This window comes from Fodinicurvata sp. EGI_FJ10296 (assembly GCF_040712075.1).
Taxonomy (GTDB): Bacteria; Pseudomonadota; Alphaproteobacteria; order DSM-16000; family Inquilinaceae; genus JBFCVL01.
The window spans coordinates 1-45,661 of record NZ_JBFCVL010000013.1; the positions used below are offsets into that span (position 1 = coordinate 1).

45 protein-coding genes and 1 tRNA gene are annotated in these 45,661 nt (G+C 62.3%); 26 read left to right on the forward strand and 20 right to left on the reverse strand.

What is annotated here, in order from left to right; genetic code table 11:
• Positions 1-646: 646 nt before the first annotated feature.
• The 5 genes from ABZ728_RS21260 (at position 647) to ABZ728_RS21280 (ending at position 4,294) form a co-directional block, all read left to right on the forward strand.
• Positions 647-1,147: a transcriptional activator RfaH gene (locus ABZ728_RS21260; RefSeq protein WP_366658423.1), complete on the forward strand. Its 501-nt coding sequence runs from the start codon at positions 647-649 to the stop codon at positions 1,145-1,147.
• A gap of 109 nt (positions 1,148-1,256) precedes the next feature.
• Complete coding sequence (locus ABZ728_RS21265; protein WP_366658424.1) at positions 1,257-2,279, forward strand: UDP-glucuronic acid decarboxylase family protein; 1,023 nt, start codon at positions 1,257-1,259, stop codon at positions 2,277-2,279.
• A gap of 116 nt (positions 2,280-2,395) precedes the next feature.
• Complete coding sequence (locus ABZ728_RS21270; RefSeq protein ID WP_366658425.1) at positions 2,396-3,496, forward strand: MraY family glycosyltransferase; 1,101 nt, start codon at positions 2,396-2,398, stop codon at positions 3,494-3,496.
• A gap of 1 nt (position 3,497) precedes the next feature.
• Positions 3,498-3,875 carry a GDP-mannose 4,6-dehydratase gene (locus ABZ728_RS21275; RefSeq protein WP_366658427.1) on the forward strand — a complete coding sequence of 126 codons (378 nt, stop codon included), beginning with the start codon at positions 3,498-3,500 and terminating at the stop codon, positions 3,873-3,875.
• Positions 3,876-3,922: 47 nt separating this feature from the next.
• Positions 3,923-4,294 (forward strand): hypothetical protein, encoded by a 372-nt coding sequence (locus tag ABZ728_RS21280; RefSeq protein WP_366658429.1) that lies wholly within the window; start codon positions 3,923-3,925, stop codon positions 4,292-4,294.
• Positions 4,295-4,357: 63 nt separating this feature from the next.
• On the opposite strand, the gene ABZ728_RS21285 is transcribed toward ABZ728_RS21280, so the two are convergent.
• The 4 genes from ABZ728_RS21285 to ABZ728_RS21300 form a co-directional block, all read right to left on the reverse strand.
• Entirely contained in the window at positions 4,358-5,449 is a 1,092-nt protein-coding gene (locus ABZ728_RS21285) for a polysaccharide biosynthesis/export family protein (protein ID WP_366658430.1), read from the reverse strand.
• 173 nt (positions 5,450-5,622) lie between these two features.
• Positions 5,623-6,051, reverse strand: a complete 429-nt coding sequence (locus ABZ728_RS21290) for a hypothetical protein (protein WP_366658431.1) — start codon at positions 6,049-6,051, stop codon at positions 5,623-5,625.
• Positions 6,048-6,296, reverse strand: coding sequence for a hypothetical protein (locus tag ABZ728_RS21295; RefSeq protein WP_366658432.1), 249 nt, complete (start codon positions 6,294-6,296; stop codon positions 6,048-6,050). Before ABZ728_RS21295 ends, ABZ728_RS21290 begins: the two co-directional genes overlap by 4 nt.
• An 802-nt stretch (positions 6,297-7,098) precedes the next feature.
• Positions 7,099-7,173 (reverse strand) — tRNA-Val (locus ABZ728_RS21300).
• Between the two features lie 206 nt (positions 7,174-7,379).
• Between ABZ728_RS21300 and ABZ728_RS21305 the strand changes: the two genes are divergently transcribed.
• The 4 genes from ABZ728_RS21305 to otsA all read left to right on the forward strand — a co-directional run bounded on the left by ABZ728_RS21305 (position 7,380) and on the right by otsA (position 12,936).
• Positions 7,380-8,318, forward strand: coding sequence for an N-formylglutamate amidohydrolase (locus ABZ728_RS21305; protein ID WP_366658433.1), 939 nt, complete (start codon positions 7,380-7,382; stop codon positions 8,316-8,318).
• A 473-nt stretch (positions 8,319-8,791) separates the two neighbouring features.
• On the forward strand, positions 8,792-9,577 hold the full coding sequence (gene otsB / locus ABZ728_RS21310; protein WP_366658434.1) for a trehalose-phosphatase: 786 nt from the start codon (positions 8,792-8,794) through the stop codon (positions 9,575-9,577).
• Between the two features lie 162 nt (positions 9,578-9,739).
• On the forward strand, positions 9,740-11,557 hold the full coding sequence (locus ABZ728_RS21315; protein ID WP_366658435.1) for a glycoside hydrolase family 15 protein: 1,818 nt from the start codon (positions 9,740-9,742) through the stop codon (positions 11,555-11,557).
• Complete coding sequence (gene otsA, locus ABZ728_RS21320; protein ID WP_366658437.1) at positions 11,554-12,936, forward strand: alpha,alpha-trehalose-phosphate synthase (UDP-forming); 1,383 nt, start codon at positions 11,554-11,556, stop codon at positions 12,934-12,936. The genes ABZ728_RS21315 and otsA overlap by 4 nt, the downstream gene beginning before the upstream one ends.
• A gap of 39 nt (positions 12,937-12,975) precedes the next feature.
• On the opposite strand, the gene ABZ728_RS21325 is transcribed toward otsA, so the two are convergent.
• Positions 12,976-13,770, reverse strand: coding sequence for a GntR family transcriptional regulator (locus tag ABZ728_RS21325; RefSeq protein WP_366658438.1), 795 nt, complete (start codon positions 13,768-13,770; stop codon positions 12,976-12,978).
• A 108-nt stretch (positions 13,771-13,878) separates the two neighbouring features.
• On the opposite strand from ABZ728_RS21325, the gene ABZ728_RS21330 reads away from it, so the two are divergent.
• The 5 genes from ABZ728_RS21330 (at position 13,879) to ABZ728_RS21350 (ending at position 17,824) form a co-directional block, all read left to right on the forward strand.
• On the forward strand, positions 13,879-15,036 hold the full coding sequence (locus ABZ728_RS21330; RefSeq protein ID WP_366658439.1) for a Gfo/Idh/MocA family oxidoreductase: 1,158 nt from the start codon (positions 13,879-13,881) through the stop codon (positions 15,034-15,036).
• A gap of 21 nt (positions 15,037-15,057) precedes the next feature.
• Entirely contained in the window at positions 15,058-16,236 is a 1,179-nt protein-coding gene (locus tag ABZ728_RS21335; RefSeq protein ID WP_366658440.1) for a dihydrodipicolinate synthase family protein, read from the forward strand.
• A gap of 19 nt (positions 16,237-16,255) precedes the next feature.
• Positions 16,256-17,080, forward strand: coding sequence for a sugar phosphate isomerase/epimerase family protein (locus ABZ728_RS21340; protein WP_366658441.1), 825 nt, complete (start codon positions 16,256-16,258; stop codon positions 17,078-17,080).
• Positions 17,081-17,159: 79 nt separating this feature from the next.
• A complete protein-coding gene (gene vapB, locus ABZ728_RS21345) occupies positions 17,160-17,420 on the forward strand; it encodes a type II toxin-antitoxin system VapB family antitoxin (protein ID WP_366658442.1) in 261 nt (86 codons plus the stop codon).
• Positions 17,417-17,824 (forward strand): type II toxin-antitoxin system VapC family toxin, encoded by a 408-nt coding sequence (locus ABZ728_RS21350; protein ID WP_366658443.1) that lies wholly within the window; start codon positions 17,417-17,419, stop codon positions 17,822-17,824. Before vapB ends, ABZ728_RS21350 begins: the two co-directional genes overlap by 4 nt.
• Positions 17,825-17,890: 66 nt before the next feature.
• Here the strand turns inward: ABZ728_RS21350 and ABZ728_RS21355 are convergent, their stop codons facing one another.
• From ABZ728_RS21355 to ABZ728_RS21375, 5 genes are all read right to left on the reverse strand, one after another.
• The gene (locus tag ABZ728_RS21355) at positions 17,891-18,439 is read right to left on the reverse strand and encodes a GNAT family N-acetyltransferase (RefSeq protein WP_366658445.1); all 549 of its coding nucleotides are present in this window, start codon (positions 18,437-18,439) and stop codon (positions 17,891-17,893) included.
• Positions 18,436-20,775: a xanthine dehydrogenase molybdopterin binding subunit gene (gene xdhB, locus ABZ728_RS21360; protein WP_366658446.1), complete on the reverse strand. Its 2,340-nt coding sequence runs from the start codon at positions 20,773-20,775 to the stop codon at positions 18,436-18,438. The genes ABZ728_RS21355 and xdhB overlap by 4 nt, the downstream gene beginning before the upstream one ends.
• A complete protein-coding gene (gene xdhA, locus ABZ728_RS21365) occupies positions 20,772-22,208 on the reverse strand; it encodes a xanthine dehydrogenase small subunit (RefSeq protein ID WP_366658447.1) in 1,437 nt (478 codons plus the stop codon). Before xdhA ends, xdhB begins: the two co-directional genes overlap by 4 nt.
• Positions 22,209-22,364: 156 nt before the next feature.
• Positions 22,365-23,186 (reverse strand): potassium channel family protein, encoded by an 822-nt coding sequence (locus ABZ728_RS21370; RefSeq protein ID WP_366658448.1) that lies wholly within the window; start codon positions 23,184-23,186, stop codon positions 22,365-22,367.
• A 53-nt stretch (positions 23,187-23,239) separates the two neighbouring features.
• Entirely contained in the window at positions 23,240-23,974 is a 735-nt protein-coding gene (locus ABZ728_RS21375) for a TSUP family transporter (RefSeq protein WP_366658449.1), read from the reverse strand.
• A gap of 675 nt (positions 23,975-24,649) precedes the next feature.
• Between ABZ728_RS21375 and ABZ728_RS21380 the strand changes: the two genes are divergently transcribed.
• Complete coding sequence (locus ABZ728_RS21380) at positions 24,650-25,438, forward strand: FadR/GntR family transcriptional regulator (RefSeq protein WP_366658450.1); 789 nt, start codon at positions 24,650-24,652, stop codon at positions 25,436-25,438.
• A gap of 88 nt (positions 25,439-25,526) precedes the next feature.
• On the opposite strand, the gene ABZ728_RS21385 is transcribed toward ABZ728_RS21380, so the two are convergent.
• From ABZ728_RS21385 to ABZ728_RS21395, 3 genes are all read right to left on the reverse strand, one after another.
• Complete coding sequence (locus ABZ728_RS21385; RefSeq protein WP_366658452.1) at positions 25,527-25,775, reverse strand: YMGG-like glycine zipper-containing protein; 249 nt, start codon at positions 25,773-25,775, stop codon at positions 25,527-25,529.
• 138 nt (positions 25,776-25,913) lie between these two features.
• Positions 25,914-26,570: a peptide-methionine (S)-S-oxide reductase MsrA gene (gene msrA / locus ABZ728_RS21390; protein WP_366658453.1), complete on the reverse strand. Its 657-nt coding sequence runs from the start codon at positions 26,568-26,570 to the stop codon at positions 25,914-25,916.
• Positions 26,571-26,675: 105 nt separating this feature from the next.
• On the reverse strand, positions 26,676-27,260 hold the full coding sequence (locus tag ABZ728_RS21395) for an NAD(P)H-dependent oxidoreductase (protein WP_366658454.1): 585 nt from the start codon (positions 27,258-27,260) through the stop codon (positions 26,676-26,678).
• Positions 27,261-27,412: 152 nt separating this feature from the next.
• On the opposite strand from ABZ728_RS21395, the gene ABZ728_RS21400 reads away from it, so the two are divergent.
• A complete protein-coding gene (locus tag ABZ728_RS21400) occupies positions 27,413-27,805 on the forward strand; it encodes a hypothetical protein (RefSeq protein ID WP_366658456.1) in 393 nt (130 codons plus the stop codon).
• On the opposite strand, the gene ABZ728_RS21405 is transcribed toward ABZ728_RS21400, so the two are convergent.
• Entirely contained in the window at positions 27,778-28,791 is a 1,014-nt protein-coding gene (locus tag ABZ728_RS21405) for a LysR family transcriptional regulator (RefSeq protein ID WP_366658458.1), read from the reverse strand. The genes ABZ728_RS21400 and ABZ728_RS21405 overlap by 28 nt on opposite strands.
• 162 nt (positions 28,792-28,953) lie before the next feature.
• Between ABZ728_RS21405 and ABZ728_RS21410 the strand changes: the two genes are divergently transcribed.
• From ABZ728_RS21410 to ABZ728_RS21455, 10 genes are all read left to right on the forward strand, one after another.
• A complete protein-coding gene (locus ABZ728_RS21410) occupies positions 28,954-29,829 on the forward strand; it encodes an ABC transporter permease (protein WP_366658459.1) in 876 nt (291 codons plus the stop codon).
• Between the two features lie 14 nt (positions 29,830-29,843).
• Entirely contained in the window at positions 29,844-30,644 is an 801-nt protein-coding gene (locus tag ABZ728_RS21415) for an ABC transporter permease (RefSeq protein ID WP_366658461.1), read from the forward strand.
• 102 nt (positions 30,645-30,746) lie between these two features.
• Positions 30,747-31,901, forward strand: a complete 1,155-nt coding sequence (locus ABZ728_RS21420; protein ID WP_366658462.1) for an extracellular solute-binding protein — start codon at positions 30,747-30,749, stop codon at positions 31,899-31,901.
• 77 nt (positions 31,902-31,978) lie between these two features.
• The gene (locus ABZ728_RS21425) at positions 31,979-33,199 is read left to right on the forward strand and encodes an ABC transporter ATP-binding protein (RefSeq protein ID WP_366658464.1); all 1,221 of its coding nucleotides are present in this window, start codon (positions 31,979-31,981) and stop codon (positions 33,197-33,199) included.
• A 39-nt stretch (positions 33,200-33,238) separates the two neighbouring features.
• Positions 33,239-34,609, forward strand: a complete 1,371-nt coding sequence (locus ABZ728_RS21430) for an aspartate aminotransferase family protein (protein ID WP_366658465.1) — start codon at positions 33,239-33,241, stop codon at positions 34,607-34,609.
• 109 nt (positions 34,610-34,718) lie between these two features.
• Positions 34,719-35,750 (forward strand): histone deacetylase family protein, encoded by a 1,032-nt coding sequence (locus ABZ728_RS21435; RefSeq protein ID WP_366658466.1) that lies wholly within the window; start codon positions 34,719-34,721, stop codon positions 35,748-35,750.
• Positions 35,751-35,854: 104 nt separating this feature from the next.
• Positions 35,855-36,199, forward strand: a complete 345-nt coding sequence (locus tag ABZ728_RS21440) for a RidA family protein (protein ID WP_366658467.1) — start codon at positions 35,855-35,857, stop codon at positions 36,197-36,199.
• A gap of 28 nt (positions 36,200-36,227) precedes the next feature.
• Complete coding sequence (locus tag ABZ728_RS21445) at positions 36,228-37,016, forward strand: DUF1028 domain-containing protein (RefSeq protein WP_366658468.1); 789 nt, start codon at positions 36,228-36,230, stop codon at positions 37,014-37,016.
• 88 nt (positions 37,017-37,104) lie between these two features.
• A complete protein-coding gene (locus ABZ728_RS21450) occupies positions 37,105-37,911 on the forward strand; it encodes an SDR family oxidoreductase (RefSeq protein WP_366658470.1) in 807 nt (268 codons plus the stop codon).
• A gap of 105 nt (positions 37,912-38,016) precedes the next feature.
• Positions 38,017-38,949, forward strand: coding sequence for a glyoxylate/hydroxypyruvate reductase A (locus tag ABZ728_RS21455; protein WP_366658471.1), 933 nt, complete (start codon positions 38,017-38,019; stop codon positions 38,947-38,949).
• Here ABZ728_RS21455 and ABZ728_RS21460 read toward each other — a convergent pair.
• The 6 genes from ABZ728_RS21460 to ABZ728_RS21485 form a co-directional block, all read right to left on the reverse strand.
• Positions 38,943-39,872 (reverse strand): NlpC/P60 family protein, encoded by a 930-nt coding sequence (locus ABZ728_RS21460; protein ID WP_366658473.1) that lies wholly within the window; start codon positions 39,870-39,872, stop codon positions 38,943-38,945. The two genes, ABZ728_RS21455 and ABZ728_RS21460, sit on opposite strands and share 7 nt — an antisense overlap.
• Positions 39,869-40,222 carry a MarR family transcriptional regulator gene (locus ABZ728_RS21465; RefSeq protein ID WP_366658475.1) on the reverse strand — a complete coding sequence of 118 codons (354 nt, stop codon included), beginning with the start codon at positions 40,220-40,222 and terminating at the stop codon, positions 39,869-39,871. The genes ABZ728_RS21460 and ABZ728_RS21465 overlap by 4 nt, the downstream gene beginning before the upstream one ends.
• 43 nt (positions 40,223-40,265) lie before the next feature.
• Positions 40,266-41,654 (reverse strand): leucyl aminopeptidase family protein, encoded by a 1,389-nt coding sequence (locus tag ABZ728_RS21470; protein ID WP_366658477.1) that lies wholly within the window; start codon positions 41,652-41,654, stop codon positions 40,266-40,268.
• Positions 41,655-41,823: 169 nt separating this feature from the next.
• Positions 41,824-43,101, reverse strand: a complete 1,278-nt coding sequence (locus tag ABZ728_RS21475; RefSeq protein WP_366658479.1) for a TAXI family TRAP transporter solute-binding subunit — start codon at positions 43,099-43,101, stop codon at positions 41,824-41,826.
• 114 nt (positions 43,102-43,215) lie between these two features.
• Positions 43,216-43,719, reverse strand: coding sequence for a hypothetical protein (locus tag ABZ728_RS21480; RefSeq protein WP_366658480.1), 504 nt, complete (start codon positions 43,717-43,719; stop codon positions 43,216-43,218).
• On the reverse strand, positions 43,716-45,122 hold the full coding sequence (locus ABZ728_RS21485) for an MFS transporter (RefSeq protein ID WP_366658481.1): 1,407 nt from the start codon (positions 45,120-45,122) through the stop codon (positions 43,716-43,718). Before ABZ728_RS21485 ends, ABZ728_RS21480 begins: the two co-directional genes overlap by 4 nt.
• Between the last annotated feature and the right edge of the window lie 539 nt (positions 45,123-45,661).

Below are 45,661 nucleotides of genomic sequence, written 5' to 3' on the forward strand. Positions count from 1 at the left end.
CCTCAACGTTACCTGCGCCATGTTGAAAACCGGCACCACATTCAACCCATCAACCGCCACACAAGAATCTCCTTGTTAAACGGTGGGGAGTCCCCCCCTGACGGATAGGAAGCTGTTGGCACCTTCCCTGCAGATGAAACCTGGGCGGAAAGCGCGCTCGACCCCGGCTGTAGATGAGGTGAACATCGCGATCGGTCAGAATGACGAAGAACTGACCTCGCCGTCTCTTTGTCTGACATTGCAAATCACGACGGCCGGACCGGCGGCAAATACAACCATCATGAGTTGGGGCGATACGTTTGCCCATCCATCTCCGCAGCCGTCTCGCTATGAGGATCGGCCCCAGTCCTTCACGCCAATGAACAGGCCCCTGAGCGGTAACGAATGACTTAATACCAAACGCTATCCGTAAAGCCTTGGCCTGCAATACCATTCAGTGCTCGTGATGGAAAATTCGGACACGCACAATAATCAATTGTCTATTACTACCGATCTCTCCTCGACATCTGTATATATAATGATATCATTTCAGTAACTATTACCGCGCGAATACCTGTGTCATTAATCGCGCATTTAGTGCCGCCACTATAGCCTACTTTTTATCTTTTTTGGCTATATGATACGTGCATCACTGAAGGACCGCGCCGTGAAAAAATGGTACGCCGTTCACACCCAGGTGAAATCCGAGAACAAAGCTGAATTCAATCTTATCCGTCAGGGATATGAAGTTTATTGCCCACAAGTCAAAAAATACCGTCGTCACGCTCGAAAGACTGACGTTATTACCGTTCCATTGTTTCCCGGATATATATTTGCGTTATTGGATATCGATAAACAAGCCTGGCGATCAATCAATGGAACCTACGGTGTTTGCTATTTGGTGGGCACCGGGGATCGGCCATCACCGGTACCAGAAGGGTTGGTTGAGGCCATCGCAGCCCGACAGGCAGCTGATGGTGGTGTTGAACTGCCACATTCCGTTTTTCAAGCGGGAGACAAAGTCGTGATCGATGGCGGCCCGTTCAAGGGATTGGTCGGCGAATTCATGCGCCTTAAGGATTCTGAGAGGGTATTGGTTCTGCTCGATATAATGGGACGGAAAGTCTCGACCGAAGCTCATTTCAGCTTTGTCACTGCAGAAATGTGACTGTCCAGGTATGGGACATTTTTATCGGCCGTTGCGAATAGTCCTTTGTGGTCAGAAATATGAACGCAAATGTGAGCGTTTATGATTGTGCGAACGCAGGGTGTTGTGTATGAGCCAGTCTCGCGAAGTAAAACATTCTCTGGAAAAATCCGGTCCTGCTCGACGCTTTCTCGTCACAGGAGGGGCTGGATTTCTCGGTTCGCATCTTTGCGATCGTCTCATTGCCCGCGGCGACCGAGTTCTGTGTCTCGACAATTTCCGCTCTGGAAGCCACGAGAATATTGCGCATTTATCTGACAGTTCAGACTTTCAGATGCTTTGTCATGATATCACGAACTCACTTCCGTTCGGTGACAACGAAGATATTGATGGCATCTTTAATCTTGCCTGTCCGGCATCACCACCCGATTATCAGCGGGATCCAATCGGAACATTCAAGGCCAGTATTTGGGGCGGCGCGAATGTCCTGGAACTGGCACGGCGTTACGGCATACCGGTGCTGCACACGTCTACATCAGAAGTGTACGGAGATCCTCATATTTCCGTGCAACCCGAGACGTATTGGGGAAATGTCAATCCTATCGGTATTCGCGCCTGTTATGATGAAGGCAAACGCGGCGCAGAGACATTGTTTTTCGATTACCAAAGGGTATTTGGCACGCAAATCCGCGTAGTTCGGCTATTCAATACTTACGGGCCCAGACTCAAGCTCGACGATGGCCGCGTCGTATCCAATTTTATCGTCCAGGCCTTGCGCGGCGATGACATCACCGTTTATGGGGATGGAAGCCAGACCCGGTCATTTTGCTATGTCGATGATACAATTGAAGCCTTGCTGCGGATGATGGATTGTCCGCAGGGTGCTGACGGTCCAGTCAACATTGGAAATCCGGTAGAAATAACCGTTTCCGAACTGGCAAATTTCATTATTGCTGCCACGAAATCGCGATCGTCCATCGTTCACAGACCATTGCCGCATGACGACCCGAAGCAACGTCGTCCAGATATTTATTTAGCCAACAAGATTTTAGGATGGGAGCCTGAGGTTTCGTTGGACCAAGGGCTAATGCGTACTATCGAATATTTTTTACGAAAGATTGAGTCGGGAACATCTAGAGATTTATATATATAATATAAAGATAAATATTTTTATTTTATTATTCTACTAGTTCAATAGTAAAAAATTACAACTTTCTATTCATATTATTCCATGGCAAATGGATGTGGATATGGTCAGGGAGAAGTGTAATGACGTTTTTCTATCTTACGGTACTTCTTCCATTATTGATAGCCGGGGTCTTGGTGGCCGGGCTGCGGTCACCAGCATCGGTGCTGGGGCTGGTCGACAGACCTAGCGAGCGCAAACAGCATTCCGGTGACGTTCCGCTCGTTGGTGGAATAGCAGTTTTCCTTGCCTTCATTGCAGTGCTGCCGGTGCTGGATATTTCCCCCACAAGCGTCATGCCGTTGATGGCGGGAATGGTGTTACTTTTGTTCTGCGGCATACTCGATGATCTTGTGGAACTGCGCAGTATGTTCAAGTGCTGTATTCAGGCTGTAGCGGCCGGATTCATCGTTCTCTGGGGTAACACGGAAGTCGTCTCCCTCGGGACGGTACCGGTCTTCGGCCAATTGGATCTCGGTTGGGTTGCGGCGCCATTCACCATCCTGGTCGTCGTCGGTTTTATCAATGCGATGAATATGATTGACGGTCTTGACGGCCTTGCCGGGGGCGTTGCGGTGGTAATGCTGGGCTGGCTGGCATTCTGTGCGGTTGCGCTTGGCGCCGACGGTGTCTTGATGGTTATCGTATCGTTCGCAGCCGCGATTGGTGGATTTCTGTGGTTCAATATGCGCCATCCCTGGCAGCGCAGCGCCAAAGTTTTTCTCGGAGACGCCGGAAGCATGCCGATTGGACTAGCGGTGGCGTGGTTCGCAATAGAGGTTTCCAATAGTCCTCACAGCAGCTCGGAAATCGGCATCAGTCCTGCGGCGATTGCCTGGATTCTCGCGGTTCCCGTGATCGACACCATCAGTGTAATGACGCGCCGGATGATACGGGGAATCAGTCCCTTCACCCCTGGTCGCGATCATCTGCATCACATGCTGCTGCATCTCGGGCAAACGCCAGGACAAGCAACGGCAACGATGATGGCGTTGACGGCCTCAGCCGGAGCGTTCGGCGTGCTCGGCTCCAACGCCGGGATTTCAGACTTCGTTCTGCTCACTGGCCTTTTTGGGCTCGCCTTGGCGCACGGGGTCGGCCTACGCCGCGCCCGCTGGATCATTGTGCGGCGCCTTGAACAGGTGCAGCGCGACCCTAACGACTCCAAGCGGTTGGAGACCTGATTTGAAGCGGATCCTGATCACCGGAACCGCAGGGTTCATTGGATTTCATCTGACAAGACTCCTTCTGGCTGAAGGGTGCATCGTCCTTGGCTATGATGGTTTGACCGATTACTATGATGTCGGGCTAAAGCGCCGAAGTCACCAGATGTTGCTACAGAATCCTCGTTTCAGTGCTTCCGAGGGCATGTTGGAGGATCAGCGGCAATTGGATCGGGTAGCCGATGACGTCAGACCCGACGGCATCGGCTACCTTGCTGCCCAGGCCGGCGTACGCTACAGCCTTGACAACCCTCGCGCCTATTTGAGCAGCAATGTCATCGGCACCTTCAATGTTATGGACGTTGGGGGCGGCCAGACCTTGCGCTTTTTCGCTTTGTAGATGCCCTTCTGGATGGTCGTCCGATTGATATCTATAATTATGGCAATATGTACCGTGACTTCACGTACGTCGGCGACCTGGTCAGGGCGATCCGGCTGTTGATCGATGTCGTTCCGCTGCGGCCGAGCTCGGCTGATGATTTGGTAGAGGGCGATAGCTTGTCGCCGGTTGCGCCTTTTCGCGTCGTGAATATCGGCAACTCGGGAAAAGTCCGCTTGCTGGATTTTGTCGACGCTATTGAGGTCTGCCTGGGTCAAAAAGCAGAGCGCAACTATATTTCGATGCAAGCGGGCGATGTGCCCGCGACCTGGGCGGATACGCGACTCCTGCACAGGCTGACGGGCTACCAGCCTCAGACCGATTTCGATGAAGGAATATCAATGTTTGTTGCCCGGTTCCGCGACTACTATCAAAAATAGTGCTTTTACAGAATAAACCGCGCCCGGTCTTGGACTTTATGCCAGGCAATTCCGGCAAGCCGTTCAGGGCACGACCCCTTCGACGGTGCCGTAGACGTTGAACGACGGCAGGAACTGCGAAACCATACGGTTGAACTGCACGACGTCAGACGTCGCGACGAACACGACATCCCGGGGCTCCAGCTCGAATTGATCCGCCAGCAGCAAGGAGGGGGCGGACCGCCCGTCCAGGTGATAGATGTCGGGGACGATCGTCGTCTCGCCGGTTTCCGCATTGCGGCGCTCCATCGCGCGCATCACGAAAACCTGCGATGTGTCAGCCGACAGGATGCTGTAACCTCCGGCCTCGGTGATGGCGTCAAGAAGCGTCATGCCGCGATAGGTCAGCATCGGCGCCGCCTGTTGTTCGACCTCGCCGGTGATGAAAACCCGGCTTCGGGCGTTGTCGGGGACGTAGAGCGTGTCGCCGTCGCGCAGGATCGGATCGGGCACCTCGCCGGCGAATATCGCCTGGATGTCGATGGCATGGCGATTCCCTCCTCGCACAAGTTCGATCTCCCCGGCGTCGGCCAACTCGTCGAAACCGCCGCGCGCCGCGAGCGCGCTGCGGATAGTCAGCGGATCATCGGTCAGGAACATCGGGCCGGGGTCGGCCACGTTTCCGGTGATCTGAACTTTCTTGCTGCGAAACTCCGCGACCCGGACATCGACCTGGGGATTGACGACGAATTCCTCGAGCGCGCCGCTCAGGGCGTGTCGGATTTGGCCAGTCGTCAAGCCGGAGACCCGCAATGTTCCGACCAGCGGAAAGAAGATCGTCCCATCTTCACGCACTGTATGCAGACCGGCCTGGTCATCCTGTTCCAGGCCCATTGGATTCACCAGTTCGGGATTGTCCCACAGGATGATCCGCAATGTGTCGCGGGGGCCAATGGTGTAGCCGTAAGACTCATCCGAAGCGAGGGTGGCCGCCGTCGACGCCGCCGCCCGTTGGTCGGCGCTGGCCCACAGTTCGTTAATCAGTGGAGCCGTAATCCGACGGACGCGAGGGTGAAGATCGGAATTATCCGGCAGGCCGTTGATGTACAGGTCCTCTTGATAGCTGTCGTCCATTGTCAGGCCACGGCTGACGCTGCATGCCGGCAATGCCGTCATCAGTATCAATACCAACACTTGCTTTCTGATCTTGTGTTTGCGCCTTCCCGGTGACCGTGACATCCAGCAACCCCACCCTGAAATTTTAATTTGCTTTAATCTTGTCGTACACGAGCCAGGTCGGGGTCGGCAAGCATTCATCGTCGATACGTTCGGCGTTGAATGGTTTTGTCCTACAGTCGGCGCAGCCATTCCGCCGCGCCCTCCATGATCCGTTCCAATGCTAGATCGAATTCGCCCTCGCCAAGGCCGATCGGGTCATGGATCTCGGTCTCCGACCAATGGCCAAGCAGATAGGTCCGGCCGTAAAGGGCCGGAATGTTCTCGCCGACCCAACGCCGATGATGCTGCTCCATGACAAGTATCAGATCGGCCGTTCTGCCTAGAACCGGCGTCAGCGAACGCGAGGCGTGTCGATCGAGATCGTGACGGATTCCCCGCCGTGTCAGCGTATCGACGGCGCCGGCTGCCGCTGGCATGCCGTTCGATGCTTGTGTGCCCGCCGATTCGACAAGCGCATGAGGCGGGGCTTCGGCCTTCATGACCGCTTCGGCCATAGGGCTGCGGCACTGATTGGCCGTGCAGACAACGATTATCTTCATGGTCGAGCCCGTTTCCCTTGCCACCGCCGTGCCAATCCGCCGATGGAGGCCGCGATCCATGCCCCCAGCACGATACCGGCGATGTTGACCCCAAGGTCGATCGCCGATCCTGTGCGCGAGGGCATCTGGCTGTGAATGACTTCGATGGCCGCACCCAGGCCAACCAGAAACGTATAGGCGATCATTCGGGAACGGCGGTCGTGCCAGCAAACTGTGGCCGTGAACGCCAGAATACCGAACGCCATCAAGTGCATCCCGGCGCCGCCGCCTAACGTTCGCTCGGCTAATGGATGGGTCGACGCAACGAACGCGACCAGGCATAAAATTGAGAACACGAAGATCGGCAGGATTCGGCCCGTCATCATTATTCCTGTCGGGAGAGCAAACCCGAATCAGCCGTCGCCCCGGTTGATGACGTCCGGTGACAAGGTTCCAGCCGTCGAGCGATGAACGGGAAAGCCCAGTGCCGTCCTACCAGATGCATCAGGGCGAACGCGAAAAGCCCGGCCGGGAGGACGACATCGAGAACACCCGCGCTCGCATGCGGCCTGCGTCGCCAAGGAAAACGGTGGCGGACCAGCGCCAGGGATGGCGCATATTGTATCATAAGAACCTGCTAATCGCAGTGGCCAACGTCGACACCATCAGCAGTATGTTGTCAGCGCCGATGGTGCCAGCACACGACGCAAGCCACGCCAGCGTGACGATCGCAACGCCGCCAACCAGACCATCAAGTCCGTAGAGCACGATCATCACGTTAACGAATTAATACCATAAGCATCCAATTGATTGACAGGATTCTTTCCGCCAGGCCGCACAGGCGTATTCTATCATCTTTGAATACCTGTGTGCTCGACTATGCCTGCATAGAGCCTGAATACGAAAAGCGCTCCATCGCGCGCACCAAAGGCCGCAACAGTTCCAGGGGTCGCCAATCAGGATCGCCGACGATGGCTGGCAAAGACTGAGTTCATCCGAACAGAAAATTACTGAACTGCGCAGGATTGGCAAACGAAAAACCCCTTGGTTTCCCAAGGGGTTTTTTCATGGTGGGCGCGACTGGGATTGAACCAGTGACCCCTACGATGTCAACGTAGTGCTCTCCCGCTGAGCTACGCGCCCAATCACGGTAGCGGCCCCAGGTGATGGGGTGAACCGTGCGGTGCGGAGCATTTAGCATCGTCGAAATGGGCGTGCAAGCCTTTCGTTGGCAGATCGGTGTCAGAAATTTTCCCCGGACCGCCTGCTGTGCGAAAAGAGCGGTACCAGCCTGCACAGCGCGCCGTCGCGGATGACAGCGCATCCATTTCGGTCTATGAATCATCTCCATGGAAGGGGTCAACCGCAGCAGCACCGACGGGACGCCTCCGCCCTTGATGGACGGAGACCCGGAACATGGGGTCGTCGTCGAACCGGACACGCAGTCGATCCCGGTCGTCCTCGCCTCGCCGCACAGCGGCCGCAACTATCCCGACGACTTCTTCTCGATCAGCCGCCTCGACCCGATCAGCTTGCGAAAATCCGAAGACTGCTTCGTCGACGAAATCTTCGCCGCCGCGGCCGGTCTCGGCGCGCCGATGATCAAGGCGCTGTTTCCGCGCGCTTATGTCGACGTGAATCGCGAGCCGTTCGAACTCGACCCCGACATGTTCGCCGATGCCCTGCCGGACTATGTCAACACGCATTCGCCGCGTGTCGCGGCCGGCCTCGGGACGGTCGCCCGCATCGTGTCGCACGGCAAGTCGATCTATCGGCACAAGCTCAGATTCGAAGAGGTGCTGTCCCGTATCGACCGCCACTATCGCCCCTACCACGCCCGGTTGTCGGACCTGGTTCTGCGCACGAAGAAGCGTTTCGGCTATTGCATCCTTATCGATTGCCATTCGATGCCGTCCAGCAATCCGATTCCGCCGCGCGGGCCGAAACAGGGCCGCGTCGATTTCGTGCTCGGCGACGCCTATGGCCGCGCCTGCAATCCGGCAATAACGAATCTGGCGGACGGTTCGCTGTCCGGCATGGGCTTCAATGTCGTCCGCAATTTCCCCTATGCCGGCGGCTATACGACCAGGCACTACGGCCACCCCGAGGCCGGCGTGCACGCCCTGCAGATCGAGATCAATCGCGGACTCTACATGGACGAAACGGCACTTTCGAGAAAAGCCTATCTGACGGAGCTGTCAGCCAGAATGGCCGATCTGGTCGCAAGAATTGCCGCCACGGATCTCAATGGAGAATTTTCGGTCTCTTCAGCCCGCCGCCGCGATTGACTGTTGCTCGCCCACAGGGAGGATGATAGGAGTCGCGGGTGCAATGCGGCCCAAAAAAAAACGGGCCGCTAAATCAGCGGCCCGAGTTTAGGGAGGAAACGCCCAAAAAAGTGCGTTACGGCATCAGCACGACCTGTATGCCGCACTGCACAATATGGGGTATGAGCCCTCGGCATGCAAGCTGAAAATGGGCCGTCGACCGGCATTGCAGGATTTCCGGGAGCGCCCCGCGCTCCTCTACGGAGCCCCCAGCGGCCAGCCAGCGCCGCGTTACGGGCGCATTCTCCAGCCATTGTGTGCGCTTTCGGCATGGCAGCCATCATCCCGCCGCACGATCATCCCCTGCCGAACATCATGGAGTCCCCGGTATCCTCTCCGCGCCTGACCCGAAAACATTGCTTGCGACCCGCCCACGGATCGTTTGAACTGTGGATACTTGTGACGACGACCATTCCCTGTGCACCGGACCGACCATGAGGCTGACTGACGTGCCGGAAGCTCGGAACCCATCGCCGCCGATTCGACCACTCGCCGAACTTCGCCTTGATCCCGGGTCGATCGCCCTGTTCCTCGATGTCGATGGCACGCTGGTCGAGATCGTTGACCGGCCCGATCTGGTCACGCTTGCTTCAGGGTTGGTCGACCTGCTGGCCCGCCTGCATGACGGCATGGACGGCGCGGTTGCGCTGGTATCCGGGCGCACGCTCGTCTCTCTCAACCGCATGTTCGCGCCGCTTCGGCTGTCCGCTGCCGGGCAGCACGGCCTGGAAATCAGGCTGGCCGATGGGACGATCGCCCGCCACGACACGCCGCCGGAATATCTTGCCGAGGTCGACAGCCTGCTGACGGAAACGGTTGCGGCCGCCCCCGGTCTGTTAATCGAGCGCAAGGGACTGACAATCGCGGTTCATTATCGCAATGCCGACCACCAACTGGGTCCACTGCTGGCCACGGAGACGCGAATTCTCCAGCGCTTCGACGGCATTATCCAGTCGATTCACGGGAAGAAGGTGATCGAGTTCAAGCCCGTCGGCATAAACAAGGCAAGCGCCGTCGAGACGCTCATGACATCACCCCCCTTTGCCGGCCGCCACCCTGTTTTCGCCGGCGACGACACGACCGACGAAGACGGATTCGCCGCCGCCATAAGGGCTGGCGGTGTCGCCATCCAGGTTGGCGACAGAGAGCCGACACTAGCCCAATGGCGCACACCGACGGTTGGAAATTTCATTGCCTGGTTGACTGAGCTCGCATCCTGAGCAACCTGTATTATACATAGCGGCAGCGGACGGCGTTCCAGCGGGTGACCCGGCCCGGTTCGATCGGAAATTCATTCCGGCGACCGGGTAGGGGCACCCTGTTGGGGCGCACACTTCATTGCCGCAGAATTCTACTCCAATTATTACGGGATCCATGGCCACATGACGACTATCGCCGAACACGACCTCAACCTTGCGGTGATCGGAAATTGCACGATCGCAAGCCTGATCGACCGCCATGCCCGCATCGTATTCGGCTGCTTCCCGCGTCTTGACGGCGATCCCGTCTTCAATTCGCTGCTGAACGGCGCGCCGGTCGACGCCGACCCGGACAGCAGCAAGGGGTTTGCTTCGATCGAGGTCGAAGACTTCGCCTACGCCGAACAGTGCTACCGGCGCAACTCCGCCGTGCTGGTTACAACTCTCTACGACACACACGGTCAGGCTGTCGAAGTGATCGATTTTTCACCCCGCTTCCCTCAGTACAACCGCATGCACAGGCCGGCGACGGTCGTGCGCATCGTGAAACCGCTCAAAGGCCACGCGCGAATCCGCATCCGCTTCCAGCCGACTTTCGCATACAACGCCATCGAGCCAGAGATAACCCGCGGCAGCAATCACATCCGCTATGTCCATTCCGGTCTCAGCAAGCGTCTGACGACCGATGCGCCGATCTCCTACATTATCGAGGAGACGACCTTCATGCTGGAAGAGACGCTGCACATTTTTTTCGGACCGGACGAGAGCCTGACCGCGCCGATCGCCCAGACGGCCGAGGAGTTTCTGGAAAGAACGGACATGTACTGGCGGGAGTTTTCGCGCGGACTGACCATCCCGTTCGAATGGCAGGATGCCGTAATCCGGGCCGCGATCACGCTCAAGCTCTGCTCGTTCGAAGAGACCGGCGCCATTCTCGCCGCGATCACCACGTCGATTCCCGAAGCCCCGCATTCGGAACGGAACTGGGATTACCGCTTCTGCTGGCTGCGCGATTCGTATTTCGTTGTCCATGCCCTGAACCGTCTGGGCGCGACCCGGACGATGGAAGGCTATCTCCATTACATCAACAACATCGTCACATCGTCCAAGGATGGCTATCTCGACCCACTGTTCTCGATCACCCTGTCCAAAAAGGGCATGACGGAAACATCCGCACCTGCGCTGGCGGGGTATCGCGGCATGGGTCCCGTTCGTACGGGCAACGGCGCCGCGACGCAGGTCCAGAACGACAGCTACGGTGCGGTGATCCTGGCGGCCGCGCAGGCATTCTTCGATCAGCGCGTGGAGCAACCGGGAACCATCCAGCTTTTCCAGCGCCTCAAGGTGCTTGGCGAACAGGCGGTCCAGGTCTGGAATACGCCCGATGCCGGATTGTGGGAATTGCGAACCCGCGAGCGGGTGCATACATTCTCTGCCGTGATGTGCTGGGCGGCCTGCGACCGGTTATCCAAGATTGGCAGCAAGCTTGGTCTGCCGCAGGAAGCGACGCGGTGGCGCCGGGAAGCCGACGCAATCCGCGAGGTAATACTGGAAGAGGCGTTCGACAGGGAACAGAACAGCTTTGTGGAGAGTTTCGGCGGCAGGAACATCGACGCCGCGCTTCTGCTTCTGCACGATCTGGGTTTCGTTGCCGCCGACGATCCGAAATTCATCGGTACGGTCGAAGCCGCGGAAAAATATCTGAAAAAGGGGATGCACCTTTACCGATACCATGCACCGGACGATTTCGGCGAACCCGAAACTGCATTCACGATCTGCAGTTTCTGGTATGTTGACGCTCTGGCCGCGATCGGTCGTCTCGATGAGGCGCGGGAAATGTTCGAAGCCCTGCTGGCGGCGCGCAATCATCTCGGCCTGTTGTCGGAAGATATCGACCCGAGGACCAACGAATTGTGGGGGAACTTCCCGCAGTCCTATTCAATGGTCGGGTTGATCAATTCGGCGATGAGGCTGAGCAAGAGTTGGGAGGAAGCCTTTTGAGTCGATTGGTCGTCGTTTCGAACCGTGTTGCCCCTATTGACGACAAAAAATCCGCTTCCGGCGGATTGGCCGTCGCCATGCATGCCGCCCTGAAAGCACAGGGCGGCATCTGGTTCGGGTGGTCGGGCGAAGTCGTCGCCGCCCCCGATCCCGAACCGAAACATTTCGATTCCAAAAACATCACGTTCGCAACGCTCGACCTCAGCCAGCGCGATTACGAGGAATATTATAACGGATTCGCCAACTCAACGCTTTGGCCACTGTTTCATTATCGCCTGGATCTGACGGAATTTTCGCGACGCACCTATGCCGGCTATCTGCGCGTCAACGCGCTGTTCGCCGGCAAGTTGTCAGCCATGCTGAAGCCCGACGACAAGGTATGGGTTCACGACTATCACCTGCTGCCCCTGGGCGAGCAGCTGCGCCAGATGGGTCATCGCCAACGGCTCGGATTCTTCCTGCATACGCCGTTTCCGGTGCCGGAAATTCTTCTGGCTTTGCCCAATCACGAGAACCTCGTGCGATCGCTCTGCGCCTATGACGTGGTCGGGTTCCAGACGAAACGCGACGTCGATGCGTTTGTCAGCTATCTGATTCAGGAGGTCGGCGGCGAGGTGGTCGGCGAAAAACGGGTTCGCGCCTTCGGCCGGACCCTGACGGTCGGGCATTTCCCGATTTCGGTGGAAACGGCTGACATTGAACGCGACGCCCAATCCGCCCTCACCTCGCGTCAGACCGAACGGCTGAGCGAAAGCCTGGGTGATCGCGACCTGATCATCGGGGTCGACCGGCTCGACTATTCCAAGGGACTCTATCAGCGGTTCCAGGCCTTCGAGGCCCTTATGGAGACCTATCCGGACAACCGCGGCCGCGTCACCTTCATGCAGATCGCCCCGCCCACCAGAACGGATGTCCCGGAATACAACGTCATCCGCCGGGAGCTGGAAACCTCCGCCGGGCATATCAACGGCAAATTCGCCGAGTTCGACTGGGTGCCCATTCGCTATCTGAACAAGAGCTTCGCCCGCAAGACATTGTTGGGCTTCTACCGAATGGCCCGGGTCGGCTTCGTGACGCCGCTGCGCGACGGCATGAATCTGGTCGCCAAGGAGTATGTCGCCGCCCAGGACCCCGAGGATCCGGGCGTTCTGGTGCTGTCGCGCTTTGCCGGTGCCGCCATCGAAATGGGAGACGCCCTGATCGTCAACCCTTATGACGTCGAAGGGGTCGCCGAAGCGCTGCAACGCGCTCTCAGCATGCCGCTGGAAGAACGGCGGCATCGTCATGCCGCACTTATGGATGTTTTGCGCTCGAACGATATCGTGACATGGCGCAACCGGTTTGACGAAGCGCTTGAGAATGCCATCCCCGATGCCTGACAGGCGTCGGCGCAGCCCCGATCTCCCGGCTATAGCCGGTCATCGGCTCCATGGGGCCCCCTGGCCGGTCCGGCTCAGATAGTCCTGGCGGGCTTCGCGGTTATGTTCGCGAACAATCGCGGCGACGTCGTCGCAGGCCCCCCTGGACATCGCACCGAACAACCGCCAGTGATCGTCCTGCGCCTTGCGGACCCGCTCGGCGAAGACATCTTGCATATAATGTTGAGACAACCGGTACCAGTGGTCGAGGACCTGGCCCAACAGCGCCTTGGCAACCGGCGTATCGGCGATGTCGCAGATCAGGTGGTGCATTTCGGCGTTCCTCACCGACCATAGCGCCGGATCGTCCACGAGCCTGTCCATTGCCAACAACTGCGCCTTGATCGCCTCCAGGTGCTCGGGCGTCGCTTTCCGGCAAGCGGCCAGCGTCGTGTAGGTCTCCAGTGATTCGAGATGGTGGAATATTTCGTCAATGGCGTCGGCCGCCAAAGGCGTCACACGCGCCCCGACATACGGCTCGATGACGACCAGGCCGTCGGCCTGCAGCTTCGTCAAGGCCTCGCGCACCGGAATCGAACTAACGCCGAGGCGTCCGGCAATGTCGGCAATGATCAGCCGGCTTTCGGGGGCAACGTCGCCCTCCATGATGGAACGGCGCAGGGCGTTATAGACGGCTTCGGTCTTCGAACGGCCAGCCTGCCCGCCATAGCGGGAGCGGAGCGGATCGGGCGTTGCCGCCGGCACCGACTGGGAACCTGCCATGCCTTTTGCGGAACGCGGTCGGTCAGAGCCGCCGCCCGGAAGGTCTGCATCAACGTCGTCTCGCTCGGTCATCCGGCGCCATCCGATGCCTGGCCCTACTCATACGGCGGAATGCGTTGCCACAGTATTCATATATCATATATGATCCGTGCAGGCGAGTATTTCGGAAAGGCAGGGACCATGGAGCGGATCACGATCCCCATCCTGATGAACGGCGTCACCGGACGCATGGGCAGCATCCAGCATCTGGAACGCTCGATCGCGGCCATCCGGGCCGAAGGCGGAGTCAGGGTCGGCGACGGCCGCACCATATGGCCGGAGCCGATCCTGGCCGGCCGGAACGAGGCAAAGCTGAAAGACCTGGCCGCGCGCTTCGGCGCCGAGCGCTGGACCACCGATCTCGACTCCGCGCTTCACGATCCGGAAATCCAGGTCTATTTCGACGCCCAGACGACGCAGCGCCGGGCATCGGCGGTTCGCGCGGCGCTGGAGGCCGGCAAGCACGTCTATGCCGAAAAGCCGCTGGCGGAGGACACCGAAGCGGCCCTCGACCTCGCCCGGCTGGCACGTGAAAAAAAGCTCTGCAACGGCGTCGTTCAGGACAAGCTGTTCCTGCCCGGTCTGATCAAGCTCAAACGCCTGATCGACAGCGGCTTCTTCGGGCGGATCCTGTCGGTCAAGGGCGATTTCGGCTATTGGGTGTTCGAGGGCGACTGGCATCCGGCGCAGCGGCCATCGTGGAACTACCGCAAGGAAGACGGCGGCGGCATTGTCGTCGATATGATGCCTCATTGGCAATATGTGCTGGAGAACCTGTTCGGCGGCATCAAGTCCGTCTATTGTCATGCCGCGACGCACATCCCCGAGCGGGTCGACGAAGCGGGCAACCGCTATCAATGCACCGCCGACGATGCGGCCTATGCCGTCTTCGAACTGACCGACGGCATCGTCGCCCAGATCAACGCATCCTGGACGACGCGGGTTCACCGGGACGAACTGGTTATCTTCCAGGTCGACGGCACCCACGGCAGCGCCGTGGCCGGGCTTTGGGGCTGCGACAGCCAGCACCGGACAAACACGCCCAAGCCGGTCTGGAATCCCGACGCGCCGGACAGTCACGACTATCGCGCCGACTGGGCCGTCGTGCCCGACAACCGCCCCTTCGACAACGCCTTCAAGGCACAGTGGCAACTGTTTCTGCGCCATGTCGCGCTGGGCGAGCCGTTTGCCTGGGACTTCCTTGCCGCCGCCAAGGGCATCCAGCTGGCCGAGTTGAGCCTGCAATCGACGGCCGACCGGCGCGCCATGGACGTGGCGCCGCTGACGCCGGACGCGTAGGTATCTCGAAAGGACGCTGACATGACGGTTTCCGCACCGCATCTTCGCCTTCCCCGGCCGGACCGCAGGCTGGAAGATTACACGCCCGGCCCGCCCTCGCCCTATCGCCCGAACACGGACGGACTGAAAAGCCGGGTCGCCATGGCGGCGGCTCATGTCGTCGCCGATCCACTGGCCGACATCAATCCCCGCGAAGATGTCGCGATCGACTGGGACGCCACCATGGCGTTCCGGCGGCACCTGTGGTCTCACGGGCTGGGCGTCGCCGATGCCATGGACACCGCGCAGCGCGGCATGGGCCTGGGATGGGACACAGCGCGCGAACTGATCGCCAAAAGCGCGGCCGAGGCCAAGGCCTATGGCGGCAAGCTCGGCTGCGGCGCCAACACCGATCAGCTGCCCGATGACGCCAACACCGATCTGGACGCCATCGAGCGCGCCTACGAGGAGCAATGCGCCTATATCGAGGATTGCGGCGCCCAGGTCATCCTGATGTGCTCGCGCCATCTCGCCCGGACGGCGGCATCGGCCGACGACTACATCAAGGTGTACGACCGCGTCATCGGCCGGCGCGACAAGCCCGTCATCCTGCACTGGCTGGGCGACATGTTCGATCCGAAGCTACGGGGCTATTGGGGCAGCGGTGATCTCGACGCCGCGACCGAGACGTTTCTGGGGCTGCTCGAAACCCACAGGGACCGTATCGACGGCATCAAGATGTCGCTGCTGGACGCGACTCGGGAAATCGATCTGCGCCGGAAAACCGCCGCGCTGGGCATTCGCATGTACACTGGCGACGATTTCGGATTTGCCGATCTGATCAAGGGCGACGGCGACCATCACAGCGACGCGTTACTGGGCATCTTCGACGCCATCGCGCCGGCGGCGTCGGCGGCCCTGGCGGCGCTGGATGCGGGGGAAACGGCGCGGTTCGACGATATCCTGGCACCGACGGTGCCGCTGTCACGGCATATCTTCAAGACGCCGACCTGGCACTATAAAACGGGGATCGTCTTTCTGGCCTGGCTCAACGGTCACCAGAACCATTTCCGCATGATCCAGGGGCAGGAAAGCGGCCGCTCCATCCAGCATCTGGCGGAACTGTTCCGGTTGGCCGATCAGGCGCAGCTGCTGGCCGATCCGCCTCTGGCCGCCTATCGCATGCAACTCGTTCTGGCGCAGGCCGGCATCGACGGATAGAACGCGAGAGGATCACGCCATGGGCGCCGAACCCGGGGCCGACCGGCTCAGCATCAACCAGGCCAGCATCCCGGCCTGGTCAATCCCCGCTCTGGCCGAGGCCTGCGCCGCGCGCGACATCGGCTGGATCGGCTTGTGGCGGGAACCGGTGGCGGAAACCGGCCTCGCCGCCGCCAGCCGGTCGCTGCGCGATGCGGGGGTGAAGGTCTCCAGCCTGTGCCGGGGCGGGTTCTTTCCGGCCCCGGACGCCGCCGCACGGGCCGAACGGCTGGACGACAACAGGCGCGCAATCGACGAGGCGGCGGCGCTGGGCACCAATACCCTCGTCCTGGTCGTCGGCGGCGTGGTCAACCACGACCTGGAAGCCTCGCGCGCCATGGTCGCCGACGGCATTGCCGCCATCGTGCCCCATGCCCGCGATGCCGGTGTGAAGCTGGCCATCGAACCGCTGCACCCGATGTTCGCCGCCGACCGGTCGGTCGTGGTGACGTTGAAACAGGCGCGCGAGATGGCGGCCGCCCTGCCCGCCGAAACCGTGGGCATCGCCGTCGACGTCTATCATGTCTGGTGGGACCCGGATGTCGGACAGGAAATCGCCGCCCTCGACCCGGAACGCATTCTGGGCTTCCATGTCAACGACTGGATCGTGCCGCTGCCGGACATGCTGCTGGGCCGGGGGATGATGGGCGATGGCTTCATCGACCTGCGCGGCCTGCGCCGGCAGATCGACCAGGCCGGCTACGACGGCCCGATCGAAGTCGAGATTTTCAACCAGGCCCTGCGCGACCTGCCGCCCGACGAAGCCCTCGACCGTATCAAGGCCCGGTATCTGGAGACCTGCTGATCAGATGAAAAACTATGGTGGCTTGTGTCGGCGCCATCGAAACCGTATATACTACTTCGTATCTACAAGAGGTGGACACATGTCACACTTTGCCAAGGTTTTCCGATCCGGCAACTCACAGGCGGTCCGGCTTCCCAAGGATTTTCGTTTCGATGTCGACGAGGTCGAGGTCTCGCGCGAAGGCGATGCACTGATCCTGCGTCCAAGGTCAAGTACGACAGCGAGGTGGGCATCACTACACGCGGCGGTCGAGCGCGGCTTCAGTGACGACTTCATGACTGAGGGTCGCGACCAGCCGGCTGACCAGCAGCGGCCGGATCTCGATCACGCTTTTCAATGAGTGTCCGGCTACTCGATACGAATGCCGTAATCGCGCTGGTGGGAAGGCGATCGGAACCATTGCTTCGACGCATAGAGGCATCAGAGCCGGGTTCACTCGCCATTTCGGCCGTCGTCGCCCACGAGCTTTACTATGGCGCTTACCGCAGCCGGAAGGTCGCATACAACCTCGAGACGCTTCGACTACTCTTCGCGGATCTGATGATCCTTGATCTCGACCGCGAGGATGCCCGGGTCGCCGGAGAGATCAGAGCTGAACTCTCCCGTCACGGAACGCCGATTGGCCCCTATGACGTGTTGATCGCCGGGCAGGCCAAAGCGCGGGCTCTTACGCTCGTCACCAATAATACCGGCGAATTCTCGCGCGTCGCAGGGCTGCTGATGGAGGACTGGTCCATCGCGTGACTAATTTGCGCGGGTTTGACGAGACCAGGAGTGGAAACGAAAAAACATGAAGGGCGGCTGAGCCGATCACGTTGCGATCGACGGGCCTACGGAATCAGTGACACGGGCGCTTGCATACACCAACCGCATCCGCCCTGGCCGGTCGCCGGGGGTGTCGGTGGGGTGGAAGCCGACCCGCTCCAGAAGCGCCCACGAGGGGCGGTTGTCGGCAAGGCATTCGGCATAGAGCCTGCGGTCGGGGTAACTTTCCCTGATACGGTGAACCACAGCCGACACCGCTTCCGATGCCATCCCCCGGCCGCGCGCGGCGGTCGCGAACCAATAGCCGATTTCGATCTGATCCGCGCCGCGCAGATGCGTGCCCACTGTTCCGATCATCATATCGTCGCCCTGCCGCCAGACCCCGAAAAAGCAGTCGCGGCCGTCGCCTTCGCCCGCTATCAGCCGCGTGGCATCATCCATCGTGAACGGTGTGGGCAGGAAGTGGATGATTTCCGTGATCGCCGGATCGTCGGTCATGGCGGCGAAGGCCGCGGCGTCGGCGTCGATCAGCGGCCGGATGGCCAGCCGTGCCGTTCGGATCGTTCCCAGGACCGTCAATGCTTCCGTCATCATTGGGCGTCGAACCCGGTCACCGCGCGCAGCACCGCCTCGCCGGTCGCGGGGGCGGTCAGGGTCTCCGCCTTACCGCCCGCGTTCTTGACCGCATCGCGGATCGCGAGCCAGCCGGCGATCGCCAGCATGAACGGCGGCTCGCCGACGGCCTTGGAGCGGAATATCGTCGGGCGCGGGTTGGGCGCCTCGTCCAGCAGCGAAATCGACATCGCCGGAACGTCGCGGCTGGTCGGGATCTTGTAGGTCGACGGCGCGTGCGTGCGCAGCCGCCCCTCGCCGTCCCACCACAGTTCCTCTGTCGTCAGCCAGCCCAACCCCTGGACGAACGCCCCTTCGATCTGGCCGATATCGATGGCCGGGTTCAGCGAAGTGCCGACGTCGTGAACGATATGCGCCGACAGGATCCGGTTCTCGCCGGTCAGCGTATCGATCGCCGCCTCGGCCACGCAGGCACCATAGGCGAAGTAATAGAACGGCTCGCCGGTCATGCTCCCCTGATCGAAATGGATGTCCGGCGTCGCATAGAACCCGGTAGCCGACAGCGACACCCGCCGTTCCCAGCAAAGCTGCGCGAGGTCGACAAAGCGCATACGTCCATCCCCGGCCGACGAGCGGACGGCGTTATCGCCGAACACGATATCGGCCGCCGAACAGCCCCAGGCATCCGCCGCAACCGCCGCCATCCGGGCGCGCAGGGTTTCAGCCGCCGCCAGCGCTGCCATGCCGTTCAGGTCGGAGCCCGACGACGCTGCCGTGGCCGAGGTATTGGGCACCTTGTCGGTGCGGGTGCTCGACGGGCGGACATGGCCGATATCGATGCCGAACGCCTCGGCCACCACCTGCGCCACCTTCACGAACAGGCCCTGGCCCATCTCGGTGCCGCCATGGTTCAGATGAACGCTGCCGTCGGTATAGACGTGCAGCAACGCCCCAGCCTGATTGAGCGTCGGCAGATTGAACGAGATGCCGAACTTGACCGGGAAGACGCCAAGCCCCTTTTTCACCACCGGGCTCGTGGCATTGAAGGCGGCGATCTCGCGGCGGCGGGCGGCGACGTCGACCTTCTCCGCCAGCCGTTCCATGACGCGCGGCAGCACGTTGTCGCGCACCGGCTGGCCATAAGGCGTGAGGTTACGCCCGGTGTCCCGGCCAATCGGATCATAGCCGTTGACCGCCCGGATCTCCTCCGGCGTCCGGCCCAGCGCATCGGCCACCCGCATCACGGCGGACTCCATCGCCAGCATGCCCTGCGGCCCGCCAAAGCCCCGAAATGCCGTATTGGACACCGTATGGGTCTTGCAGGCATAGCCGGTGACGGTCACGGCGGGCAGATAATAGACATTGTCGACATGGCAGAGCGCGCGGGTCAGCACCGGCCCCGACAGGTCGGGCACCGATCCCGCATCCAGCGCGATGATCATGTCCAGGCCCAGGATGCGCCCGTCGCCGTCGTGGCCGATGCTGTAGCGCGCCAGCCCGCCATGGCGCTTGCCGGTCATGATCATGTCGGTATCGCGGTTCAGGCGCAGTTTCACCGGCTTGCCCGTCTTACACGCCAGCACCGCGGCCATGCCCGCGATCAGGGATGCCTGGCTTTCCTTGCCGCCGAACGCCCCGCCCATGCGCCGCACCTCGACCGTGACGGCGGCATAAGGCACACCCAGCAGGCGCGAAACGACGTGCTGCACCTCCGTCGGATGCTGGGTCGAGGAATGAATGTGGATGGCATCGTCCTCGCCCGGGATCGCCATTGCCACCTGGCTTTCCAGATAGAAATGGTCCTGGCCGCCGAAGCGCAGTTCTCCGTCCAGACGATGGGGCGCGGCCGCGATCGCCGATGCCGCCTCGCCCCGGCGCATGATCATCGGCGCGATGACATGGCTTTCCGCCGCCAGCGCCTGATCGACCGTCAGGATGGCGGGCCGGTCCTCATACCCGACCGTCACCCGCGCGGCGGCGGCGCGGGCCTCGGCCTCGGTCCGGGCGGCGACCACGGCGATCGCCTGGCCCCAGTTCTCCACCACGCTATCTGCCAGCAACGGCTCACCCGGCAGAATCGGACCGGCATCGTTGCGGCCCGGAATGTCGCCCGCCGTCACCACGGCCGCAACGCCCGGCATGGCGGCGGCCTCGGCCGTGTCGATGCCCGTGATCGCCGCATGCGCCCGGTCGGACATGACCGTCCAGGCATGCAGGCAGCCCTCGGGTTCGCCGGCATCGTCGATATAGATGGCCTTGCCGGTGACGTGCCGCTCGGCGCTTTCATGGGCGACCGACTGGCGAACGCCGCCCTGGGCGGGCCGGGTCTCCGGTTCGGGGCGGATCATCCGGTTCATAGCTGCCACACCTCCATCGGCGCCGCGTGGGTTTGGCCATCGGTTCGGGCATCGGCCCCGACCTCAAGTGAAAGCCGCCGCAACAGCCCTGCAGCCGCGGCCATGCGATAGGCCGCACTGCCTCGGAAATCGGACAACGGCTGGAAGTCGCGGCTCAGCGCGGCCGCCGCTGCCTCGACCGCACGGCCGTCCAGCGCGGTGCCGGTCAGCGCCGCTTCTGCCGCCGGCGCCCGCGACGGGGTCGCGGCCATGCCGCCGAACGCCAGCCGCGCGCCGGTCACCACGCCGTCGCTGCGATCGATCGACGCCGCCATGCTGATGGTCGAGATGTCCTGATCATAGCGCTTGGACAGCTTGTAGACGCGATAGACCTGATCGGCCGGCGGACGCCGAAAGCGGATCCATTCGAGATACTCGCCCGGTGTCAGCACGGTCTGGCGATAGGCGGTGAAGAAATCCTCAAGCGCCACCTCGCGCCGGCCGCGCGCGGAGCGCAGCATGACCGTCGCGCCCAGCGCCAGCAGGGCGGGCGCGCTGTCTCCGATCGGCGACGCATTGCACAGATTGCCGCCGATCGTGCCGGCATTGCGGATCTGGCGCGAGCCGATCCGCCGCACCATGGCGGCAATGGCCGGCGCCGCCTCGTCCAGTATCGGCAGAGCATCGGCATAGGTGACCGCCGCGCCGATGGTGACGATATCGCGGTCGATCTCCGTCTGGCGCAGTTCGGGAATGCGGCTGACCGGGACCATGGCGCCGGGATCGGCTGCGTCCTTGGCGATCGCAACGCCGAGATCGGTACCGCCGGCCAGAAGACGAAGACCGGGATTTGCAGCAAGCATGGCGTCGAGCTGGTCCACACTCACGGGCACGTCGAGGCGGTCATCGGCCGAAAGCGTCGCCAGTGCCGCCGACCAGTCGGCCTCGCGGTCCGCTGCCAGGGGCGCCGGTGCGGCCGTGCGCAGGGCGTCGACGATCGGGCGATAGCCGGTGCAACGGCACAGATTGCCGGAAAGCGTCTCGTGGATGGCGTCATCGGTATCCGGCAGTCCGGCGGCTCGGTGGGCGGCCATGCTCATGATGAAACCGGGCGTGCAATAGCCGCACTGGCTGCCGTGGCTTTCGACCATCGCCGACTGGACGGGATGCAGCGTGTCGTTATCGCCCAGCCCCTCGACCGTGACCACCGCACGGTCCGCAACCTCGGTCAGCAGCAGGATGCAGCCATTGACGGCCCGCCAGTCGAAGCCGTGGCCTTCGCGCGGCGTGCCGACCATGACCGTGCAAGCGCCGCAGTCGCCTTCGGCGCAGCCCTCCTTGGTGCCGGTCAGGCGCTCGTGCAGCCGCAGATGCTGAAGCATCGTGCGCGTTCGCGGCACGTCCGGCACACACCGCGCCGCGCCGTTCAGCAAGAATCGAACCGTCTGCGTCATTCCTGCCCGCCCGCGTTCACCCATCCAACGGCAAATACCGTTCGCGAAGCGTGCCACCTCTTCCAATTGCAGACAAGAGGCCGAAAATCAGGGGCACATACCCCGGAAAAAGTGCAAGACGAAATGGCACATGATAAGCAATGGTCGCCCCTGTCGCTAGGGACGCGGGGCCGACTTTTGCAGCTCCTCGCGCAGCGACGCGATGTCGGCGCGCAGTGCGGCGATTTCGTGGGAACCGCCGACATCGCCGTCCGGGGCCGCGGCCTCCTGCCCGATGAAAAACGTGGCGAAGCTGGCGGTGATATAGCCGAACACCGCGAGACCGTAGATCGACAGCAGCAGCGCCAGAACCCGTCCCTCGGGCGTCAGGGGCCAGAAATCCGACCCCATCGTCGACACCAGCATCGCTGTCCACCAGAGGGCGTCAGCATAGCCGGAGAAGCCGCCGCGGACATCGCCCGCCGGTTCAAAGGCGAGCATGCCGCCCGCGCCCAGCAGGATGATCAGCGCCGTCGTGGCCAGTACATAGCCAAGCCCTCGGCGGCTGAAGCTCTTCCTCAACGCACCGAGCCCGCGATTGGCGGTGCCGACGATCCTGACGAGCCGCAGCCCACGGGTCAGGCGCAGCAGGCGCAGGACGCGCACGAACCGGAACGCGGGCGCGGCCAGCGCGACGATGGTGATCGGATTGCGCTGCAGGAACCGGAGCTTGCGTGGGGCGAGTGCGAAGCGCAGCAGGAATTCCAGAATGAATACGATCCAGATTATCGTGCCGAGCAGCTCAAACACGCCTGAGGTCGTCCAGATCAGTTCGATGATGACGAGGCTGAGCCAGATGAACGACAGCACCAGCATCGGTCGCTCCAGCCAGTCTTCGAGCTGAGTGAGCACCTGCCAGCGTTCCTGTTCGTCTGCCGGCGCGTCGTCCTGCTGATCGGGGGCCTGGGGGTCACCCTGCTGATCGGGAGCCTCATTCATGGGTCTTTCCTCTCGTCTCGTTCAGAAAGCCAACTGCTGAACCGGCGAACAGGCTACCCGAGAATACCGCGAACGAGGAAGACAGCACCGATCGCCATGACGATCCGGCCGGTCCACTGCCGGAACTGGGCGTCGGAGATGCGATCCAGGACGACCCGGCTTGCCGTTGTGCCGACCATCGACGATGCCACGGCGACCACGACGATGAAGGGGGTCAGAACCTCGCCGGCGGCATCGATCAGCGAGACGAAATAGCCGAGCTTCGCAAGATGCGAGAGTGTCTGGCACGCGCCTTTCGTGGCGACCACGGTCCGCCGGTCCATGGTCGTCCGCACGAAGAAGAGGTCGAGCAGCGGCCCGGCGACGCCGGCGAGATACTGAAACGCCGTGCAGATGAAACCGCAGATCTGCCCGCCCCATGGTCGGTCGACCTGAATCATCAGCCGGGTCGGAATCAGACGCGTGACAAAGGGCGACAGGCCGAGAAAGATGAAGACCGTGCGTTCGTCGGGCACCAGCCGGATCAGACTGAACACGGCAAAAGACGCAACGATGCCGATGGTGAAGCGGCCGACGATTCCGAAATCGATATAGCGGCGCCAAAGAAAGGCCCGCCATCCATTGGCTGCCATCTGGGTGACGCCGTGCAGGATCATGGCGGCGGGGACCGGCATCATCAGCAGCAGCCCGCCCATCAGGATCATGCCACCGGCCATGCCGAATATGCCGGAGAGAAAGGACGTGGCGAACACCAGCGCGGCAAAGATCAGGATGACCGTGCCGGTCATGAGCGCAGCTGCATCAACGCATTCTCCATTATTTTCGAGCGCGGCGTCACTCAGCCTTCACAGGTCGAAGCGTCACAGCAATGACCAGCCTGGTGGCTGGCCGCCCTTCGACCGTGTCCAGTACGCGAGTCGTCAGCCGTCCCATGCTTCGTGCCTCCATAGCCCATGTCGCCGCGCATACAATCGGCTACAATATCCACAATGCGCCAATAAATGGCCACCCGGCAGGGTTCGCGTCAACAGGATTGACAATCCGACAGGCAACGGCATGCGGCAAGCCGACGCTGGCATCCACATGCGCGGCACTCTCCGATGCGCACGCATGCCGGTCCTTTCGGATTGTTGAAAAACAGGCCGGTGACAGTCTATTCTTCCTGCCTGAAACGAGCTGACCCGGCCTGAGCCAGCTTGCCAAAGCCTCGATTAATGATAACATCCCTAAAAAGAACTATTTACCACAATGAATTTTATGGTAGGAGACGCGCTCGGTACCGCCGATCGTCCCCGGTAGTCGAGATTTGACCCTTATACTCTGTGATCAGAGCAAAAAAGGGATAATGAACAAAACGCGGATCAGGTTGCACAGCGGTCGCCCGACGGCCTTCCGGCATCCGTAAAATCAGATAGAGAACGCATGGGGGCACTTCCGCGACAGACGCCAGGACCGTAGACTTCATGACCGTTCAAAGAGCAGAAATCCCGTCGGCAGCCTCATCCGCACTTCGCAACGGCGGCAAACGTACGTATCCGGATCGCGGGGTTCATGGGCGGGTCGTGCGGACGATTGGCGAAGACATCGTCGCCGGACACTATCCGGCCGGGGAACCCTTGCCACCGGAACCCGACCTGATGATCCGTCTGGGGGTCAGCCGAACCGCCATTCGTGAGGCAATCAAGGTCCTTGCCGCCAAGGGTCTGGTTCAAAGCCGGCCCAAGACCGGCACGCGGGTGCGGATGCGCGACGACTGGAACCTGCTCGACCCGGATATTCTTTCCTGGCACGCGGTTCGATCGACGGACAGCCGATGGTTCGAAGAGATGGTGGCCCTGCGAATCATGATCGAGCCGCAAGCCGCCCGCATTGCCGCGATTAACGCAACAGCCGCCGACCTGTCGGCGATCCGCATGGAATCCGATGCCATGGCGGAAGCGGTGAATGACCCCGACACTTACTATCTGCACGACGTGCGTTTTCACAAGGCACTGCTGACGGCGACGGGAAACCGGTTCCTGATCTGCATGGCCCCGATGGTCGAGGCTCTGCTCAGCGGCAGTTTCAGCGTCCAGCGCCGGTCCCTGATCCCGCCGTCCGAGGGCGTTATTCTCCACGACGCCATTTCCGATGCGGTGATTGCCCGCGACCCCGATCGCGCCGAAGCCGCCATGCTGAAGATCATCGAATTGGCACGTCGCCAGCTGAAGAACGCAATCGAACTTTCAGAAGCGGACAAAGCCGCCCCCTAACCCGCATTTCCAAAATGCACACAAGAATGCGGCCGGACCCACTGGCCCGGCCGCTCGTTCGCGTCGTAAATCGGGAAAGACGGCGAGGTCAATCGCGCTGTGACTGATCGTAGAGATAGCCACCGGCTGTACCGGCCGCACCGCCGATGATCGCGCCCGTCGTGGCGCTTCCGCCGGTAATCGCACCGATTGCTGCCCCACCGGCCGCGCCACCGGCGCCGCCACTGAGCATCCGTTGCTCGGTCTCTGTCATGCCCGAACAGCCCGCCAAAACCACGGCGGCCGTCAAAAGCCCCGCCATTCCCATTACGGAATTCCGTTTCACGCGCATTGTCATCGTCAAACCTCCTGTCGTCCATGCCGGCGGCACCAAGACGGCCCGTCACGCAACTCTGTACGACAGATAGGGTATAATTAAACAATGTCCTGTGATAATGATGTGATCAAGAAAAGCTAAGGCGTCGTGCGGGCCTGCTCATGTGGTTTTCTCCATGACTCCTGTTGGGCAACTGACTCCGACACCTGCCAAGCCGCAATAGCCGCGGGGATTCTTGGCCAGATATTGCTGGTGGTAATCTTCAGCAAAATAAAAGTTCGACGATGAGGCCATCTCGGTCGTAATCGTCGGCAATCCTGCCGCCGTCAGCATCGACTGGAAGGATTCGGCCGTGGTCTCTGCGGCCCGGCGCTGGCCGTCGGTGTGCCAATAGATCGCGCTGCGGTACTGGGTGCCGGTATCGTTGCCCTGACGCATGCCCTGGGTCGGATCGTGGTTCTCCCAGAACAGCTTCATCAGTGCCTCGTCGCTGACGACCTCCGGATCATAGACGATGCGTACGGCTTCGGTATGGCCGGTCATGCCGCTGCAGACTTCTTCGTAGGTCGGGTTGGGGGTATGGCCACCCGCATAGCCGACCGCCGTCACATGAACGCCGTCGACGGTCCAGTACAGCCGCTCGGCGCCCCAGAAACAACCCATACCGACATCGAGCACTGCCATCCGGTCGGGATAAGGCGGCGTCAGCGAACGCCCGTTGACAAAGTGCCCCGCCGTGACGGGCATGGATTCGGCGCGCCCGGGCAGCGCCTCGTCAGGGCCAACGATATGAGCGGGTTTGCGCTTGAAAAGCATGGCGAATCCTATCCATCGGAAAAAGGCGCGTGGCATCCCAAGGATATGGCGAGCAACGACGCCGGAACAATGCCTGCCGCGACATAAGCGTCCCGGACTGCCGGATCACATCCCCCGGCGGCCGAAATCGGCGAGGCGCGTCACCCACTTCGCAGCACGGTCGTGCCCCTGGGGGCCCATCATGCCGATCAGAGTCTCGCGGATCGGCCTGATGCCGACAAAGCGCAGGATGTTGCGCTCCAGACTTTTCAGGCTGTGGGCAAAGAAATAAAAGCGATAGACGAAGACCGGCATACCCATGGTCACCACGACGCGGGCCGATTTGCCACGCAACAGACCCGCATTCGCCCCTATCGATCCCTTCGGTATCGCGAATCCCGGCCTCGCCATCTGTTCCAGGAAGGCCTTCAGCAAGGCCGGCATCGTTCCCAGCCAAAGCGGATAGATGATGATCAGATGATCGGCCGCGGCGATGGCATCCTGCGCTCGACGGATGTCTGCGTTCGGCTCGGCATCATGCCATTCGGCGGCGGTCCTGAGAAAAGCGATATCCATGGATGCCAGCGTCACACGATGGACCGTGTGACCGGCTTCGGTGGCGCCCGCCGCATAGGCGTCGGCGAGCGCATGGCACAGCCGGGCCGGGTCGGGATCGGGATGGCCGTCGATGAGCGCGATGGTTCTGGGCATTGCTGACACTTTCCCCTGTACCGGGCCCCTGTACCGGGCCCCTGTAGCCGGCCCCTGTAGCCGGCCCCTGTAGCCGGCTGGCGCAGTCCGGCCGGCTACGAAAATGGCTGCGAGCGATGGTGACGGTGGGAGAATGCTGATAGTCTACACCAATGTTGGGGTTCCTTGGAATATTCGGCAGGGCCGATGATCTGCGCCGGCTGGAATCTGCATTTCGTGCGGTCGGGCTGCACCCGCGTGTCGTTCCCGATGCGGTCAAGATCGCGGCAATCCGGCAGTTGCGACGGGATCCGGATAGCGACGGGTCGGTTTCCGACGCCGACTGCGCCTCGGCGGCCGTTCTGCTGACCTATTGCATCATCGGGCCGGGCGGTCTGGCGGCGGAGACGGACGTATCGACCGTCGAGGCGGTCGAAGAGCGGGTCGAGCGCGCTGTGGCCGCCGGTGACAGCACCGATGCGCGTCTAATCCTGCTTGCCCTGCACGCCGGGCTTGTCGAGAGCGGCGTGATCGACCGCTATGGGCTGGAGTCCGACTCCCCCTGATCGGGTGCCGGTCCGCCGCGGGGGATGGCAGGCGGATAGGTCCGATCCTCGAATGGCACGGCGGCCGCACGTTCCCGAAGCAGGGACAGCAGCCCCTCTTCGGCCCGGTTCAGCCGCGTCACCGGATTCCACACCAGGTGAATGTCGATCGCCGGCGGATCGTCATACGGCGGCAAGCGCCAGAGCAGGCCATCCGCGACATCGCGGGCCATGACGTGGATCGGCAGCGGCCCGATACCGACACCGGCCACGATCATGCGGCGAACCTCCTCCAGATGCGACGAGGTTCCGCGGATCGTGTCGTCCATCCGCAGCTCAGCGCGGAGCAGCGCCACGGGGCGCAGCGCATCCTGCAACGCGTCGGTGCGAAACGACACCGACGCCTCGCCTTCCAGGTCCGACAGTTCCAGGTCGCGCCGGCCGAAGAACCGATGGCTCGGCCCGCAGAAGAACCCGAAATGCTCCCGGAACAACGGCTCGTAGGCCAGTTTCGGATGCCGCCGATGAACCAGACAGATGCCCATCGAGGTGTGCTTCTCCAGCAACCAGCGCACAACCTCGCCGCTGGTGGAAACGTCGACGGCATAGCTGACAGCCGGATGCGCCCGGCTGAATTCGCCCAGAACGCGGTCCAGGATCGGAAACACGACATGGCTGGCCATGCCGATCGTGACGTGACCGCTGACTTCCTCGCGGACATCGCGCATCACCACCGCGAGCCGGCCGATCGATCCCTGGACTTCGACGGCCTCGCGGTAGAGAAGGTCCCCGGCCGCGGTCACGGAGAAGCGGCCGCCGCCGCGATCGATCAAGCGTTTTCCGACATGCCCTTCTAGACGTTTGAGGGCGGTCGACACGGTCGGCTGCTTCAGGAGCAACCGGTTCGCGGCAGCGGTGATTCCCCCCTCCTGAACGATGGCGATGAAGGTTCTCAGCAGATTCCAGTCCAGGTTACGAGTAAATCTTTCAGCTTCTTCGCGTCTCAAGGCGCGGACTCCCGCCAGTATCAATTCCATCTATCCGTGGAATAGACCATATCTATTTGATTTATACCACATGCTGACCAACGATGCGGATCAATGATACCGGGCGGCCGCTTAGACGGGACCGTCTGACCGAACACGAGGCTCCACTTCGCGAGGAACAGCATGGCGTCGACTGACCCCATGGATAACCCGGCCCGGCCGTGGATCCTCCTGACGCCAGCGTTGACGGCGATCATGCTACTGCTGATCGTGCCGCTGGGTTTCATTATCGTCTATTCGTTCTGGCTGAATACCGGATTCGGCGTCGATACGCCCGGTTTCCATCTGGACAACTGGATCAGTGCGCTGACGGACCCGTTCTATCGCAGCATCCTGATCACGACGATCCGGATCGCCCTGATAACGACGGTCATCTGCGCCCTGCTCGGCTATATTCCGGCCTATTTCATTGCCACCACGACGTTCGGGCACAAGGCGCTGCTTTTGCTGCTGCTGATGCTGCCGTTCTGGATCAGCTACATCATCCGGACGATGTCGTGGATCAACATCCTTGGGTCCAGCGGCGCCGTAAACGGTCTGTTGCAATGGGCCGGCATCACCGCCGAACCGATCTCGATGCTCTACAACGAGGCAACCGTCATACTCGGCCTGGTGCATTTCCTGCTGCCATTCATGATCCTGAACGTCTATGTCAGCCTCTACGGCATCGACGGCCGGCTGGTCGAGGCGGCTCGGTCGCTCGGCTGCACCGGCTGGCAAGCCTTTCGCGAGGTCACGCTGCCGCTGTCGCTGCCGGGACTGGCTGCCGGCGGTCTGCTGTGCTTCGTGCTGGCAGCGGGCACCTATATCACGCCGCTGATCCTGGGCGGCCCCCGCGACGCCATGTTCGCCAATCTCGTCTTCGAGGCCATCATCACACAGCTCAACTGGCCCATGGGGTCGGCGCTGTCGCTGGTGCTGCTGATCGTCCTCGGATCCGTGGTCGCCCTCTACAACCGATTTCTCGGTCTCGGGCAGATCGCCAAGAGCCTGAGTTGAGAGAGGCCCACGCGATGACATTCATGCCGTCCGGATGGAGCCTGATCCGCTTCGCCACCATCCTGATCTATCTCTTCATGTTCCTGCCCGTCGCCGTCGTCGTGCTGCTGTCGTTCAACCCCGCGCAGTTCGGCAGCTTCCCGATGGAAGGGCTCAGCACCCATTGGTTCGTCGAACTGTGGAACAACGACGCCATAAGGCGGGCGTTCCGGACCTCGATGATCCTCGGTGCGCTGACAGCCGTGATCTCGACGACGCTGGGCGTGCTGGCGTCGCTGGCGATGGTCCGCTACAACTTCCCCGGAAAGACCATCATCGCCACCGCCGTGATCGCGCCGATCCTGGTACCAGAGGTCGTGCTGGCCGTGGCGCTACTGTTGTTCCTGCAGTTCCTGGGCATCCCGAAGAGCTTCTTCCTGCTGCTCATGGGCCATGTCATCTTCACGCTGCCCTTCGTGGTGCTGGTCGTTCAGGCGCGGTTGGTAGGCGTCCGCCGGGAATACGAAGAAGCAGCGATGAGCCTGGGCGCCAGCCAGATTCAGACGTTTTTCGCGATCACGCTGCCCCTGATCCTGCCAGCAGTCGCGGCGGGCATGCTGTTCGCCTTCACCATCTCGTTCGATGACATCACCGGTACCTTGTTCTGGAAGCCCGGCGGTGTCGAAACCGTACCGACCCAGATCTTCGCGATGCTGCGCAACTCGATCAGCCCGGAGATCAACGCCCTGGGCACCGTGATGATCGTCGTGACCGTAGCCCTACCCCTGCTGGGGGCAGCACTGGCACGCCGCCTGGCCCGCGGGGTCGGCGGATGATGACAAATACAAAAGCAGCGCATCGGGGGCCGCACCGTTCGCGGTCCCGTCCCCCGGCACTCTCGCGCCAACCGTTTTCGAACATCGAGGAGGCTGAAAATCATGGATAATACGAAACGCTATGCACGCTTGCTGGAACGCTACGGCAATGGCGATCTCGACCGGCGGACCTTTCTTGGCCTGCTCGGGGCCTCGGGTATGGCGGCGGGCCTGGTCGGTGGTCCGATGGCAGGCCTTGGCCGCCGCGCGCTCGCAGCCACACCGGATCAGGTCCGGTTCGACGGTTGGGGCGGGGTCGTCTCCGAGGCGTTCCGTCAGCACGCCTTCAATCCGTACACCGAAGCCACCGGCATCGAAGTCGTCGACGGCACCTTCGGTGGTGCGGACGAGTATCTCGCCCGTGTCCGCAGCGGTCAGGAAGGTGAATTCAACCTGGCCCATCTGTCGGGCGTGTTCGACTACGACCGGTATCACAATCTCGGCCTGACCACCGAGTTGAACGAAGACAACATCCCCAATCTTGCCAACGTCATCGTGCGGCTTCAGGACGTTTTCCGGGAAATCACCGGCGGCACCCTGTCGGCAGTGCCCTACAACTACGGCACCACGTCGATTGCCTATAACCGCAAGTTCATCTCGGACGAAGAAGTCCGGGAGAAGGGCGCCAACATCATGGTCGACCCGACTTACGAGGGCAAGATCGGCGGCTGGGCCGAGTGGAAGACCCGCATCTGGTACGGTGCGCTGCAGACCGGACAGGATCCCAACAACATCCAGGATATGGAAGCCGTCTGGGAGAAGATCCGCGAGCACCGCGACCTTGCTCTGAAATACTGGGGTTCCGGCGCGGAATTGATGAGCTTGCTGGCGGAAGAGGAAATCTACGTCACCGAAGGCTGGTCCGGCCGCATCCGGGCCCTGCAGAACGAAGGCCACGATATCGGCTATTACGATCCGCCCAACGGCCTCGCCTGGCAGGAATGCATCTTCGTTCTGCGCGGCAGCCCGATGGAAGCCTGCGAAGAACTGCTGAACTTCATGCTGGAGCCGGCCGTTGCGATCGCCGTCGCCGAGGGACAGTCCTATCCGCCGGCACTCGACCCCACCAAGGTCGATCTCGGCGAGATCGTTCCCACCCTGCCGGCCTTCGATCCGACCGGACAAATGAGCGAGCTCACCTTCTACAATGCTGAATACTGGAACAGCAACGAGAGCGAGTGGTCGCCGATGTTCAGCCGCGTTCAGCGCGGATTCTGATCGCCGCATGATCCCCAGAGGCGGCCGGAAGCCTGTTCCGGCCGCCGATCATCCAGACCAGCCGAGACGGATCGTTCATGGCAGCAGCAGTAGATCGCCCAGCAGAAACCGGCCCCGTTGAAACCGGCACCAGAGCGGGCAAAGCCGGGGACGCGCAAAGCGGGCAAGCCCGTTCGGGCGCGGTGGAACTGGTGGACATCGTCAAACGGTACGGCGACCTGACAGCGGTTCACAAATCGAGCCTGTCGATCGAACCCGGCACCTTTCTGACGCTGCTCGGCCCATCGGGCTGCGGCAAGACGACGACCCTGCGCATGATCGCGGGGCTGACGGGCATTACCGAAGGCAACATCCTGATCAGCGGCCGTCGCGTCAACGACCTGCCGATCCACAAGCGCAATCTCGGTATCGTGTTCCAGAATTACGCGCTCTTTCCGCACAAGACGATCTTCGACAACATCGCCTTCGGTCTGAAGTATCGCAATACACCCAAGGCGGAGATCCGCAAGCGGGTCATGGAAGTGCTGGACCTCGTCCAGCTGCCGCATCTGGCCGACCGAATGCCCGCCCAGCTTTCGGGTGGACAGCAGCAGCGCATCGCGCTGGCCAGGGCCATCGTGATTCAGCCCGATGTGCTGCTGCTGGACGAGCCGCTCTCGGCGCTCGACGCCAATCTGCGCGAGGACATGCGCGTCGAGTTGAAGCGCATACAGCACGAAGTCGGCATCACGACCGTCTTCGTCACGCACGACCAATCCGAAGCGCTGGCGTTGTCGGACCGGATCGTTGTCATGAGCAACGGACGCATCGAGCAGGTCGGCGCCCCGGCGGAGGTCTATAACCGGCCCTCGTCAGCCTTTGTCGCAACCTTCCTGGGCAACGCCAATATCCTCGACGCCCGTTTGCTGTCGACCGACGCCACCGCCACCGGATCGAACGCCGGCGAAGCCGCGGCCGTAGTAGACATTCCTGGCATCGGACGCCTCAGCGGCGTCGCCATCGGCGGCTCGAAGGAGAACCTCACCTCCGGCAACACGGTCAGCGTCGCCGTCCGGGCGGAGAAACTGAGCCTTGACCCCAAGGGTGCCGCCGCGACCGACGAAACAGACGCTTCGTTCCAAGCGAAGGTGACGGCGGTCGACTATCAGGGCCAGGCCGCGCGGTACTTCCTGGATGCCGGCAATCTCAGGCTGCAGGCCCTTAACGCCATCGATGATGTTCCCGTTGCCGAAGGCGCGACGGTAATGGTTCGGCTGCGGGCGCGCGATGCCGTCGTATTGCCGCCGGCCGATGCCTAGTCGCCGACCAGACCGGCTTTTCATACAGGATCCGGAAACATGACACCATCAGCCGGGACCGGCGGAAACCGGCCACCATCCCATCTGTTCTACCAGAGCCGGCAGCGGCGTCCGCTGCTGGACCGCGGCGACGGTGTCTATCTGTACGACGTCGATGGCCGGTGCTGGCTCGACGGGTCGAGCGGCGCGATGGTCGCCAATATCGGCCATGGCAACCGCTACGTCATTGACGCCATGCGCCGCCAGATGGAAAAGGCGACATTTGGCTATCGGCTGCATTTCGAGAACGAACCCGCAGAGACCCTTGCCGCCCGCACGGCCGCCCGGATGCCGGAAGGACTGGATCGGATCTTTTTCGTGTCGGGCGGCTCCGAAGCAGTGGAATCATGCATCAAGCTTGCCCGCCAATGGGCCCTGGCCACCAACCAGGCCGCGCGATGGAAGGTGATTTCGCGTTTTCCGTCCTACCATGGCGCCACATTGGGCGCGCTGGCGCTGACCGGCATGGCCCCGATGAGCGCGCCTTTCTCGCCGATGATGCGCGAGATGCCAAAGATCAGTGCCCCGACCGGCTACCTCGATCGCGACGATCTGTCCGCCGACGAGCGCGGACTGAAATATGCCGAGCTGCTGCGCGAGCAGATCCTGCGTGAAGGGCCGGAAACGGTGCTGGCTTTCATCATGGAGCCGATTGGCGGCGCGTCGACGGGTGCGCTGGTCGCACCCGACGCCTATCATCGCCGCATACGCGAAATCTGCGACGAATTCGGCATTCTGCTGATCCACGACGAGGTCATGACCGGCGCGGGCCGGACCGGCACATTTCTGGCGTCCGATCATTGCCCGGAGGCGCGGCCCGATATAATTGCGCTGTCGAAGGGATTTGCGGCCGGCTATGCCCCGCTTGGCGCCATAGCGGCGCATCACCGGCTGGTAGAGCCGGTGCTGGATGCCGGCGGGTTCATCCACGGCTATACCTATGCCGGCAATCCGCTGGCCTGCGCGGCAGGACTGGCGGTTCTGGACGTGGTCGAATCGCGGGACCTGCCTGCCAATGCCGCCGCCATGGGAGCGAAACTGGCCGACGGCTTGCGCGCCCTGGCGGCCCGGTATCCGTTTATCGGCGACGTCAGGGGACGCGGTCTCCTGCTGGCTTTCGAAATGGTCGCCGATCCGGATACCATGGCGCCGCTCCCCGCCGCCATGAACGCCCACAGCCGCGTCGTTGAAGCGGCTTACGAGCGCGGATTAATCGTCTATTCCCGCCGGACCCGGGGGGGCACCCATGGCGACCATGTGATGGTATGCCCGCCACTGATCGCTGACCCCTCCCATCTCGGTGAAATCCTGACCAAGCTCGACGACGCGTTGTCCGAGGTGGCCGACACGCTCGGCCTTCCTCGTAACTGATGGCTGGCGCACTGATGGTCATCTTCCGCCGGCGGCCCGACCTATTCCAACCCGGCGATTTCCCAGATATTTGGTGGCCCGCAGTCGGGGCCGCAGAACGAGAAGTCTTATGAACGTCTATTACGATCGCGCCCAGAAAGCCCACGCACCCAAGCATTTCCTGGTCAGCGGCGCCCCGCAGCCCAGCCCGGAAAAGCCAGAGCGGGCCGATGCCATGCTGAGCGGTGCCGTGAACGCCGGGCTGACCCCTGTCGTGCCGCCGGATGCCGGTCTGGGCCCGATCGCCGCCGTTCATACGCCGGAATACATCACGTTCCTTTCCACCATCTACGAGCGGTGGCAACGGATCGACGGTGCCTCGGCGGAAGTCGTTCCCAACATTCACCCGGATCGCCGGGACGGGGCCTATCCGAAATCGGCCGTCGGTCAGGCCGGATATCACATGGCCGATACCGCCTGCCCGATCTCGGCCGACAGCTGGCCGGCGATCCGGCGCAGCGCCGACGCCGCGGTCGCTGCGGCCCAGGCCGTTTTGGCCGAGACCGAAAGCAATGCCGCGCCCAAAGCCTATGCCCTGTGCCGCCCGCCGGGCCATCATGCATTCGCCGATATGGCCGGCGGATTCTGTTTCGTCAACAACTCGGCCGTGGCCGCAGGCGTCCTGCGCAGTCGATATGATCGGGTGGCCATTCTTGATGTCGACCTTCATCACGGTAACGGCACGCAGGGTGTTTTTTATGCCCGGCCTGACGTGCTGACGGTGTCGATCCACGCCGACCCGGTCAGGTTCTATCCGTTCTTCTGGGGCCATGCCGACGAGCGCGGATCGGGGGCCGGACTCGGCTACAATTACAATCTGCCAATCCCCCGCGGCACGGCCGACGCCGACTATATGCCCACCCTCGACGCCGCGCTGGCGCGGATTGCGGCCTTCGCGCCCGGCGCGCTGGTCGTCGCGCTGGGGCTGGACAGCCGAGCGGACGATCCGTTCGGTGGCCTGTCCCTGACCCCGGACGGTTATGGCGCCGTCGGCCGGGCCATTGCACAGTTGGGCCTGCCGACAACCATCGTTCAGGAAGGCGGCTATCTTTCGGACGATCTCGGTCCGACGCTGACCAGCTTTCTCCAGGGCATCGCCTGAATCAAATTCCGGCGAAATCCGGTTGGTTCAATTCAGGTAGACAGGCCAGTACGCCATGCCCGATACCGGCATGAGAGACAAACAAACAAGAGGACGCAATTCCGATGCCCGTTACCCGCAAACATGTCGGCACCCGCATGAGCCAGATCGTCATCCACAACGATGTGGTCTATCTCGCCGGGCAGGTCGGCAAAGCCGGCACATCGATCGCCGAACAGACCACCGAAATCCTCGCCTCGGTGGAAAAGCTTCTGGCCGAAGTCGGGTCCGACAAGACCAAGATCCTGCAGACCGTCATCTGGCTCGACGACATGAAGCACTTCGCGGAAATGAACGCCGTCTGGGATGCCTGGGTGCCCGAGGGGCACGCCCCCGCGCGCGCCTGCGGCGAAGCGCGGCTGGCAACGCCAGATTTCAACGTCGAGATGATCGTCACCGCCGCCCTCTGATCCGGCCGGCACCGGCAAAGGAGGCCCGATGCACAGCACGTTCTCGATCGCAGCGCGCGATCCGGCATCGGGCCTGCTGGGCACGGCGATCACGACCATGGTTCCGGCAGCGGGCAGCATCTGTCCGCATATTCGCCACGGGATCGGTGCTGTATGCACGCAGGGCTGGACCAATCCCTATCTGGCGCCAGCGGCCCTGGACAGGATGGCCCGTGGATACCCGGCGCCCGAAGCCCTGGCAGAAGCACTGGCGACCGACCCCGAGGCATCGATACGCCAGGTTCTGGCGGTCGACGCAACAGGCCGGGCCGCCGTACATTCTGGCGAGGAAACCAACCCCTGGTCGGGCGGCGTCACCCTGACCAATCTGGCACTGGCCGGGAATTTTCTGGCCGGCCCGGAGACACTGGAGGCCATGCGGGCGGTCATGACCGGATCGCCGGATACTCCCGCCGCCCCCGCCGATCTCTATCAGTCCGCAATCGCGCTGGGCGACCGTCTCGTTGCCGCACTGGCCGCGGGCGGCACCTCGGGCGGAGACTGGCGCGGCAACCGGTCGGCGGCCGTTCTCGTCGCCGGACCCGATATCTACCCCCTGGTCGATTTGCGCGTGGACCATCATTCAAGCCCGCTAGCCGAACTCCGGCGCGTGTTCGAGGTCTCGCGTGATCTCTGGTTCCCCTTTCTCCGCGCCGTACCGACCCGATCCAATCCGCGCGGCGACTGGGCGTCGGTGCGCGCGTCCCTGCAGGAGAAGGCGCCCGACTCGACATCGGCGGAACAGGATTCGGATCCGGGCCCTCACGCTCCGGAATAGCCATGCCCGCGGTTCTCCACGCTATGGTTAGGCATCGAACCGCGTTATCAAGAGTGCCCGACGCAAAATGCGGCGCAACGGAGATGGCATGGACAGGGACGTCAACAGGGGCAGGACGGCACTCGTCACCGGTGCATCCGGTGGAATCGGGCGCGAGATCGCGGCCGAACTGGCGGCGCGCGGCACCGATCTGATTCTCACCGCCCGCAGTGCCGAGCGGCTGGAGCAGGCCGCCACGGCTCTCCACGCCCGGCACGGCATCACGGTGGAAACGATCGCGGTAGACCTGAGCACGGTCGGCGGCCCGGAAAGCGGTGCCGACAGGCTCTTTTCCGAAGTCGAAGCCCGCGGGCTCACCATCGACTTCCTGATCAACAACGCCGGCTTCGGCTATTTCGGCCCCCATGCGGAGTCTCCGCTGGAACGTGACCAGGAGATGATTGACCTCAACATCTCGGCGCTGACACGGCTGACGAAGCAGGTTCTGCCGGGCATGCTCGCGCGCGGTCACGGCCGTATCATGAACGTCGCATCCGTCGCGTCATTCGTGCCCGGCCCCCGCATGGCCGTATACCACGCAACAAAGGCGTATGTGCTGTCCTACAGCGAGGCTTTGGCCGAAGAACTGCGCGGCACCGCCATCACGGTTACGGCCCTGTGCCCCGGCCCGACGCAATCGGGCTTCGCCGAGGCGGCCGAGGCCGGAGAGTCGCCCCTTTTCAAGGGCAAGCTGCCGACATCGCGCGATGTTGCCGCATTCGGGGTTCGCGCCATGGAACGCGGCCGACGGGTGGCGATCCACGGCGCCTCGAACAAGGCCCTCGTCCAATCGTTGCGCACCCTTCCCCGCAGCGTCGTCACACGGATCGTCGATCGAATTTCGGGAAACCGTTAATATCCAGCCTTACGGGGCCGTGGCGGCGTCAGGCTGGACGCGTTGCGGCTGACGGGCTACCCATGGTCGATATCGAAAACGAACAGCCCCGGGTACCGAAAACCGATGACATTGCTATTTGCATCTTCCGATAAAGAAGACACCGAGAGCTGGGTTCCGGCACTGCGCTCGACCCTGACCGATCGCGAGGTTCGGGCCTATCCGGATATCGGCCGCGAAGACGACATCGACTATGCCCTGGTCTGGAAGCCCGAGCCCGGACTGCTGGCGCGGCTGCCCAATCTCAAGGTAATTTTCTCCATGGGTGCCGGCGTCGACGCCGTGCTCAAGGACGAGACACTTCCGACCCACATACCGCTGGTTCGTATGGTCGACGACAGCCTCACCGAAGGCATGACGGAATATGTCGTCCTGCACGCATTGCGCATACACCGGCAGCTGGAAGCCTATCGGGCGCAACAGGCGCAGCATCTCTGGAACCAGTTGCCCGAGCGGCTCGGCCGGGAACGGCCGGTCGGCGTCATGGGGCTCGGCGTGCTTGGCAGCGATGCGGCGACGATGCTCTCGCGGCTGCGATTCGACGTTGCCGGGTGGAGCCGGTCGCCGAAATCCGTCGACGGCGTCACGAGTTTTCATGGCGAAGAAGGCTTGGACGCATTTCTGCGCCGGACCGAGATCCTGGTCAACCTGCTGCCGCTGACGGCTGAAACGACAGGTATCCTGAACGCCGACACGCTCCGTCGACTGCCGCGCGGCGCGCATGTGATCAATGTCGCCAGGGGGCTTCATGTCGTGGACGCCGATCTGCTCGCCGCCCTGGACGACGAGCACATCGCCAGCGCGACCCTGGATGTGTTTTCAACGGAACCGCTGCCCGCGGACCATCCCTATTGGTCGCATCCGGCGGTCACCATGACGCCGCATGTTGCCAGCGTGACCCATGCCCGCACAGCCATCAGGACGGTGATGGAGAACATCCGCCGCTTCGAGGCGGGCGAACCGCTCCAGAACGTCGTCGATCGCGGTCGCGGCTACTGATCGACCGGTCGCGATTCCAGCGCAGATTCCGACGGCGGAAGTCGCCGTACGGCCGTGACGCCGCGGCCGTCGGCGGCGTGGCAACGGCGGGCCACCGCATCCACCGGATCGATTGATACCGCCATCGCAGCGGCATTGGCGTGAACGATATGTTCATCGTCCACCATTATGCCGATATGCCCCGGGAATGCGACGATGTCTCCCCGGGACCGGTCCCATCGGGCCGCACCGTCACCCCCGGATTCGAAGTCTACGGCGTGGCCGACACCAGCGGCAAGCTGATCGCTGTCGCGCGGGGCGGCGATGCCGCAGGTGCGCAATGCGCATTGAACAAGGCCCGAGCAGTCAAGCCCGGCCGCCGATCGGCCGCCCCAGACATAGGGGGCGTGCAGGAACATGGCCGCAATCGCCGCAATGTCCGACCGGTTGGCGTGCACCAGGTGCCGGCGATGGATGAATCCACCGAGATCCGGAATCGCGGCGAAGTCGCCCTCGACCGGATCGCATATCGGAAGCGACCCCATGGACAGCATCGCGATCACGGGGCTTTTGATATCGCGATGCCGAAAGACCGGTGCCGACAGCGCCGTCACCGGCGATGGGTCAGGCGCGCCGAGAACGGCCGGGCCAAGCGCCGTGGCTGACAAATAACCGACATAACCGTCGACGCCGCTCTGGGCCCAGACCCAATCGTCTTCCCGGTCCTCGAAGACGATTACCGGCTCACCGTACAGAAACTCGGTCACCATCGGGACATCGGCATCGGGCCTTGCCCAAACCGGCGCCACGGGCGCCGCGACCAGCGCCTGTTGTCCGGTGACGAAGGCGTCGGCCCGAACCTGCCCCTTCAGCCGGATATCGGCCAGATCAGGCCGGAAGGCGTTCTGACGCGGATCGAGACCGGCGCCAATATTCATCGTCATTCCTTCGCCTCGGTACTTTCGCTGGCCGTCTCCCGCATGGCGCGGTGGACGATCTCTCCGAACTCGCTGAGATATACCGATCCCTTGACCGTGCGCTGGACCAGAACGTTGCGCTTGTCCGCCTCATCCTGCTTGCGCTTGACGAAACCGAATACGCCCAGGCGGTCAAGGGCACGGGTCACGGCCGGTTTGGAGATGTTGAGCGTCGTTGCCAGACCGCGAACGGTATGCGGCGGCGCCGTCAGATAGACCGTCAGCAACACGGCCAATTGCCGCGCCGTCAGATCGGGACGGTCCTGGCGCACCGTCGTGACGAGCGCCTGACGCCAGACATCCAGTGCGGCCCTCATGCCGGTTCCGCCGCCTCACGCGTCGCGATGGTCATGCCCGCGCTCATCCCTTCGCCGAATATCGGTCCTGCAGCGCAGCAAAGACGGCCCGCATGCCCAGCGCCTCGCCCCCCTTGGGACGGCCCGGCCGTTCAAAAGCGTTCCAGGCAAATGTATCGAGATGCATCCACGGCGTGCCGGCGGAGACAAAATCCCGAAGGAAAAGAGCCGCCGTTATCGCGCCACCCATGCCGCTCTCGCCCGCATTGTTGATATCGGCTACGGTCGAGGAAATCAACTTTCGGTATGGCGCCCATAGCGGCATTCGCCAGATCGGGTCCTCGATCGCCATCGATCCGGCGACGGTTCTGGCGGCAAGGTCGTCGTCGCTGCAGAAGAATGCCGGCAGATCGGCGCCCAGCGCCACGCGCGCGGCGCCGGTCAGGGTCGCGAAATCGACGATGATATCGGGCGATTCGCTGTCGGCTTCACACAGGGCATCGGCCAGCACGACCCGGCCTTCGGCATCGGTGTTGCCGATTTCAACGCTCAACCCCTTGCGGGTCCTGATGATATCGAGTGGCTTGAAGCTGTTGCCGGCAATGACATTCTCGACAGCCGGGATCAGGACACGCAGTCTGACGGGCATATTCGAGGCCATGATCATGCGCGCCAGCCCCAGCGCGTGTGCGCCGCCGCCCATATCCTTTTTCATGTTCAGCATGCCGCCGGCCGGTTTGATGTCGAGGCCGCCGGTGTCAAAGCACACACCCTTGCCGACGATCGTCACCTTGGGGTGGGCAGGATCGCCCCAGGTGAAATCCAGCAGACGCGGTGCGTGGGGCGAGGCCCGTCCGACGGCATGAACGGCCGGAAAATTCTGTTCGAGAAGGTCCTCGCCGACAATGGCAGAGAACGTCGCGCCGAAAGCGTCGGCGAGATCTTTCGCCGCTGCGTGCAAAGCGACGGGAGTCATATCCTCAGCCGGCGTGTTGATCAGATCCCGCACCAGCCAGGTCGCTTCCACCGCCGCGTGGACGTTCCGGCGGTCATCAGCGTCGATACTCAGCAACGCCGGCTGACGGCCCTTTGTGCTCTTGTAGCGGTCGAATCGGTACGCGCCGAGCCCCCAGCCCAGCTGAACCTGATCCGCGACCTCTGACGACGCCGAAGGCGACAGCGCATAGGTGCCGGCCGGCAGGGACATCGGCAGCCCGCCATAGGCGCGCATCGGGTCGCCGTCGTCCGCTCCGACCAGACAACCGCCCAGGCTGCCGTCCGGTGCCGGCAGAAGCTGATGCTGCCCCGGCTCCGCCCGGAAACCGCCGAGTGTGGCCCAGGCGCGCGCAGGCGGGTCCAGAGCCTCCAGGGCCTGCTCCAAATCCGTAGGCTTGACGACTGTGAGGGTCGTGGCGGAATGATCGGCATCGGTGGCAAAACAGGGCAGCGGCACGCGGGATCTCCTCGACAAATGGCGGGTGCCGGAGCGACCGGCCGCCCTCCGGTATGGTTGAGACGGCCCCGGTGACGACAGGCAAGCGGGATCGCGTGCCTAGCATGGGTCAACAGGGGCCCATTTGCCAAGCCCGGCAGGATATCGCGAGGACCGCGAGTTCAGTCGGCTATTGCGTCTGTACGGGTTTTTGCTGCGGCGGCCCGAGTTCCAGCAGTCCCTGGACGACCTCCGGCACCACGATGTTCGATGAATCGCGATCGGTTGCGGCGCCGTCATCGGCCATTGGCGGCGAGACCGGGGGGTCCAGAAGCGGTGCGCCCCCGCCCGACGGATCGTCCCGCACGTCTTGTCCATCCGGCGTTTCGTCCGGCAACAGGTCGATCTCGCGGTAGTAGCGCTCGGCGCCGGGATGCAGTGGCACACCAAGTCCTACGGTCGCCGATTCCAGCCTGATGTCGCTGCCGCGGGGATGCGTCCGCACCAGATCGGCCAATGTATTCGGATTCCACAGTGCACGGGTGATCCCGTAGAGGAGGTCCGGATCGGTATCGGTCGTGGTGACCCAGATCGCCGAGACGGCAATGCTTTCCCATTCGTCGACACCGGGGTAGATGTCGGCCCGGACCGACTCATGAGTGAAGAAGCTGTTTTCCGAGATCAGGGCGTCGATAGCCTCCGGTTCCATCGACAATATTCGAATCGGCATCCGCCTCGCTATGTCCTCGACAGCCAGAAGCGGTGCACCGCCGACGATGGTAAAGGCGTCGAGTTCACCGTTCACCATCATGTCGCTGGCGGGTTCCGCATGCATGTACACCGCCTCGATATCGTCGACGGTCAGGCCGTGAGCCTCCAGGACCAGACGGGAATCGATCAGCGTGCCTGAGCGCAATTCGCCAAGCGATACACGCCGGCCCTCCAGGTCGCGAACCGATTCGATGCCGCTCTCTGCCGGCACCACGAAATGGACGATTTCAGGATACAGACGCGCGATGGCGCGCAGATCGGCGAACTCTTCGTTGCCTTCGTACAGACCGGTTCCGGTTACGGCCCAATGAGCAATGTCTGCCTGTACAAGGCCGCTCTCAAGGACGCCTGCCCCCATATTCTCGATGTTCGCGACGGACCCGGCACTCGCGCTCGCCATGGCAATGAGTCCGGGAACGCCGCAACTGCCGCCCCGGTCGCAGGCCGGCGAACCGGGTGGATTGGAGATGGCGTTGGCGATGACGCCGCCAATGGGAAAATAGGTGCCGCCGATCGACCCGGTTCCAATGCGGAAGAACGTGGTCTGCTCGGCCAGCGCCGCCGGCGCGGCAATCACCGTACAAATGGAAACCACAAGGGCCCGAAGCATTCGCTGACCACCGCCTGACCGATTGCCGGTCGGCCCCCGGAACGGAGCCGCAGGGTGGAAACCGGCTGTGTCGCGTCTGATCGTCATGGGACCCAACTTACAAGATTTTTCGGCCCATCACAGTGGATGCCGGACCGATCGCGGCGGGATGCCTCAATCTATCTGGAAATGGTTTACCAACCCACAAAGGCAGCAAGATGTTCATGGCGTGAAAAACAGTAGTACCGCGCCGTAGGCAATTATCGCCAGACCGATGCCCCGGACCGCCTGCCACGACATCGCCTGCGAAACGATCACCGACAACCCCACTCCCGCCGCGACCGCCAGCATCAGGCCCAGGATCAGCGACACCCAGTCCAGCAGCACGACTGGCACGGCGATAAAGCCGGCCAGCCCGGCCAGAGCGCCGATGACGACAGCCCCGACCAGCATCAGCATCTGTGGCCCCCGGGGCACGGCAGCGACCAATAGCCCGGATATCAGCACCATGCTCGACAGCACGAGGCCGGCGTGCGGAATCCGCACACCCAGCATGAAAGCAACCAGTCCGCCGAGAAGCCCGGCTATGAGACCGATCGGAATCCGCCATTCCACGCCGCCGCCAACGCCGCCTGCGTAAAGGCCGAGACCGCCCAGCAAAGCGAGCATCGTCAGACTGTTGATCGGCATCAGGTAAAAAGGGCCGGTAAGGGCAGTGACGGTCAAGCAGCCTCCTTGGTGGCACCCGGTGCCGGATTCCCGCGCGCTACCGCAAGCGCGGCTGGCCGGTCTGGGCCAGTGTCACCCTTTGGGTCGGCATCACCCGATGGAGGCGCGTCAAGCGCATCGACGCCGGCTACCGAATCGAAATCGAATTCCAACTGAATCCCCTCCTCGGGTTCGTACCGTGGGTCGAGCTCGCTGGCCACGGATGTCGGTGCGATCGCGACATAGTGACTTTGATCTTCCAGCGCCGGCGCAACGCGCCGACGCATGCGCCACAAGGTGAACACGACCATGATCGCACCGGCAAGGGCAATTGCAAAGAACAGTCCGGAGATGCCGAACGGCCGAACCGCCGCCGCACCCGCGATCGGGCCGAGGATGGCGCCGATGCCATAGCACAGCAGCAACCCGGCCGCCGCGGGCACAAGCTGGCTCGGCTGCAGATAGTCGTTCGCATAGGTCAGGCTGATCGGATAGAGGGTATAGGCAATGCCACCGAAGGCGAAGACAAGCGTCAGAATAAGCCATGTCGGAAACTCGCGCCCGAGCCCGATCGCGAATGCGATCAGCGTTACCGCTATGCTGAGCCACAAGATGACGGTGCGCCGGTCAAAGTGGTCGGACAATCGTCCGATCGGCAGCTGAAACAGGAATCCGCCGATGATGGCTGCCGTCATCATGACGGCAACAAAGTCGGTCGTGTCGGTGATCGACCGCGCATATACGGGCGCAAGCGCATTGAAGGCACTGATCACGATACCGGCGACAAAGCACCCCATAACGCCCAGCGGAGAAATCGCGACCAGCGCCCGCAGGCTGAGCCGATCTGAAACGATTTCCGGCGGATTCTGCGATCGCGTCAGTGCCAGGGGAACCAGCGAAAGGCTGATGATCATCGCCACGACGGCGAAAAGCTCGAACCCCGCTGGATCGAATCCCAGCAGGATCAACTGGGACCCACCCGCCGCCAGATAGAAGACGGTCATATAGATGCCCATCACGCGGCCGCGCAGTGCATTGGGGGATTTGGCGTTGAGCCAGCTTTCGATGATCGTCAGCAGACAGGCGATGGAGAACCCGGTGACCATCCTGAGCCCCATCCACAGGAAGTCGTTCGAGTAAAGCGCATGCATCAGGACGCTGGCCGACGCAATCGCCGCAAAGGCGGCAAAGCTGCGAATGTGGCCGACCGCCGATACCAGCCGCTCGCACACCAGGGTTCCGGCCACGAATCCGACCGAGAACAGCGCCATGACCAGACCGATGCGATCGATCGGAACGTCGGCCATATCCATGCGCACGGTCAGCATCGTACCGAGAAGCGAGTTCCCGACGATCATGACGCCCGCGCTGATTATCAACGGCGCCACCGCTGTCAACAGGGTCCGAAACTCGTTGACCATAACCCCACTCCGGAACGCCAGATTGTCTGGAAAACGCCGATGACGGCGCCCGGAGCGGGTAGCACCGACGAGACGGGCCGCACTATCGTACCTGCGCCCCATATCGTCCGGTTATCGCCACTGCTCTGGACATCCGACGGACGGTCAAATCTGGCCGTTTCGCAGTGCGGTGAGAAGGAGGGAATGTGTGCGCAAACCGCTTGGTTGACCTGCCTTTTTCGCATGCATGGGCAGGGAACCAAACGGCTGGTGCGCGCGTATGACGAAGGGCCGACTCCACACCATCATGGTTCTCGTTTAGCGTGCCGGCCCCGGACAGCGCTTCGCGCTTCCGGGGCAGAGATGGAGCGGTGACGCCGCAAAAAATCCCCTGCCCCGGACGCAATGCAGCATGAAATGCTGCTTTGCAGAGCCGGGGCCCACACTGTCAGAGTTCTCGGGGAGCGTGTGGACCCCGGATGACGCTTCGCGTCTCCGGGGTGGAGGCAGGGGCGGATGCTGTGTCGAGAAACACAGTTGCCGAGGAAGAGATCGAGCGG

Bases quoted from the DNA above. Each gene is read 5' to 3' on its own strand.
- ABZ728_RS21265 (WP_366658424.1), top strand. From the start codon at position 1,257: ATGAGCCAGTCTCGCGAAGTAAAACATTCTCTGGAAAAATCCGGTCCT.
- ABZ728_RS21270 (WP_366658425.1), top strand. From the start codon at position 2,396: ATGACGTTTTTCTATCTTACGGTACTTCTTCCATTATTGATAGCCGGG.
- ABZ728_RS21280 (WP_366658429.1), top strand. From the start codon at position 3,923: ATGTACCGTGACTTCACGTACGTCGGCGACCTGGTCAGGGCGATCCGG.
- ABZ728_RS21285 (WP_366658430.1), bottom strand. From the start codon at position 5,449: ATGACGGCATTGCCGGCATGCAGCGTCAGCCGTGGCCTGACAATGGAC.
- ABZ728_RS21290 (WP_366658431.1), bottom strand. From the start codon at position 6,051: ATGAAGATAATCGTTGTCTGCACGGCCAATCAGTGCCGCAGCCCTATG.
- ABZ728_RS21295 (WP_366658432.1), bottom strand. From the start codon at position 6,296: ATGGCGTTCGGTATTCTGGCGTTCACGGCCACAGTTTGCTGGCACGAC.
- ABZ728_RS21305 (WP_366658433.1), top strand. From the start codon at position 7,380: ATGGAAGGGGTCAACCGCAGCAGCACCGACGGGACGCCTCCGCCCTTG.
- otsB (WP_366658434.1), top strand. From the start codon at position 8,792: ATGAGGCTGACTGACGTGCCGGAAGCTCGGAACCCATCGCCGCCGATT.
- ABZ728_RS21315 (WP_366658435.1), top strand. From the start codon at position 9,740: ATGACGACTATCGCCGAACACGACCTCAACCTTGCGGTGATCGGAAAT.
- ABZ728_RS21325 (WP_366658438.1), bottom strand. From the start codon at position 13,770: ATGACCGAGCGAGACGACGTTGATGCAGACCTTCCGGGCGGCGGCTCT.
- ABZ728_RS21330 (WP_366658439.1), top strand. From the start codon at position 13,879: ATGGAGCGGATCACGATCCCCATCCTGATGAACGGCGTCACCGGACGC.
- ABZ728_RS21335 (WP_366658440.1), top strand. From the start codon at position 15,058: ATGACGGTTTCCGCACCGCATCTTCGCCTTCCCCGGCCGGACCGCAGG.
- ABZ728_RS21340 (WP_366658441.1), top strand. From the start codon at position 16,256: ATGGGCGCCGAACCCGGGGCCGACCGGCTCAGCATCAACCAGGCCAGC.
- vapB (WP_366658442.1), top strand. From the start codon at position 17,160: ATGTCACACTTTGCCAAGGTTTTCCGATCCGGCAACTCACAGGCGGTC.
- ABZ728_RS21350 (WP_366658443.1), top strand. From the start codon at position 17,417: ATGAGTGTCCGGCTACTCGATACGAATGCCGTAATCGCGCTGGTGGGA.
- ABZ728_RS21355 (WP_366658445.1), bottom strand. From the start codon at position 18,439: ATGATGACGGAAGCATTGACGGTCCTGGGAACGATCCGAACGGCACGG.
- xdhB (WP_366658446.1), bottom strand. From the start codon at position 20,775: ATGAACCGGATGATCCGCCCCGAACCGGAGACCCGGCCCGCCCAGGGC.
- xdhA (WP_366658447.1), bottom strand. From the start codon at position 22,208: ATGACGCAGACGGTTCGATTCTTGCTGAACGGCGCGGCGCGGTGTGTG.
- ABZ728_RS21370 (WP_366658448.1), bottom strand. From the start codon at position 23,186: ATGAATGAGGCTCCCGATCAGCAGGGTGACCCCCAGGCCCCCGATCAG.
- ABZ728_RS21375 (WP_366658449.1), bottom strand. From the start codon at position 23,974: ATGACCGGCACGGTCATCCTGATCTTTGCCGCGCTGGTGTTCGCCACG.
- ABZ728_RS21380 (WP_366658450.1), top strand. From the start codon at position 24,650: ATGACCGTTCAAAGAGCAGAAATCCCGTCGGCAGCCTCATCCGCACTT.
- ABZ728_RS21385 (WP_366658452.1), bottom strand. From the start codon at position 25,775: ATGACAATGCGCGTGAAACGGAATTCCGTAATGGGAATGGCGGGGCTT.
- msrA (WP_366658453.1), bottom strand. From the start codon at position 26,570: ATGCTTTTCAAGCGCAAACCCGCTCATATCGTTGGCCCTGACGAGGCG.
- ABZ728_RS21395 (WP_366658454.1), bottom strand. From the start codon at position 27,260: ATGCCCAGAACCATCGCGCTCATCGACGGCCATCCCGATCCCGACCCG.
- ABZ728_RS21400 (WP_366658456.1), top strand. From the start codon at position 27,413: ATGTTGGGGTTCCTTGGAATATTCGGCAGGGCCGATGATCTGCGCCGG.
- ABZ728_RS21410 (WP_366658459.1), top strand. From the start codon at position 28,954: ATGGCGTCGACTGACCCCATGGATAACCCGGCCCGGCCGTGGATCCTC.
- ABZ728_RS21415 (WP_366658461.1), top strand. From the start codon at position 29,844: ATGACATTCATGCCGTCCGGATGGAGCCTGATCCGCTTCGCCACCATC.
- ABZ728_RS21420 (WP_366658462.1), top strand. From the start codon at position 30,747: ATGGATAATACGAAACGCTATGCACGCTTGCTGGAACGCTACGGCAAT.
- ABZ728_RS21425 (WP_366658464.1), top strand. From the start codon at position 31,979: ATGGCAGCAGCAGTAGATCGCCCAGCAGAAACCGGCCCCGTTGAAACC.
- ABZ728_RS21430 (WP_366658465.1), top strand. From the start codon at position 33,239: ATGACACCATCAGCCGGGACCGGCGGAAACCGGCCACCATCCCATCTG.
- ABZ728_RS21435 (WP_366658466.1), top strand. From the start codon at position 34,719: ATGAACGTCTATTACGATCGCGCCCAGAAAGCCCACGCACCCAAGCAT.
- ABZ728_RS21440 (WP_366658467.1), top strand. From the start codon at position 35,855: ATGCCCGTTACCCGCAAACATGTCGGCACCCGCATGAGCCAGATCGTC.
- ABZ728_RS21445 (WP_366658468.1), top strand. From the start codon at position 36,228: ATGCACAGCACGTTCTCGATCGCAGCGCGCGATCCGGCATCGGGCCTG.
- ABZ728_RS21450 (WP_366658470.1), top strand. From the start codon at position 37,105: ATGGACAGGGACGTCAACAGGGGCAGGACGGCACTCGTCACCGGTGCA.
- ABZ728_RS21455 (WP_366658471.1), top strand. From the start codon at position 38,017: ATGACATTGCTATTTGCATCTTCCGATAAAGAAGACACCGAGAGCTGG.
- ABZ728_RS21460 (WP_366658473.1), bottom strand. From the start codon at position 39,872: ATGACGATGAATATTGGCGCCGGTCTCGATCCGCGTCAGAACGCCTTC.
- ABZ728_RS21465 (WP_366658475.1), bottom strand. From the start codon at position 40,222: ATGAGGGCCGCACTGGATGTCTGGCGTCAGGCGCTCGTCACGACGGTG.
- ABZ728_RS21475 (WP_366658479.1), bottom strand. From the start codon at position 43,101: ATGACGATCAGACGCGACACAGCCGGTTTCCACCCTGCGGCTCCGTTC.
- ABZ728_RS21485 (WP_366658481.1), bottom strand. From the start codon at position 45,122: ATGGTCAACGAGTTTCGGACCCTGTTGACAGCGGTGGCGCCGTTGATA.